This window comes from Variovorax sp. NFACC27 (genome assembly GCF_048301545.1).
GTDB classification, from domain to species: domain Bacteria; phylum Pseudomonadota; class Gammaproteobacteria; order Burkholderiales; family Burkholderiaceae_C; genus Variovorax; species Variovorax gossypii.
The window spans coordinates 1,180,155-1,237,335 of record NZ_CP157613.1 but is presented as its reverse complement, the minus strand read 5'-3'; the positions used below and the strand labels follow the sequence as shown (position 1 = coordinate 1,237,335).

Sequence of the window (57,181 nt, the reverse complement as noted above, 5' to 3'; positions counted from 1 at the left end):
CGGCTGCGGCATGGACACGCAGGGCATGGGCATGCAGATCCTGGAGCGCACGCTCACGGGCTACGCCACGCACCCCAACTTCGCGGGCGTGCTGGTGGTCGGGCTCGGCTGCGAGGCCAACCAGATCAACGCCTGGCTCGCGACCGGGCACCTGGCCGAGGGCGAGAACTTCCGCACCTTCAACATCCAGGACACCGGCGGCACGCGCAAGACGGTCGAGAAGGGCGTGGCGCTCATCAACGAGATGCTTCCGCGCGCCAACGCGGTGAAGCGCGAGCCCTGCAGCGCGGCGCACATCACCATCGGGCTGCAGTGCGGCGGCTCGGACGGCTACTCGGGCATCAGCGCCAACCCGGCGCTGGGCGCGGCGGTCGACCTGCTGGTGGCGCACGGCGGCACCGCCATCCTGAGCGAAACGCCCGAGGTGTACGGTGCCGAGCACCTGCTGACGCGCCGCGCGGTGAAGCGCGAAGTCGGCCAGAAGCTGGTGGACCGCATCAAGTGGTGGGAGCACTACACCGCCATCAACGAGGGCGAGATGAACAACAACCCCTCGCCGGGCAACAAGGCGGGCGGGCTCACCACCATCCTCGAGAAGTCGCTGGGCGCGGTGGCCAAGGGCGGCACCAGCAATCTCGAGGCGGTGTACGAATACGCGGAGCCCGTCACCGCGCACGGCTTCGTCTACATGGACACGCCCGGCTACGACCCGGTGAGCGCCACCGGGCAGGTGGCGGGCGGCGCCAACCTGATCTGCTTCACCACCGGGCGCGGCTCGGCGTATGGCTGCGCGCCCTCGCCCTCGCTCAAGCTCGCGACCAACTCGGCGCTGTGGCAGCGGCAGGAAGAAGACATGGACATCAACTGCGGCGAGATCGTGGACGGCACGGCGTCGATCCAGGAGATGGGCCAGCGCATCTTCGAGCTGGTGCTCGCGACCGCCTCGGGCGCGCACTCGAAAAGCGAGCAGCATGGCTATGGCCAGAACGAATTCGTGCCGTGGCAGGTCGGCGCGGTGATGTGACCTGAACGACCCCATCGACGACGAGGAACGGCATGGCGACTCTCCCCTTCGGCTTCCTGGAAGGCACCGGCTTCGAGCAACTGGACCCGCGTTTCAAGGGCTGCATTCCGGGCCCCGAGCGCGTGCAGCGCCTGTGGACCGGCGCGCGCTGGTGCGAGGGCCCCGCGTGGTTCGCGGCGCACCGCACGCTGGTGTGGTCGGACATTCCGAACAACCGCATGCTGCGCTTCGACGAGGTCAACGGCACGGTGGGCACCTTCCGCGAGCCGTCGAACAACACGAACGGCAACACGGTCGACCGCGAAGGCCGGCTCGTCAGCTGCGAGCACCTCACGCGGCGCGTGACGCGCACCGAGCACGACGGCACGATCACCGTGCTGGCCTCGCACTGGAAGGGCAAGCGGCTCAACTCGCCCAACGACGTGGTTGTGCATTCGGACGGTGCCGTGTGGTTCACCGACCCGAGCTACGGCATCCTCTCCGACTACGAAGGCCTGAAGGCGGACAGCGAGATCGGCGCCTGCCATGTCTATCGCATCGACCCGGCCAGCGGCGAAGTCGAGCGCATGGCCGACGACTTCGTGAAGCCCAACGGGCTGGCGTTCTCACCCGACGGAACGCTGCTCTACATCGCCGACACGGGCGCGAGCCATGCGCCAGACGGTCCGAGGCATATCCGCAGATTCAAGGTGGGTGCCGACGGCCGCAGCCTGAGCGGCGGCGAGGTGTTTGCCGAATGCACCAGCGGCCTGTTCGACGGCTTCCGCCTCGACACCGAAGACCGCATCTGGACCAGCGCGCTCGACGGCGTGCACGCCTACCATCCCGACGGCACGCTGCTGGGCAAGATCCTGCTGCCCGAGCGGGTGGCCAACGTCTGCTTCGGCGGCCCCAAGCGCAACCGCCTCTTCATCTGCGCGACCACGTCGCTCTACGCCATCACGCTGAACGCGAAAGGAGCCTGATCCATGTCCAGAACACTGAAGGCAGACGACCTGCAGGCCAAAGTCGCCCGCATCCTCGAAGCCGCGGGCAGCTCGCCCGCCGAGGCGCAGCAGGTGGCGGCCAACCTCGTGCTGGCCAACCTGAGCGGTCACGACTCGCACGGCGTCGGCATGCTGCCGCGCTACGTCGACGCGGTGGCCGAGGGCGGGCTGAAGCCGAACGCCGCAGTGCGCGTGAACCTCGACATCGGCACGCTGATGAATCTCGATGGCCAGCACGGATACGGGCAGATCGTCGGCGTGCAGGCGATGGAGCTGGGCATCGCGCGGGCGAAGCAGCACGGCAGCTGCATCTTCACGCTCTCGCATGCCCACCACCTGGGGCGCATCGGGCACTTCGCGGAAATGGCGACGGCGCAGGGGCTGGTGGCGATGCACTTCGTCAACGTGCTGTCGCGCCCGGTGGTCGCGCCCTGGGGCGGCGGCGACGGGCGCTTCGGCACCAATCCGTGCTGCATCGGCATTCCGCTTTCGGGCGCGGAGCCCTTCGTGCTCGACTACGCGACCAGCCGCGTGGCGCAGGGAAAGATGCGCGTGGCGCACAACAAGGGCGAACGCGTGCCCGACGGCTACCTGATCGACGAGAACGGCGCGCCGACCAACGACCCGGGCGTGGTCGTGGTGCCTCAGGGCAACGGCCTCTTCGGCGCGCTCATGACCTTCGGCGAGCACAAGGGCTACGGCATGGCGGTGGCCTGCGAGCTGCTCGGCGGCGCGCTCACCGGCGGCGGCACCTGGCACCGGCCGGCGGATACGTCGCGCACGGTGCTCAACGGCATGCTCACGGTGCTGATCGATCCGGCGCGGCTGGGCACGCAGAAGTCCTTCGACGAGGAAGCGCGGGAATTCGTCGGCTGGCTGCGGCAGAGCCCGCCCGGCCAGGGCTTCGACGAAGTGCAGATCGCGGGCGAGCCGGAGCGCAAGGCGCGCGTGGCGCGGCGCAAGGACGGGATCTGGGTGGACGATGCGACCTGGAACGAGATCGTCGCGGCCGGAGCGAAGGTGGGCGTGCAGGTTTCGTAAGGCCCCGGCTACGGACGGCGGGCGCTTCGCGACTTCTGGCTCAGCACGAGCGCGATGCCTCCCAGGATCGCCACGGAGGCCGCCGCCAGTCGCGGCGTGATCGCCTCCGACAGGAACAGCACGCCACCGAACGCCGCCAGGAGAGGAACCGACAACTGCACGGTGGCAGCGCGCATCGCGGTCAGGCGGCTCAGCGCCGCATACCAGACGGCATAGCCGAGGCCCGAGGTCAGCGCGCCGGAAATCACCGCGAGCAAGATACCGGCCCCATCCGCACGGGCGCTGGCCGCGAACACCAGGCTGAGCGCAAGGGCGAGCGGCACGGCCCGCGTGAAGTTGCGCGCCGTGGCGGCCAGCGGATCGGCCACGCCACGGCCGCGCAGGGAATACACGCCCCACGCAACGCCCGCGACGGCCATCAGCACGGCCCCCAGCAGCGGCGGCGCGGCAACGCCCGGGGACACGAGATAGACCAGCCCGCCGGCCGCCAGCACGAAGCCGAACCACGCGAGCGCCCCGAAGCGCTCGCCGCCGGAGCGCAGGCCTACGCCGAACATCGTCAGCTGGACCGCGCCGAACAGGATCAGCGCGCCCGTGCCCGCCGGCAGGCTGAGGTAGGCAAAGGAGAAGAACGCGACGTAGCCGAACAGCATGACGGCGGCCAGCCAGTCGACGCGGGCGGGCGAGACCGGAGGCTGCGTCCTGAACCGCACGATGAGCCCCAGCACGAGCGCTCCCGCCACGAGCCGGACGCTGCCGAAGGTCGCCGCGTCGATGCCCCGGTGCTGCAAGGCGAGCCTGCACAACAGCGAATTGGCGGCGAAGGCCAGCATCGCGAGCGCCGTGAGGAGGAATGTCTGCAGCGTCGGCCGCAGGCTGTCGCGTGCATCGTCACCGGGCATACCCGGACACCCGCGACAAGCGGGGCTCCACCAGATCACCGACCGTGCCATGGCTCATGCGCCCTCCGTGGAGGAAACTGCGCAAACACAGGCTCGCCACCGGAGTCCGGCGGCAAGGGCTGTGGATGATGCTACGCCGCTGGAAGGCTCGAGGCGAGCCGGTCGGCCCCCGTGCTGGGTACCCTCAGACGATCAGCGCGATCGTCGCTTCGAGGTGCTCGGACGGCGCGCGGCGAAAGCCCGAGCGCGCGAAGCGCTGCAGCTGCCCCACCACGAAGGCCGTGAGCGCCGCAGCGCGCACCTGCGCGTCGACGCTGGGCGTGGCCGAGCCGTCGGCCGCGGCGGCGCCGCGCAGCACCTGGCGCAGTGTGGCTTCGATCTTGTCGAAGAACTGGTTCATGCGCTGCTGCAGGCGCTCGTTCTCGTAGACCAGCGCATCGCCCACCATGACGCGCGTCATGCCGGGATTGCGCTCGGCGAACTGCACGAGCAGCGTGAGGATCTTGGCGGCCTGCTGGGCGCCTGTGGCGCCCTCGCGCTCGAGGATCTGGTTGACCAGCGTGAAGACGCTCTGCTCGATGAAGTCGATCAGCCCCTCGAACATCTGGGCCTTGCTCGCGAAATGACGATACAGCGCGGCTTCGCTCACCTCGAGCCGGGCCGCCAGCGCGGCAGTGGTCACGCGCTCGGCGCCGGGCTGCTCGAGCATCGCGGCCAGCGCCTGCAGGATCTGCACGCGCCGCTCTCCCGGCTTCGGGCGCTTGCGCACCGGAGGGGTGGACGTTTCCGTCGGCGTGTCTACGCCGGAAGCACCTGTCGTCTCTTCGTTCTGCATGGGAGCGCGTGCAAAGATGTAATCAATTGATTCTCGCACAGCGCAGTAAGCACGCGCCCACCCGGCCCGTCAGCGGGCGCGGATCATCGTCCCGTAGGCCTGGTCGGTCAGGATTTCCAGCAGCATCGCGTGCGGCACCCGTCCGTCGATGATGTGCACCGCGTTCACGCCGCTCTTGGCCGCGTCGAGCGCGCCTTCGATCTTCGGCAGCATGCCGCCGGAGATGGTGCCGTCGGCGAACAGGTCGTCGATTTCGCGCGCGCTGAGGTTGGTGAGCAGCTTGCCGTCCTTGTCGAGCACACCGGGCGTGTTGGTCAGGAGCATGAGCTTCTCGGCCTTGAGCACGGTGGCGAGCTTGCCGGCGACGACGTCGGCGTTGATGTTGTAGCTCTCGTTCTCCTCGCCGAAGCCGATCGGGCTGACCACTGGGATGAAGGCGTCGTCCTGCAGCGCCTTGACCACGCTGGGGTCGATGGAGACGATGTCGCCGACCTGGCCCACGTCATGGTGCAGGTTGGGATCGTTGCGGTCGGCCATTTTGAGCTTCTGAGCGCGGATCAGGCCGCCGTCGCGACCGGTCAGGCCCACGGCCTTGCCGCCGGCCTGGTTGATCAGGCCCACGATGTCCTGCTGCACCTCGCCAGCCAGCACCCATTCGACGACTTCCATGGTCTCGGCGTCGGTCACGCGCATGCCCTGGATGAAGCTGCCCTTCTTGCCCAGGCGGTTGAGTGCCGCCTCGATCTGCGGACCACCGCCGTGCACCACCACCGGATTCATGCCGACCAGCTTGAGCAGCACCACGTCTTCGGCGAAGTCGGCCTGCAGCGCGGGGTCGGTCATGGCGTTGCCGCCGTACTTGATGACGATGGTCTTGCCGTGGAACTTGCGGATGTACGGCAGCGCCTGGGCCAGGATCTCGGCCTTGTCGCGCGGGGGAATGTTGAGGACGGGGTCGGTCATGGGCGGTCAGGCTCCAAAGCGAAGGACGGGAGAAATTCTCGCAAAGAAAGATGTCGTCAGGGTCGCAGCCAACGTGGGACCTTGAAGCGCACGATCATCAGATAGGCGCCCACGTAGGTGGTGACGAACAGCAGGCAGAAGAACATCAGCACGATGGTGTTGTTCCAGAACAGCACCGCCGGCACCACCGACAGGGCCGCGAACATCCAGAGATACGGCGAGGTACGGTTGTTGCGCGCCAGCAGCTGCCGGGCCTCGTCGTCCGCGAAGGCCACGCGCACGATGCGGCGGAAGATCAGCTGGTGGAAGTGCAGCGCGTCGGCGGTGCCGGGCGACTGGCCGCGCGCCAGCTTGCGGTAGATGGAGAACAGCGTCTCCCACACCGGGTAGATCAGCAGCAGCATCGGGAACCAGGGCGACACCACGCGGTGGCGTTGCACCAGCGTCACGCAGGCCACGGCGATCACCATGCCCCAGACGTAGGCACCGCCATCGCCGGCGAAGATCTTGCCGCGCGGGTAGTTCCACACCAGGAAGCCGAAGGTGGCGCCGACCAGGCAGATCACCATGGCCGCGAGCTGCCGGTCGCCGACCTGCAGCGCCACGTGGGAGATCGCCAGGCAGACCAGCACGGCCACGGTGCCCGCGAGCCCGTTGTAGCCGTCGATGATGTTGAAGGCATGCGGCAGGCCGCCGATGGCCAGGGCCGCGAACAGCACGGTGGCATAGGGCACCATCGCCAGCCAGCCGTCGACCGTCTCGAAGCCGGTGCGCGCCACGCCCAGACCCAGCAGCCAGCACACCAGCAGCGCCGAACCGATGGTCAGGCCCAGCCGGTAACGCACCTTCACGCGCTGGGTGACGTCTTCGACGATGCCGCCCAGCACCGCCGGCAGGATGCACACCAGCGTGAGCATCGAGGTCGTGACCGGCCACGAGACATTGAACGGATCGGTGCCGGTGATGCCGGCGGCCAGCCAGGCCGCCCCCATGCCCAGCAGGATGCCCGCACCGCCCAGGCGCGGCACGTGGCCCTTGTGGAAGCGCTGGGGCATGTCGGCGCCGTAGAGGCGGGCATGCCGCCGCGCACGTCGCATGAACACCTGGACCGAGAAGGCGGCGACGAAGAAACTGATGACGATCAGAGCAATCATGTGTGGGGGTTGGGGAACCCTAGAATTCCCGGGCGAAATTAGACCATGCCCACGCCCCCCTCCTCCCGCCACCCCGTCACCATTTCGATCGTGAGCCACGGCCAGCTCGCGCTGGTGCTGCCGCTGCTCGAGCAGCTGGACAGGCACAGCCGCGCCGTCATCGACAAGGTTTTGCTTACATTGAACATTCCCGAGGCCGACGTGCTTGCCGGCCGCGGCTGGGGTTTCGAGGTGGAGCGGATCGAGAACGCAAGCCCCAAGGGCTTCGGCGCCAATCACAACCAGGCCTTCGAGCGCTGCGACACGGACTGGTTCTTGGTGCTGAACCCGGACATCCGCTTCGACAACGACGTGCTGTCGCCGCTACTCGCACAAGCCAAGGCAGACGCCGGCCTGCTGACGCCGCGCATCCTGGAGCCCGGCAAGACCGAGCCGGAGCCGCACCGGGCACTGCTCACGCCGCTGGAAATCGTAGGAAGAAAGAAGCCCGGCTACGTGCGGCCGACTGTGCCGGCGTGGATTCCGGGCCTGTTCATGCTGTTTCGCAGCGAGGCCTACCGGCAGGTCGGCGGCTTCGACGAGAAGTTCTTCATGTACGGCGAAGACTTCGACATCTGCGCCCGCACCCGGCTCGCGGGCTGGAAGCTGCAGGTGGGCGAGAACCTGCTCGCCCGGCACGACGCGCAGCGCGAAAGCCATCGGAGCAGGAAATACCTGTACTGGCACGTGACCAGCCTGCTGAAGGTGTGGCTGTCGGCCTCGTTCTGGCGATACCTGCGACTGCAGGGCCGCTAGCCAGCCGTTCAGCGCAGACGCTCAGCCGCGCTCGAAGACGTCCTGCACGATGGCCTGCTTGCCGCGGCCGAATCGCGCATAGCGGCCGCGCGCAGCCTCCAGAAGGATCGGCAGCAGGCGCAGCGGACGTGCAGCCGGCAACCCCGCCCGGAACCGCTGGTGCGCGACCTTGTCGCGCTGCGCATCCAGACAACCCGCCCGCACCCGGCCACCGAGCTGCTCCAGGCGCTGCAGCAGCGCCTCGGCCCGGCGCAGCCGCGCCACGTGCTTGTCGCCCCGCGCAACGAAGGCTTTCGCCACCTTCTCGGACAGCGTCAGCCGACGCGCGCCGATCTGGTTGTTGCCGTGCTGGCGGTAGTCGATGGTCGGCTCGGGCAGCACGTCCATCCGGCCGGTGGCCGCGGCCACCGCGGCGAGCCACTCGTCGTGCACCCACTCGGGCGCGAACGGCAGCGCCGCATCGAGCAATGTCTTGCGGAACATCGTCGTCGCGCCCGTCACGAGGTTGCGCCTCTGCAGCACGCCGAAAGCCTCGCCGCTCGCAATGGCCTCCAGTTCGGCGGGCCGCACCTCGAGCGCGTGGAAGAGCGTGGAGCCCAGCGGCTTCAGGTCGCCATCGACGAGGCGCGCGTCGGTGTGGAGCAGCAGCAGATCGGGCCGCGCCTCGAACTGCGCCACCATGCGCGCCAGCCGGCCGGGGTGCCAGACGTCGTCCTGATCGCACAACGCGATGAGATCGTGGCTGCAGGCGCGCACAGCCTGCTCGAAATTGCGCGTGACGCCGAGTGGCGGCGAGTTGCTGAACACTCGCAGCGCGATGCGGTCGGCCATGCCGCACTGCGCGAGGGTGTCGCGCACTACGGCCAGGGTGTCATCGGTGGAGCCGTCGTCGGACAGCACGATCTCCTGCGGCGGCGGCTCCTGCGCGCAGATGCTGCGCACCTGGTCGGGGAGATAGCGCGCGCCGTTGCGGGTGCACAGCGCGACCGAGACTTCGAGGGCCATCCGGTCAGACCGGCGCCACGCGGGGCGGCCAGGCGTAGCTGAAGTCCTCTCGGGCCAGCATCAGGTTGGGGCTGTAGGCAGGGTCGTTCTGGATCAGGTCGCCCCAGCGCTTGTGCATGTAGGCAGCCTCTTCCTGGAACTGCGCCTGCTTCTGCGGCGAGACATCCTTGGCACGGGTAGCGGACTCGTGGTGGAACAGCTCCGCATAGGGCGTCCAGACGTTGCGCAGGCCCGCTTCGCGAAGCCGCAGGCAGAAGTCGATGTCGTTGAACGACTCCTTCAGGTTCACCTCGTCGAGGCCGCCCACCTCGAGGTAGTGGCTCTTGCGGATCACGAGGCAGGCCGCCGTGACTGCCGAGAGCGACTGGATCAGCGCCGCGCGGCCGGCATAGCCTTCGCGGCCCATCGGCATGCGACGGTGCGAATGGGCGGCAATGCCACCCACGCCGAGGATCACGCCTGCATGCTGGAGCGTCCTGTTCGGGAACCACAGCCGTGCGCCCACGGCGCCCACGCCCGGCTGTAGCGCAAGGCTCACCATCTCGCTCAGCCAGTCGGGCGTGATGACCTCGATGTCGTTGTTGACCAGCGCCACGAGCTCGCCCTTGGCCACCGCCACCGCGCCGTTGTTCAGCGCCGCGTAGTTGAAGTCGCGGTCGTCGCGCAGCACGCGGACATTGGGCTTCTCGGCGGCGATACGCTTGAACCAGGCCAGCGTGTCGGGATCGTCGGAGCCGTTGTCGACGATGATGATTTCGTAGTTCGAGTAGCTGGTCTTCTCCAGGATCGACTGGACGCACTGCCGCGTGAGCTGCAGCGCGTTGCGCGTCGGGATGATCACGGAAACCAACGGTAAGACATCGGGCAAGGCGTAATGCACCCGGTAGCCGAAATCGAGGTGCTCGGCCGTGGCTCGCACGCCGGTGCGCTCGAAGTGCTCGTTCAGCGCCCGCTCGCCCGCGATGGCGGCGTAGGGCTTGGCATTCATCGACTTGGCGGTGCTTTCGACGTGCACGCGCCAGTGATACAGGACGCGCGGAATGTGGCGGATCTGGCCCGGTTCGACACGCTCCATGCAGCGCAGCACGAGATCCCAGTCCTGCGAGCCTTCCATGCCCACGCGGAAACCGTCGACGGAGCGCATGAGTTCGGTCGAGAGCACGCCCAGGTGGCTGAACATGTTCTGCGAGCGGAAGAGATCGACGTTCCAGTCCGACTTGAAGTAGGGCCCGAAACGGTGGCCGCCTTCGTCGACCTTGTCCTCGTCCGAGTAGATCAGCTTCACGTCAGGATGGGCCGAGATGCAGTCGGCAACCCAGAAGAGCGCGTGGGCCGGCAGCAGGTCGTCGTGGTCCATGAGCGCGACCCAGGGGCCGGAGACCAGTTCGAGCGCGCTGTTGGAGGCCGCCGAGATGTGGCCGTTCTTCGGGCGGAATACGACCTTGATGCGCGGATCGCTCTCGCTGTACGACTTGAGGATCTCGCGCACCTCGGCCGAAGGCGAAGCGTCGTCCGCGATGCAGAGCTCCCAGTTCGGGTAGATCTGGCTGCGCACCGACTCGATGGCCTCGCGCAGCCAGGCCGGTTTGGGGTTGTAGGTGGGCATCACGACCGAAATCAGCGGCCGGTCCTTCATGGCGGCGACGCGCTGGGCGATCTTCTCGCGCAGCTCGGGCGTCAGGGTGTCGTAGCGCTGCACCCATTTCGTGTAGTCGTTGTAGCCGCCGAAGCGCCGCCCCAGCTCCCAGCGGATGCCCGGCCAGCCCGACTTGTTGAACATTCGCCATGCCCGCTGCACGCGCCCCATCATTCCGGGTCCTTGCCAGAGTCCGGCCAGGCCGAGGATGAATCGATAGACAGATTTCATAGAGGAATCGAGCACCGTGGGGCGCGGCGTGTGAGAGAAATACCGGCGAGCCGGGCGGCACCAGGACAAAGCGTCGCGGCCATGCGGGAGGCGATTATCTTCGCAACCACCCAGCGAACTGGCTGGTCCGGGCTGTTTCGCCCCGGAAACAGGGCCACGGGGCTACCCGTAAAATTCGCGAGTTACAAAGCAAAAGGAAAAGAATGAGGCTGCTCTCAGTGGTGCTCTCGGGAGGCGCCGGCTCCAGGCTCTGGCCTGCTTCGCGCCAAGCCTTTCCCAAGCCATTCATGAAGATCGGCGACTCCACGCTGCTTCAACAAGCCATCGAGCGAGGCCAGGCCTGCGGCACGGGCGACCTGATGGTCGTGACCAACAAGGACCACCTGTTCCTGACCCGCGACGTGCTCCAGCAGATGAGCGACCCGCCGGAGACGACCTTCCTGCTCGAGCCGAAGGGCCGCAACACCGGCCCGGCCATCGCCCTGGCTGCGCTGCAGTGCGCCCGCCAATTCAGTGGCGACACCGTGATGCTGGTGCTGTCGGCCGACCACCTTGTGCCTGACGTGCACGCTTTCGTGGCCAGCGCAACGGAAGCCTTCCGCCTGGCGCAGGAAGGCAACCTCGTCGTGTTCGGCGTGAGTCCGACCAGCCCGGACACCGGCTTCGGCTACATCGAAGTCGAAAACGTCTCCCGCGAAAGCCAGGAGGTCAAGCGCTTCGTGGAGAAGCCCGACCTCGAGACCGCACAGAAGTACCTGGCCACGGGCCGCTACTACTGGAACAGCGGCATGTTCGCCTTCACGGCCGACACCATCATCGCGGCGCTCGAAAAGCACGCCCCGGACGTGATCAGGGCGGCGAGGCATGCACTGGACAAGTCCAAGGCTTCCGCCAACTCCATCAACTTCGACCTGCATGCATTCGGCCTGCAGCCGGACATCAGCATCGACTACGCGGTTCTGGAACACGCTTCGAACGTCCACGTGGTGCCCGCGAAGTTCAGCTGGAGCGACGTGGGCTCCTGGCCCGCCGTGTCCAACGCGCTGACGCCCGACGCCAGCGGCAACACCCTCCCCGATGACGTCGTCGCCCTCGACACGACGGGCACGCACGTCCAGGTCGAAAGCTATGGGCCGAAGGTCGTCGCCACCATCGGTGTCCATGACCTCGTGATCGTCGACACGCCCGATGCGCTGCTGGTACTCCACAAGAACAGCGCGCAAAAGGTCAAGAAAGTGGTGGACGTGCTCAAGGCCCGCAAGCATGAGACGGTGCATCTCCCACCGGTGGTCCATCGCCCCTGGGGAACCTACGCCTCGCTCAAGGAAGAAGACGGCTACAAGGTCAAGCGCATCACGGTGCGTCCGGGCGAGGCGCTGTCGTTGCAATACCATCATCAGCGCGCCGAGCACTGGGTCGTGGTGCAGGGCCAGGGTATCGTGCAGATCGGAGAAGTCGAGCACAAGACCTCCCCTGGCCAATATCGCTACATTCCCCTCGGGGAAAAACACCGCCTGACCAACACCGGCGACGAAGAGCTGGTGCTCATCGAGGTGCAGTGCGGTGGCTACCTGGGCGAAGACGACATCGTCCGTCTCGCAGACACCTACGGCCGTACATGAGTCAAGTCCACTCCAATCTTCATCGAAGCGCCCTTTCCGACTGGTGGCAGGGCACCCGCCGCACAGACATCTGGTGGACCCTCGCCTGGTTCGACATCGTGCTGCGCTATCGCCGCTCCATGCTTGGGCCCATGTGGCTCACCCTCAGCATGGGCGTGATGATCGCCGGCATGGGACCGCTGTACAGCTCCCTGTTCGGGACCGAGCTTTCCCGCTTCTTCCCCCACCTCGCGCTGGGCATCATCTTCTGGGGCTTCTTCTCCAGCATCGTGACCGACGCCTGCAATGCCTTCATCGGTTCGTCAAACTACCTCAAGCAGGGCTACTTCCCGATCAGCCTGTTCGTCTGGCGCAGCCTGGCGCGCAACCTGATCCAGTTCGCCCACCAGATCGTGCTCTACATCCCGGTGGCAATCTGGGCCGGCGTCTCGCTGTCGTGGTCCGTGCTGCTGGTCCTGCCGGCCTTCGCCATCCTGATCCTCAATGCGCATGCGCTCGGCCTGCTGTTGGGGCTGATCTGCACGCGCTACCGCGACGTCACCCAGATCATCACCAGCGTGATGCAGATGCTGATGTTCCTCACGCCCGTCTTCTGGCTGCCCGAAAACCTTCCCGGCCGCGCCAAGTACGTGCTGTGGAACCCCTTCGCGCAGATGCTGGACCTGCTTCGCACGCCCCTGATGGGCGGCACCGCGCACATTCACAGCTGGATCGGCATCCTGTTCTGGACGGCGCTGTGCCTGATTCTTGCCGTCTTCGTGTTCTCGAAGTACCGCCGCCGCGTCGTCTACTGGCTCTGATACATGGCATTCATTTCACTCAAGAACGTCGCCGTCAACTTCCCGATCTACGGAGCCGGCGCGAACTCGCTCAAGAAGACGCTCGCGGCCTCGGTGACCGGTGGCCGCTTCGGCAAGGAAACCGGCGTGACGGTGGTGCAGGCGCTCAGCGGCATCAACATCGAACTGAAGAGCGGCGACCGGCTCGGGCTGGTCGGCCACAACGGCGCGGGCAAGTCGACCCTGCTGCGCACGCTTGCCGGAGTCTACGAGCCGTCGTCGGGCGAATTCGCGCGCCAGGGTACGGTGGCCAGCCTGATCGACCCTTCGCTGGGCATCGAGATGGACGCCACGGGCGTGGAGAACATCATGCTGCGCGGCCTCGTGATGGGCATGAGCAAGAAGGAGATCGACCGCCTCACGCCCGACATCTGCGAATTCAGCGGCCTGGGCGAATATGTGAACATGCCAGTGCGCACCTACTCGACCGGCATGATGATGCGCTTGGCTTTTTCCATTTCCACCAGCGTCGAGGCAGATATCTTGCTGATGGACGAATGGCTTTCAGTGGGAGATGCCGAGTTCACTGAAAAGGCAGAAAAACGTATGCGAGATGTGGTGTCGAAGTCTGGCATTCTCGTACTCGCCTCGCATTCGCCGGAACTGATCGCCAAGGAATGCAATCGAGTAATTCATCTCGAGCACGGCAGAATCGTAGAACAGTAAGCGTGCGCGGAAACGGGCTCGAGAAAGATCAACAATCTGGCCTACGCCCTCTCAAATTTCGATAGCCGATCAAGGGCTTAGTCGTAAAGCTCAACCATGGCCGCTTCGAGCAATTGAAGGTGAAGAGGGGAGAGCACAAAGCGCAATTGGTCAGAAGACCGAACGAGCGCTGGCCAATTCCCTGCATCCAAGGCCGCCGGCATTGCGCCGGCCCCCTTTGGCTCAACCCTTTGAAGCTCGGAGTGACGCGCGGATTTCGGCCAATCGCGCAGCGGCCCTCTGCCCTGCCGTTTCCAGCGACAGATCGATGGCAGCGCGCGCCTTGCCACGCGCGCCTATCTGCTTCGCCCACTCGCGGTCTTGGTACAGACGCTGCATGAGTTGGGCAGCATGCTCTGTCGACGGCTCTGCCCACTTGAGCTTCTCATCGTAAGGCGGGATCGGGCGACCGAGTTTCACCAGTTTGTAGGGCACCAAGAGGCTGTCTTCCTCGCCCATGAAGTCAACATTGCCCGAGTAATTGGTGGCGATGACCGGCTTGCCCATCAACATGGCCTCAGCCATCGTGAGACCCAGTCCTTCGCTGCGATGCAAGGACACATACACATCACACGCATCCATCAGCGACAGCACTTCGTCAGGGCTGTAGACCTGATCAATCACCACAATGTTATGGCCCTCTGCGGCAGCGCGCAGCTCCTGCAGCTGCACCGGATGCCGGTCACCGAACGACGTCTTCAGCACCAGCGTCACATCGTCCTGCGTAGAAAATGCCGCCTTGAATGCCTGAATAAGGCCTAGCGGATTCTTGCGCTCCATCACGCTCATCATGTGGAACGTGAACAAGAATGTGAAGCTACCGTCCTTCAGGCCAAAGTACTTGCGCTCTCGCTGCTGATAAGTACCAAGTGCGACACCGGGGAACATCGTCCGCACAGGAATCGAAAGTCGCTCGCGCAGGCCCTTGGCAACGAATTCGGTGGCCGTCCAGACTTCGTCGACGTTGGCAGCCGCCGCCACCCACGAGTCGGGAATCGAATCAAATTCCCAATACCAATAAGCAATCCGATAGGTGCGCGGCACATGCTCGCTCAAGTCGCTGCGGCTATAAGCCTCGTTAAAAAATGGCTCTGGCTGCGTGTGAAGGATGGTCGTTTCGAAGTCTTCGAAATCGCGGAACTGCGCATGGACGGGGTCGTCCTTTCTGTCCGTACGGACGTCGCGGAGCGCGGTCTGCACACCTACCTCGCGCAGCCCCTTTACAAGCGCCTCCACGGAAACCCGAAGACCCGACGGATACGAAAAATGGCCGATGACGTTGACGCCGAGCGTCGTCATCTCGGTCGCCACCGCCTCTTTGTTTAGGCCGGCACACCATGACTTCACGACCTCCGGTTGCATGGCTTCAGGCAACTGAAGCCAGTCGATCAGTGCCTTGGCGGATTCAATGTCGTCAAGTGCTTCGGGATGCATGCGCTGCCACTGCTCACGCGCGCGATAGGCCAGTCGAAGCTGGCGGGCCGGCACCATGTCGACCGGCCAGTGAATCGGGTCAGCCCACAGTTCATCCACGCGATAATTCGCACGGAACCATGAGGCAAAGGCACGGCGGCCAAAAACCGTCAGGCCATCGGGGTAGCACTTTTGCCAGTCTGGCGTGAATTCGTAGGCCCTGACCAGTTCAGCCTCGGGCGCTTCGGCGGCCCTCCAGAACAACCACCAGATCTCCTCAAGACGCAAGCCTGCATCACGCCGGCCGTGTTGCATGAACCAATGGAACAGCTCGCGCCTCCCAATGGGCAGCAAACCGTGCGGCAGCAACGCTCGAACATCCGCTTGATAGAGAAACGCCTGCCGCGCCCGAACTCCCAAGTCTTCCGACAGCAGCGCGCGGATCGAAGCGAGCGCATCTAGGCTCAAGTCGAAGCGATTCGCGCCCTCTGCTTCGAGCCACTTGTAAAACGCGCCATCGGGGCCTTCGGAAAGCGCGGTGGAGAACCTCAGGCGAACGTCAGCGCAGGTGCGCAGGAGGTCCAAGCACCACCTGGCCGCAGACCAGACATCGCGCACACCGTGCGCCGGTTGGGGCGTCCAGATCACGTTCTCACGCGGCCGCATCGCCACGGTCAGGCATGCACCATCGTTCGACAAGTCGAGTGTCTGCACATGCGACCTGGGCGAGCCAAACTCGCGAAGGCTGGCCTTGAGCTTCTCGCGGACCGTAGGCACCGGGCCGACTCGAAGAGTTGGAATCGCGTGATTCGCATCCAGTTCTGGATGAAGGTAGGGGTCTTCGTCAATACCCAGGGCACGAATATCGTCGGCCATCCGACGCGTATCTGCCTCGGGGTTGCTACGGCCTCGCGTCGCGCCTTCATGATGAACGAGCTGAGCCTGTGGCACGTAGGCAATGCGGTAACCTGCGCGCCAGATATGCAAGCAAAGTGCTACGTCGCTCATCGCGATCAGGTACGACTCGTCGAAGCCTCCGACGCGCTCAAAAGCGCTGCGCCGCACCATCTGGCATGCGCCCATGACCGAGAGCCAATTGCGGGTGTGATTCGGCGAGCCGAAAACGTCCCACGGGAGTGCTTCGGCACTGCGATACATCAGGGCACATAGGTGAATACCGACGCCCACGCCGCCATGCTGCAGTTCACCCGATGGAAAGACCAGCTTGGCACCAACCACTCCAACGCCTGGCCGCATCGCAACGCGCACCATTTCACACAGCCAGTCGCGAGAAACAATCTCGATATCGTTATTCAAGAACAACAGGATCTCGCCGTGCGAGAACGCCGCGCCATAGTTGCACGCAGCAGAATAGTTGAAGGTCTTGTTGAAGTGAACGATTCGAACGCTTGGCTCCGAAGCGAGTTCGGCGTAATAGGCCAGCGTTTCCGGCTCGGTGGAGCCGGTGTCCACGATGATAATTTCCTTGTTCGGATATGCCGTCCCCTGCAGCAGCCCCCCCACGGACATGCGCAGCAGATGCTCCTTGTCCTTCGTAGGAATCACGATTGAAACAAGCGGCGGCTGATCGAGCGTCCAGGTCGCATGCTGCGTGCCGTCGGGCTGCGTCTGCACTGAAGCGTCGATGCCCTTCTGCGCCCAGTACTTGCGCAACACCGCGCGCTGCGCCGCAGCGTCGACCGAGTCGGCGGGCGGCCTGTCTCTATGGCCGCCCGCCGCACGATGACAAAGCACCTTGGGAATGCGAGTGATAGTCTGCGCAATGTCGCTCGCGCGAAGGTTCAGATCCCACTCGAAGCCGGCGCCAGCCTCGGGGTCGATACCGCCCGCAGCCTGGACGAGTTGCCGGCGCAGCAGCGTCAAGCGCCCAAAGTAGTTGAAGGCGTATAGCAACTCCGGCGACCAGCTCGGCTTGAAGTACGGCCGGGTGCGACCGCCTTCGACGGACAACTCGTCCTCATCAGAATAAAGAATATCGCTAGCCGGTGCTTCGATCAGCGCATTGGCAATTGCGATTGCAGCGCCCGGTGCAATGATGTCGCCGACGTCTAGCACTGCGATGAAATCACCGTTGGCGAGCGAAAGGCAGGTGGTCAACGCTTCAGCTCTGTTCTTGTCGTGAGCAGGCACCGAGATCACGCACGGCTCTTCATCCTGCAGCATGCGCAGCGCATCGCCTAGCGAGCCACCATGATCACTCGTGACCGCGACGATGAGTTGCCATTGGCCAAAGCTTTGCTGTTGAATCGACCTCACAGTCTCGCGCAGCATCGCAAGCTGCGCGTCACTTGCACAAAGCAGAAAACTTGGCCGGAGACCCACGGACACCCCAGGGATCACAGCCGAGCTACATTCGTGCTCAGCAATCCATTGGCGATAGGCATTCTGACTATCAGAGCCGGCGTCGGCGCTAATAACGGGCATGGCGGGCGCGACGTGAGATGCATTCGCCTCGACCGTTCGACGGCGCTCCTTGAGAAACCGGAGCCGCTGAGGCATGCGCCAGGGCGTGGCTACCCACCATGTGGCCTTTGCCGCGCGGCGCAGATATCCGCGCCAAGATGGAGGCATTGCAGCTGACACCCTCCGCAACGGGGCGGTCAAACGCCAAGACGCCGAATTGAGCAATGCATTCTGCTGCTGCACGGCGAGGGCCGCGCGCTGATCTGCCGATTCGATCTGGGCGTCAAACGAATCGTCGCTGCTTCGTACAAGTCGCTCCTGCAGCTCCAACCGCAACTTGAGGATGGCAATCTGCCTCTCCGCTTCGGCTAGTTTTTCTGCGTCTCGTGGTGTGTCACTCATACTTGCTTTGTATATCTTGAGTATTGAAGGGCCTGCCGGCTCGATGTCAGCCCTTACTCCTTGCATCGGGAACAGCCATTGCCGCTACAGCCAATGCTCTTGCATTTATTATCGCCATTGACTGTTGGCTTTCAGCCACGCGACTTGCATCAATGTTGCGCTTGCAGGCAATACGCGCGCTTCGCTTCCCCATAACGAGTCGGTGACACTCCTCGTTGATCGCCGTCCCGTTGAATCCAGGACGCCGGCAAGTTACTTAGTCAAACATGCCCAGACACGAGAGTTCACCCCATTTGGCAGAATCCGGACCTCCACGGTCTCATCCATCCACGGCCCTCACCCACGAACGGCAAGGGCCGTCGCATGACGCGATTTTTTACTAAAGAGAGAGTTCTCATGAAAAAACATGCCGTTGTAACAGGCATCACGGGCCAAGATGGCGCCTATCTGGCTGAGCTGCTGCTTGCCAAAGGATACGTCGTCTATGGCACTTATCGACGCACCAGCTCGGTCAACTTCTGGCGTATCGAGGAACTGGGCATCCAGAACAATCCCGACCTGCACTTGGTGGAGTACGACCTGACCGATCTGGGAAGCTCGATCGAGTTGCTCCGCCAAGCAGAACCAGTTGAGGTCTACAACCTTGCGGCTCAGAGTTTCGTGGGCGTGAGCTTTAACCAGCCCGCAGCAACCGCACAAATCACGGGCGTGGGCGCCCTGCATCTGCTAGAGGCAATACGCCTTGTCAACCCGAAGATCCGCTTCTATCAAGCGTCTACATCCGAGATGTTCGGCAAGGTGCAAGCGATCCCCCAAGTGGAGGACACGCCTTTCTATCCACGCAGTCCATACGGCGTCGCCAAACTCTACGCCCACTGGATGACCATCAACTACCGCGAGAGCTACGACATCTTCGGCTGCAGTGGCATCTTGTTCAATCACGAAAGTCCCCTGCGCGGCCGCGAGTTCGTGACACGCAAGATCACGGACAGCGTGGCAAAGATCAAACTGGGCAAACTCGATACCCTGGAACTCGGCAACCTCGACGCCAAGCGCGACTGGGGGTTTGCAAAGGAGTATGTCGAGGGCATGTGGCGCATGCTTCAAGTGGACGAGCCAGATACTTATGTGCTGGCAACCAATCGTACGGAAACCGTCCGTGATTTCGTGAAAATGGCATTTAAGGGCGCCGGTATCACCGTGGCATTCCAAGGAACCGGCGAACGCGAGTCCGCCGTTGACACCGCCACCGGCAAGACAGTGCTGCGCGTGAATCCGAAGTTTTACCGTCCTGCGGAAGTGGAATTGCTGATTGGCAACCCGGCGAAGGCAAAAGCCAAGTTGGGCTGGGAGCCTACAACCACATTGGAACAACTCTGCCAGATGATGGTTGAAGCAGATCTGCGACGCAACGAACGGGGCTTTTCGTTTTGAAGATCCTGCTAACCGGTGCAGATGGATTCACTGGCCGAGTCTTTGCCGAGCGCGCCATCGCCGAGGGCCATACCATCGTTGCACTACGGTCTGATCTCACCGATGGCAAAGCACTTCAACAAGAAGTACTGACAACGGCACCGGACGCTGTCGTGCATCTGGCAGCGATCAGCTTTGTAGGGCACGCGCATGACGAGGCGTTTTATGCCGTCAATGTGGTTGGCACCACCAACCTTCTGAATGCCTTGGTCAAGTTATCTGTTCGGCCACGCCGCGTCTTACTGGCGAGCAGTGCCAACATCTACGGCAACACGACGCACTCCCCTATCGACGAAACGCAGACGCCGGCGCCCGTCAATCATTACGGCATGAGCAAGCTGGCCATGGAGTACATGGCGCGCACCTACATCGACCAGCTCAACATCGTCATCACGCGTCCATTCAATTACACCGGTCCTGGGCAGGATCTCAATTTCCTTATCCCCAAATTGGCAATGCACTTTGCCGACCGCGCGCAATCCATTGCCTTGGGCAACCTGGATGTGCAACGCGAGTTCAACGATGTCCGAATGGTCTGCGACGCTTATCTGCTGCTGCTTGCGTATGGGGAGCCCAATGAAACATACAACATATGCTCGGGAGAGCCATACGCACTTCAATTTGTCATTGACACCTTTGCTCGACTAACTACGCACTCCATACGCGTCGAAATCAATCCTGCATTTGTCCGAGCAAACGAAGTGCACAGGCTGTGCGGCAATCCTGGCAAACTTCACTCTCTCTTTGCCCAAAATGGCGTCACCCTTGATGCACCACCCTTGGAGGAGACGCTTCAGCGTATGCTGCTTGCCGTTGAGAAAAAGGGCTAGAACAGCCTTTCGAGCCATTGCGTACGCCCATCGCAGGACAGACAGCCCCGGTCGAAAGAGTTTTTCGCGGCCCCCACCGCCAGCTCGCGCAGACCAGCAGGGAACGACCTGCGTACGTTTCTCAGCAACACGATCACGCGCCAAGAGATTGAACGTACATCGCGCGCAACTGGCCCATAGTTGCAGCATCAGTTCGCTGATTGGCAGCCTCGAGCGAGATGCGGCCGGCGCATTGCCGCCGCCCCGATCCCCGATCGCTTGGTTCGTCAACACTGATTCGCTTGAGCAAACCTAGCTGGCCTTGCTTGGGCCCGTTCTCATCAATTTGAATTACGGGCAGATCGAGAGTCGAAGAGTCGGCACGCTCAGTCGATTCTGACTGCGTCAAACAAACCGTTTTCCCGCATGATCTTTTCGAGCGAACGCTTGCACTGCAGCTCCTGGCGAGCGAGCCAGGTATCGTCGGCCACATTCAACGCGTGCAGGCAAATCTTCGAAGCTGCTGTCCGCGAATAATTGTCCTCAACATAGCGCAGACCGGCTTCGCGCATGCGATTCCATGACGATTCATCTTCATAGATACGCAGGACTTCGCTAGCGAACTGCAATGGATCATCGGCAATCGACATGTGCTCGTCTTGCGCCTGTGCAATGCCCTCTGCAGCGATGTTCGTCGCGACACTCGGCACGCCGTGTGCAAGCGCCGTCACGAGCTTGCCTTTGATGCCTGCGCCATAGCGCAAAGGCGCAACAAAGACTCTGGAGGCCTGGAAATACGGTTCGAGCTCTTCGACGAAGCCGGTAACGATCACTCGGTCCGACGCCAACGCCAGCACTTCTTCCGGAGGCTTGTTGCCCACGACCAGGAGCTTGGCATGAGGCGGGAGACCGCGAAGCAATTCAGGCCAGATCGACTTCACGAAGAATAGGACAGAGTCCACATTGGGCACGTGAGGGAAATTTCCCAGGAACATAACGTCAGCCCGTGCCGAGAAACCCGGCGTATGCCTGTACGCCTCGGTGATCCAAGGAAGCACGACCAGGTTGTCGAGTGGCCGCGGAAGCGCCTTCTGAATCACTTCCTGCTCGAACTGGGTATGGATGAACGAAGCGTCCGCATACGCGAACATCTCTAGTTCTTTCTTCTTGGTCAGCTTGGCTGAAAACAAGGCCTGCATATCGTTCGCGGTTTCTGCAGCGCGCGTTTCCCGCAGGTAGTGCAGGTCGACATTGGCAAAAAGCACGCGCGTGCTAGGCGCCTTTGCTCGCAGGCTGCGGTAGATCGGATGAGCGACGTTGTAGCGATAGAGCAGCGCGTAGTCAAAGCAAGTGCCGGCATCGAGCACTTGTTCGGCGCTGCCGAAGAAGGGCATGTAGTAGCAGCACACTCCACGTCGCTGCAACGCGGAAGTGTATTTACTCGACCAATAGGGCGCATGATCCGGAAAGAAGCTCTCGCCGAAACCGGCCTCGCGATATGCGCCCATCACCTCGTAGGTCACGATTGAACCAGAGTCCTGGTCGGGTGTCGGCGTCAATGCATCGACGACGAGAATGTTCCGCCTGCTGCGCCAGCAAGCAGCTCGCATCACACTGCTGCCCGGAATGGGATGCTCGGCCAACTCCGAACTGAAGCGCTTGGCCAGTTTCTGGAGATTGGTGACCTGGTAGGCCTTGATGCCCTTCGTTGTGTCACGCCCGTGCGTAATGCCCTCGTAGTGGATGGCACGCGAGGTCGGGATAAACCAGACTTCATAGCCAGCACGGCGCAGCCGGAATGCAAGATCGGCATCTTCGCAATATGCCGGCTTGTATTCAGGATCGAAGCCGCCCAGTTCGTTCCAAACCGATTTGCGAATGGCAATGGACGCACCCGAAATGAAATCCGCCTGCCGGGCATAACAATACTGCGGCAGATTCGGGTCGGCGTTCCGGCCATAGTTGTGTGCTGACCCGTCGCGCCAGAAGATGCCCCCAGCCTCCTGTAGCGTCCCATCGGCATTGAAAAGCTTGGAGCCCACCATGCCAGCCTTGGGGAACAGATCGAAAGCCTCCACAAGTTCATCGAGCCAACCCGCAACGACACGGGTATCGCTGTTCAGCAGAACGACAAACTCGCCACGAGCCTGTGCAACCGCTGAATTGCAGCACTCCAAAAACCCCCCATTCGCAGTGCGCCGCTCGTAGCGGATCCAGGGAATGACCCCCAAGGCCTCCGCCTGCGATGATGTTGGCGATGCGTCGTCCGCAACGATCACTTCGATCGAATACCTCGTACGCAGCCGCGCCAGCGAATCCAGGCAGTTCAACGCGAAGTGTGTCTGCCCATACACCGGGATGATGATGGACACCTTGGGCGTGGATAGATCGACGGCAAACGCCGGCACCCGCGCAGCCATTGCCTTTGCTGCTTCTGCAATGCCGCTGTCCGCCTCGCGCTGCCCGAAATCGAAGCCTGCACCCGCAAAATACGCGTGACCTGCCATCAGTTCGTATTGAACGATGTCGTCCGGCAGCGGGTATGGGCGATCCCGCTCCAACCAAGCGTAGTCGGGCTCCGGGTTCCGCGGAAGCTCTCGCTTCTCTCTGCGGCCGAACTCCACCCAATGAACCAACGGATTGAGTCCCGCCGCCCGCAGGTCGGGATTCCTCCCCAAGTAAGCACGCATCGAAAACTCAGCTGACGGCTCGAAGCCCTGCTTCCAACCACTGGAGAGGTAGTGTTCCAGCGGATCGACGCCGCCCGCAACCGCCGCCGGGTACTCCTGCCGATAAAAATCGGCGTCGAACAAAGCGGCCTCCTTGATTGCCGCTACGGCTGACACATTGCCAACCGGTTTTGCTCGCATGATGCGCAGCGCCTTCTTCGAAAGCTGTGCTGCCTGCTTGAGTTCTTTGATCAAATCTTCTCCACTTTTCAGCGTCTTCGCGCGCCGATTCCTGATTGCGAAACCTCGAACCAGAGCGCGGTCCTGCAACTACTCAGAAAAACGGACTTCTTCCTTGCTCAAGAGAAGGCGGGCAAGGTTGACGCCATCCTGACCTGTGATATCGGTGACTGCTGCGTGCTTCTTCATTTAGGGCAGTCGATATCTTGTACGCGGAGAACCGCGAGAAGCGCAATTGTGCCGCAACGAATATGCGCACAAGCAAGGCCAGTCACAGGAGGAGGCTGGCCGGGATAGCCGCATGATGTTTCATCTCGATACACCCCTGCGAGGGCGCGCGCTCTTGGAGCTGCTCACGATCCAGCCGAGCGAACTGCTGATCTAGAATGCGCCCGCCGGCCAAAAACAGGGACGCCTTGCGTCTTTCCTCAGGCATTTGGCCGAATTGCAAGGCCTTTCGAAGTGCCACACCCCCACAAAGGTGCAGCACTTCACAAGCGTGCCGAGTGGGTCGCGGCCACAACCTTCAAGAAGAGATTCGAATCATGCACCTCAAGGGCAAAAAAGTGTTGGTGACAGGTGCTGATGGATTCATCGGCAGCCATCTGGTAGAAGCATTGATCGCGCATGGTTGCGATGTCCGTGCCTTCGTCTACTACAACTCCTTCAGCAGTTGGGGTTGGCTAGACTCCCTGCCCCAGGACATCGTTCGCAACCTCGATGTGTTCTCGGGCGACATTCGAGATCCGAACGGCGTACTCGAAGCGATGACGGGATGCGATGTCGTCTTCCATCTAGCAGCACTGATCGCGATCCCATTCTCGTACCACTCCCCCGACTCATACGTCGACACGAACATCAAGGGCACTCTGAACGTTCTTCAGGCAGCCAAACGACTCGGCATCGAACGCTGCTTGGTGACGTCGACATCCGAGGTGTACGGTACGGCGCAATACGCACCGATCGACGAGAAGCATCCCTTCCAGGGGCAGTCACCCTACAGCGCCTCGAAGATCGGCGCGGATCGGCTGGCGGAGTCGTTTCACAAGTCTTTCGAGACGCCCGTGGTCATCGTGAGACCGTTCAATACCTATGGGCCTCGCCAATCAGCCCGAGCTGTGATCCCCACCATCATCACGCAACTGATGCTGGGAGAAAAGGAGCTGCGGCTCGGAAGCCTCTCGCCTACTCGCGACTTCAACTACGTCAAGGACACCGCGCAGGGTTTCATTGCGCTGGCCGAGTCTGACGAAACGATCGGCAAGGAAATCAACATTGCAACGGGCAAGGAATATTCCATCGGCAAAGTTGCGGAAATTCTGGTGGCCGAGCTCAATCCGAATGCACGCATCGTGACAGACGAGCAGCGCCTTCGGCCGGATGCTTCGGAGGTCTTTCGCCTGATGGGAGATAACACGCTTATCACGTCCCTTACGCCATGGCGGCCTCGCTACGATCTCGCAGACGGCCTACGCGACACCATCGAGTGGTTCAAGAACCCAGAAAACCTGTCGCGCTACAAGGCGTGGCTCTACAACGTCTGAGGAGGTTTCCCCATGCGAGCAGTCATTCTGGCCGGCGGCAAAGGCACCCGGCTTCGCCCCTACACCACGTTGATCCCAAAGCCGCTCGTCCCGCTCGGAGGCAAGTACTCGATCCTCGAGATCATCATCATGCAGTTGAAGCAAGCTGGCTTCACGCGAATCACGCTTGCGGTGAATCACCTGTCGCAGCTGATCATGGCCTACTTCGGCGACGGCTCGCGACTGGGCGTGCAACTTGACTATTCGCTGGAGGAAGGCGAACTCAGCACCATCGGTCCTTTGACGCTCATTCCCGATCTACCTGAGAACTTCCTCGTCATGAACGGCGACATCCTTTGCGACCTGGACTACCAACGGTTCTTCCAGTCGCACGTGGCAGCGAAGGACATGGTATCGGTGTCGGCGTACCGCCGCGAGGTCAAGATCGACTTCGGGGTGCTGCGCTACGACGCAGATGGCCGTCTGAACGAATTCCAGGAAAAGCCGACATACGACTTCGACGTCAGCATGGGCATCTATTGCATCCATCGCTCTGTCATCGAACGCCTGCCCAAGGGCGGCAAGTATGGCTTCGATAACCTCATGATCGACGGCCTCAGGAACGACCAGCGTATCGCCATCCGGCCGTTTGACGGCTACTGGCTGGACATCGGTCGGCCCGATGACTATCAATATGCCGACGATAACTTCGAAGAGCTCGCAACGAAGCTCGGAATCGGCTCTTGAAAACAGCGCTGATCACGGGCTCGACGGGCGCACTGGCGCGAGCCATTGTCGCGCGGCTCCAGCAAACCGGGATGTTCAACGTCGTAGCAACGAGTCGAAGCGCCGACGCGCTACAGCTCGACGTGCGAGACAGAGAGCGCATGGAGACACTGCTCCAGGAAACCCGCCCGGACCTGATCTTTCATCTGGCGGCCACCTTCTCGAGCGAGTACGACGAGGCCTATGCGGTTAACGTCGATGCCACTCGCCAACTGCTGGAACTCGTTGAGCGCGCACATGCAGGAACCCGCGTGTTGCTGGTGGGCTCCGCTGCAGAGTATGGTGCGGTTGGGGTCGAGGAGAACCCGATCCAGGAAGACCACGCGCTGCATCCGCAATCCGTGTATGGCCTGACTAAATCGTGGCAGACCCAGCTCGCTTGGTTCTACGCCCTTCGCGGCGTCCAAGTGGTGGTGGCGCGGCTGTTCAACCTCGAAGGGCCCGGTCTTTCGAACAGGCTCTTCATCGGCCGGGTACAAACGCAGATCGAAGAAGTTCACCAAGGTGTGAGATCAGCTTTCGAGTTCGGCCCTCTCGAAGCGACGCGTGACTACGTGGACGCGGACGAGGCCGCGAGGCAAATGCTGGCCGTGGCGATCCACGGCGAACCGGGACACGTGTATCACGTCGGCAGCGGCAAACCCATCACCATGCGCGCATTGCTGGGGCGGCTGCTGGCCTCTCAAGAGATGACAGCGGTCCCGGTGCACGAGTCCCAGGCCCTCACCAATCGTACCGGCTACGACGTCCCGGTAATCTACGCAGACATGACAAAGACATTCCAGTTGATGGGAGAGGGCAAGCCATCGTGACGAAGTTGAAACTGACCGTTGTCACCCCCGTCTTCAACGAAGAGCATGTCATCGCACATTTCCACGAACGCGCGAAAAAGGTGCTGGAGTCGATTGAAGGCGTTGAATGGTCCATTCTGTATGTGGTGGATCAGTGCACGGACCGCACAGTGGATGTCCTGCGAACGGTCGTCGCCGGCGACCCCGCCGCAAAGGTGCTGGTGCTTTCGTCGCGCTTCGGGCATCAGATGTCGCTGCTGGCAGGCATCGAGCACTCGCTCGATTCGGACGCCATCGTCATGATGGACAGCGACCTCCAGCACCCTCCCGAACTCATTCCCACGCTGCTGGAAGAATTCAAGCGCGGCAACGAGGTGGTGTACACGCTGCGCGAGGACACGGAGGACGTGGGCTTCCTGCGAAAACAGGCCGGAAACCTGTTCTACAAGCTGCTGGGGAACATTTCTCAGGTGCCGATCAATCCCAACGCAGCGGACTTCCGCCTTATCTCCAAGCGAGTGGCCCAGACCCTGTCCCAGGGCTTTCAGGAACGCAACATGTTCCTGAGAGGACTCTTCTCCTGGATCGGGTTCAAGCAAGCGGGAGTCAAATTCGTCGCCGAGAAGCGCTTTGCCGGCCAGTCGAAATACTCATTGTCGAGAATGATCCAGCTCGCCATGGCGGGCATCCTCTCGTTCAGCACCAAGCCGCTTCAGCTCAGCATCTTTGCAGGCGGACTGTTTGCACTGCTCGCCTTTCTGCTGATCATCGTGCTGGTCATCAAGTACTTCTTCGTGCAGTCCATTCCGAACGGCTGGACGACGATGGTGGTGCTGCTCCTGCTGTTCAGCGGCATCCAACTCATCGTCCTGGGCATCATGGGAGCGTACGTGGGGGGCATCTACGACGAGGTCAAGGGCCGCCCACGCTATATCGTCGAAGAAGAAATCTCACACTCCCCCACGCCGTGACCGGGAGGCGCTGGCCAACCAAGCCAGCGCCATGCCTGCAAACGCGCGAGAGCCTGCCCGCAAATCCAAACGTCATGCTGAGACCAGGCGCCTTCACCCAATCCATTCTGGACCGCTGTCGTTCACCAGAAGTTCAGCAGCTTTTTCGCTTCGTCGTCGTCGGGGTCGCCAACACGGCATTCGGCTACGCCATCATCTTTGCCTGCATGTATCTGGTGGGCCTCTCTGCAGAGCTGAGCAATGCCGTCGGCTACGGCATTGGTCTGCTGGTTTCGTACGTGATGCACAAGGCGTTCACGTTCAACAGCGACAGGCCTCACCGCGAAGCTTTCGTCCGCTTTCTCGTCGTGTTCGCGGCGGCTTATGCAGCGAACCTGCTCGTACTGGTCATTCTGGTTCGAGGCATCGGCGTTCATGAGGCCATCAGCCAGGTCATTGCAAGCGCGGTCTATGTGATCACTTCCTTCATCATGAACAAGCTGTATGTCTTCAGACAATCTCATGACGACGCAAAGTAATTCCGGACGCCGAAGCGGCGTCGTCATCTCGGCAACGCTTGTTTTGCTCTGGTGCATTTTCCTGTGGCCCGCCTTCGACAAGACCCGCTCGTTCGCACTGTGGATGGACAACGAGTTCTTCATCGGCCCTGTGCTTTCGTCGATGTCTGCAAGCCTCGCTCACGGCGAGTGGCCGCTCAGGATGAACACGATCCTGGGTGGCGTTCCACTGCACAACTTCGCCCAGTTGTCGGCGCTCTACCCCTTCTATCTGACGCCTCTGCCGCTATTCGAGAGTCCTCTCGAAGTCGTTCACTCGATGCACTGGCTGACACTTGCCCACTTGTTGATCCTCGAGATCAACATGTACGTCCTGCTGCGCGCCATGCAAGTATCGCGCATCGGGGCAGTGACGGCGGCTTCACTTTTTGCCTTTGGCGCGAACAGCCTCTCCTATGCAGCATGGCTCAACATCGTCGCGCCCTATGCCTGGCTCCCGTTGTACTTGGCAGGGTTGCTGGGCCTGTTGTCACCCGAGAGCTCACGGCGTCATTTCGTCATGGCACTCGCGGGAATTGTCCTGCTGACGCTCGCATCTCCCGCGCAGCCACTCATCCACGCCATCCTTCTGAGCGCCATTTTCTGCATTGCCTATGCAATGAGTGCGGGGCGAGCCCATGAATGGAAGAGCATCGGAAACTCGGTCGTAAAAGTCGGCATCGTGGCAGTGATTGCAGTGCTGCTGGTCGCGCCCGTCATTCTTCCGACCGCGCTGGAATTCAAGAACATGATCCGTTGGATCGGGGCCTTCCCCCCCGTCTTCGGCAATGAGCGCATTCCATTCGAAGCTTTCCAAGTCGATCAACTCGCACCGCAGGACCTGGGCGGCGTATTGTTCAAGTTCAAGAGCAACGCCGTGGGCAGTCAGTTCATCGGGCTTGTCTGCGCGTCGCTGGCATGCGTGGCCGTCGTTTCGCGGCCGCGCTCCTGGCTGGTCGGTGCTCTCTTGTTCGTTGCCATCTACGCCTTGATCTCATCGACGGGTAGCAATCTGGGCCTTGCTCATTTCAATTACGTCGTCCCCATCCTGAACAAGATCCGCGAGCCAAGCCGATTTCTGGTCCTGTTCCAAATGGCAATGACGGTGCTCGCAGCCATCGGAATCGACGAGATCCGCAACGAGCTCTCTTGCAGCGAGCCTGGTCGTCGCCGCCTGGCAACCAAGCTGTATACGTTGGCGGCTATTGCACTGATCGCTGTGCTCGTTGCTTGGCGTCTGGGGGACCACGTGGCCTCCGCCACGCCCTCGTGGATTCCGCTTGCCACGCTGGTCGTACTTGCACTGGCCACACTGCTCATGGCGCGGTCCCGCTCGGTCGCCCGAGGCATGCAGGCAGCTGCCATGTGGAGCGCGGCCGCGCTGGTCCTAGTTCTCGTGGATGTCCCATGGCGGCCACCCAGCATATCCACCAGCTTCTACAACACCAGCCACGCGCGCCAGCTCGACGAAGTACTGGACAGGGTGAAGGCACTGGATCCGAATCATGACTATCGCGTTGTGTTCGATGGAAAGATCGACAAGCAGTTGGGCGCCATGCTTGCCTCCTACAAGGGAATTCGCAGCTTCAACGCTTACTTCAATCCGGCGCCCAAGCAGCAGTTCGACGAGCTCTACTATCACGCTCCACGCAACGACAACTATTTCCGCGTGCTCGGAGGCAAGTACCTTGTCTGCGACGATTGCTCGCCTCTCGCATTGGAAGGCTACATGCACAAGGAAGACATCGCCGGGCTGAAGCTGTACGAGGCAAATGCATCGCTTCCTCATGTGTACGCAACCATGACGCTGGATGGCGTCTATGACTCGCTGCACGACTTCGCGGCGAAAGCAGCGTCTGCCGACCTCACCAGCAGCGTGCTTTTCATGGAAAAGGACAACGGGGGCCTGCCTCGCTCGACTGGCGAAAAAAAACCGGCGCACTGCAATGTCAAGGAAGACCTACCGCGTGGCACCAACCATGTGCGGGTGCACGTCGCATGCCAGGCGACGGCTATGCTGATCCTGAACGAATTCTTCGACAAGGCTTGGAAGGTCTCCATCGAGAGCCATCGCTCGCAGCTGGCCCGGGTCAACGGCAATCAAATTGGCACCCTGGTGCCGCCAGGCACCCACACCGTCGAGTTCAGATACCGACCGGCCACGTTCATGTGGTCCCTGCCACTGCTCGGATGCGGGTTGGCTCTCCTCATCGTGCTGCTGATTGCCGGAGGAAAGTGGCTGCCTCGTCTCAATCAGAAGCAGACCACGGCGCCGCGCAGCAGCAGTCCTTCGTAAAGTAAATCAGCTGCCGCGCGTCAGCGCGCGCTCGACCCATCGAAGAGGCGCCAAGAGCCTCCAGGAGCGCGAATTCTGGATTGCGGCGAGGCGTTGCTCGCTCTGGGAGACCTGATGAGCAAGCAATACCTCCAGCCGCCTGCATTCGGCATCCGATCTTGCGCGTGCATCGTCCCATGCGACGCGCTCGGCATTCATCGACAAAGCCCATGCGCTGCGCTCTTCAAACTCCTTTTGAAGTGCCACATGCCTAGCCTCTAGTTCGGAATGTTCCTTGTGCAATCCTGACGCCCACTGCATAACCTTCTGCTGCTCCGCATACAGGTCGTTGCCAGCCTCTGCGAACAGATTAGGCCCCATGGGCGGCAGCAAATCTTCGCTTGCAGCGCAGATGGCGACGAAATACATTGCGCGATCAGCGTTCTGGGTCTGAGCCTTTAGCTCATCGTCCGACAAGAGCAACGCCTCGTAGTTGGCGGCGCTCCCTTCAAGTGGAAACAGCGCCGAGGCGGTCAGGAAGCGTTGGGCAAAATATCGATTGACGGGAAAGAAACGGCGGAGCAACGCATCGAGTTCATCGAAGTACAACTCCTTGACATGAAACTCGTTCACGTAGTTTCGCTCATCCGAATACACCTTCTTGTTGGGCGACGAGATGATCAGGATGCCAGAAGGCTTCAACACACGCCGCAACTCCCCGAGCATCTCGTCTTGCTCCGCCAGATGCTCGAGCGTCTCGAAAGACACGGCAACATCGACACTGGCATCTTTCAGCGGGATGGCTGTTGCACTGCCTTCCACGAATCGCAGATTGGTCTGCACGGCGTAGCGCTGCCGCGCATGCTCGACAGCTTCTTTCGAGATATCTACACCGACAACGGAACTCGCAGTTTTCGCAAGCAGCGCGGAGCCATAACCCTCGCCACAGGCAATATCCAGCACGTCGCGCCCCACGCATAGCGATTGCACCCACCCGTACCGATGCATATGCTCGTAGCGAATCTCGCCCGTTTCAGTGGGAATGAACCGTTCACCGGTGAAGTTCAACATGGGGATTCAGTTTTTCTCGAAATACGAAATCATTCGAACAATTCAGCCGAACGCAAAGTCGCTGCGCCCGCATCCTTTGCTGACAACTGGGGGACCGAGCCAACCTCTGGCCATTCGATCGCCAGATCGCCATCGTTCCAGATGATCGCGCGCTCATGTGACGGGGCGTAGTAGTCCGTGGTCTTGTAGAGAAACTCCGCCGTTTCGCTAAGCACCAAAAACCCGTGTGCGAAACCTTCCGGAACCCACAATTGCCTGTGGTTTTCCTCGCTCAACTCGACGCCCACCCACTTGCCGAAAGTCGGCGACGACTTGCGAATGTCCACCGCCACATCGAACACGGCCCCTCTCACCACACGCACCAGCTTGCCCTGCGGTTGCTGGATCTGATAGTGCAAGCCGCGCAGAACCCCTTTCACCGAGCGCGAGTGATTGTCCTGAATGAAATTCACATGGCGGCCGACGGCTTCGTCAAACGCCTTCTGATTGAAGCTCTCGAAGAAAAACCCGCGCGCGTCGCCAAACACCTTCGGCTCGATCACCAGTACTTCGGGAATGATGGTCGGCGTGGCTTTCACGAACGCACCTCGTCGTTCAACAAGTGTTTCAGATACTTGCCATAACCACTCTTCTCGAGCGGCACGGCGAGCTTTTCGAGTTGCTCACTCGTGATGAATCCGTTGCGCCACGCAATCTCTTCAGGGCAGGCTGTCTTCAACCCTTGCCGATGCTCCAGCGTTGCAATGAACTGCCCTGCTTCCAGCAGGCTGTCATGCGTACCCGTATCGAGCCACGCATAGCCTCGCTGCATGATCTGCACGTTGAGCTGATCGCGATCCAGATACGCCTGGTTGACGGCGGTGATCTCGAGTTCGCCACGCGCACTCGGCTTCACCGCCTTGGCGATATCCACTACCTGGTTGTCGTAGAAGTAGAGGCCCGTGACCGCATAGCTGCTCTTCGGCTTCACCGGCTTTTCCTCGATGCTGCTGGCCTTGCCCTTGTCGTCGAAGGCGACGACGCCATAGCGCTCAGGGTCCTGCACGTGATACGCGAACACGGTGGCGCCGGAAGTCTTCGCATCCGCATCGGCCAGCAGATGTACAAAATCATGGCCGTAAAAGATGTTGTCGCCCAGCACCAGTGCGCTCGGCGAGTTGCCGACGAACTTGTCACCGATGATGAAGGCCTGCGCGAGCCCGTCCGGGCTGGGCTGCACTTCGTACTGGAGGTTGATGCCCCATTGGCTGCCATCGCCCAGCAGCTGCTGGAAGCGCGGCGTGTCCTGCGGCGTGCTGATGATCAGGATGTCGCGCATGCCGCCCAGCATGAGCGTGCTGAGCGGGTAGTAGATCATCGGCTTGTCGTACACCGGCAGCAGTTGCTTGCTGATCGCTAGGGTCGCGGGGTGCAGGCGTGTGCCCGATCCACCGGCCAGGATGATGCCCTTGCGTTGCGTCGTCTTGGTCATGTTCTTCTTCTCGTGAAGTTCAAAGGATCTCGCGCAGCATGCGCGAGACGCCTTCCTGCCAGGGCGGCAGGCGCAGGCCGAAAGTGGTCTGCAGCTTGGAGGTATCGAGGCGTGAATTGTGCGGGCGCTTCGCAGGCGTCGGGAAAGCGCTGGTCGGCACGGCTTCGACGGCATCCGGTCCGGCCTTGAGTTCGACGCCAGCCTGCTGAGCCATTTCGAGCACGAAGCGCGCGTAGCCGTGCCACGTCGTTTCGCCGCCGGCAATCGCGTGATACAGGCCCGCCTTCGACGAGTCCTGCAAGGTCGCCCGGATGGCGTGCGCCGTCACGTCTGCCAGCAGTTCCGCACCGGTAGGCGCACCGAACTGGTCATCGATGACAGTCAGCTTGTCGCGCTCCTTCGCCAGCCGCAGCATGGTCTTGGCGAAGTTGCCGCCGCGCGCTGCATACACCCAGCTTGTGCGAAAGATCAGGTGCTTCGCGCAGTTCCGCGCAACCAACTGCTCGCCCTCGAGCTTGGTCTGGCCGTACACGCTGAGCGGACCGGTCGCATCGTCTTCCTTCCAGGGCTTCGTGCCACTGCCGTCGAAAACATAGTCGGTCGAGTAGTGCACCATCAGCGCGCCGATCTTCTGCGCCGCTTCGGCCACGACTCCAGGTGACGTAGCGTTGAGCTTGCGCGCGAACTCGGGTTCGCTCTCGGCCTTGTCGACCGCGGTGTGCGCCGCGGCATTGACGATCACGTCGGGGCGGACCTTCAGCACCGTATCGGCCAGCTCCTCCGGCCGACTGAAGTCGGCGTGAAAATCGGTGCTGTCGAAATCGAGCGCAACCAGCTCACCGAGCGGCGCCAGGCTGCGCTGCAACTCCCAACCGACCTGCCCACCCTTGCCCAGCAGCAGCAGCTTCATGCCGCAGCCTTCGCGTTGCTGTCGTACTGCTTCTCGACCCACTCGCGGTAGGCGCCGCTCTGCACGTTGCGCACCCACTCGCTGTTCGCGAGGTACCACTCCACGGTCTTGCGGATGCCGGTATCGAAGGTCTCTGCGGGCTTCCAGCCAAGCTCGGCTTCGAGCTTGCGTGCGTCGATGGCGTAGCGGCGGTCATGGCCGGGACGGTCCGTGACGTAAGTGATCTGTTCCTTGTACGGCTTGCCGTCGTTGCGGGGGCGCAATTCGTCGAGCAGCGCGCAAACTGTGTTGACGATCTCGATGTTGGGCTTCTCGTTCCAGCCGCCCACGTTGTAGGTCTCGCCCAGCTTGCCGGCTTCAAGCACGCGGCGGATGGCGCTGCAGTGGTCCTTCACGTAGAGCCAGTCGCGCACCTGCATGCCGTCGCCGTACACGGGCAGGTTCTTGCCAGCCAGCGCGTTGACGATCATCAGCGGGATCAGCTTCTCAGGGAAGTGGAACGGACCGTAGTTGTTCGAGCAGTTCGTGGTCAGCACCGGCAGGCCGTAGGTGTGGTGCCAGGCGCGCACGAGGTGGTCGCTGGCTGCCTTGCTGGCCGAATACGGGCTGTTCGGCTCGTACTTGTTCTCCTCGGTGAAGGCCGGGTCGGTCTTGGAGAGCGAGCCGTAGACCTCGTCGGTCGACACGTGCAGGAAGCGGAAGGCCGACTTCTGATCGGCCGGCAACGCGCTCCAAAACCCGCGCACCGACTCGAGCAGGCGGAAGGTGCCGAGCACGTTGGTCTGCACGAAGTCTTCGGGGCCGTGGATCGAGCGGTCGACGTGCGACTCGGCGGCGAAGTTCATCACGGCGCGCGGCTTGTGCTCGGCCAGCAGGCGGTCGACGAGGGCGCTGTCGCCGATGTCGCCCTGAACGAAGATGTGCTTCGGGTTGCCCTTGAGCGACGCGAGCGTCTCGAGGTTGCCCGCGTAAGTCAGTTTGTCGAGGTTCACGACCGGCTCGTCGCTGTTCGCGATCCAGTCGAGAACGAAATTGGCGCCGATGAAGCCAGCGCCGCCTGTAACCAGGATCATGGGGTCCCCTGAATGTTGGAAGTCATTGCCGTGTCGCAATGGACGTTAACGCGCGATTATCCCATTGGGCCAATGGACGAAAACACAAGACGTTACCGATCTCTTTTCGCTGTGTTTACAATTGCGCTTTGCAGGAGAGCGGGCCACTCTGATGGCCCTACCGAAGGCGCAAACTCCCATAAACGCTCAGGTCGGCCCGACGAAGTCTTGGAGATTTCGGCAAGGGGTCAGTACTGCATCAATTGAAACGCCGTCTGGAGAGCCGCCACTTCACGTGGCGCACCGAAGGAGCAAATCCGTTGCGAAGGTGCAACAGATGAATCTCTCAGGTACCGAGGACAGGGGGAGCGGCAACTTGGACTGCGGTCGTCCAGTTGCTTTCGCTATTTATTCGATAGCAAACAACACCCGCCGTTCAAGCGCTGCAACCTCAAAAGGTACTTGAAATGCGCGTGATCGTTCTCGGCGCCGGCCTGCTCGGCGTGACCTCGGCTTACTACCTCCAGCAACTCGGCCACGAAGTGACCGTGATCGACCGGCAGGCCACCCCGGCTGCCGAAACCAGCTTCGCCAACGGCGGACAGATCTCCGTCAGCCACGCCGAACCCTGGGCCAACCCCAGCGCCCCCCTGAAGGTGCTGCAATGGCTGGGCAAGGAAGACGCCCCGCTGCTCTTCCGCATGCGCGCCGACATGCGCCAGTGGCTCTGGGGCCTGCAGTTCCTGCGCGAATGCACGCCGGCGCGCACCCGTCACAACATCGAGCAGATCGTGCGTCTCGGCACATACAGCCGCTCGATGTTGCAACAGTTGCGCCGCGACACCGGCCTCAGCTACGACCAGCGCACGCAAGGCATCCTGCACTTCTACACGACGCAGAAGGAGTTCGACGGCGCCCTCGAGCCCGCCGAACAGATGCGCGCCCTGGGCTGCGAGCGCCTGGTCATCTCGGCCGACGAGGCCGTGAAGCTCGAGCCCGCCCTCGCCCACATCCGACCGAAGCTGGCCGGCGCCACCTACACGGCCGAGGACGAATCGGGCGACGCCAACCGCTTCGCCCGCGAGCTCGTGGGCCTGGCCGCCGCCGCGGGCGTGAAGTTCCTGATGAGCCACACCGTGACCGCGCTGCGCGAGGCCGGCGGCAGCATCGACCACGTCGAGGCCACCGACAGCGAAGGCCGCTTCCAGCGCATCCGCGGCGACGCCTTCGTGCTGGCGATGGGCTCGCTGAGCCCGCTGTACGCCGCGCCGCTGGGCATCCGGCTGCCGATCTACCCGGCCAAGGGCTACTCGGTGACGCTGCCCGTCAAGGACGCCTCGAAGGCACACCAGGTCTCGCTGACCGACGACGAATTCAAGCTCGTGTTCTCGCGCTACACCTCGGCATCGGGCGACCGCCTGCGCATTGCCGGCACGGCCGAACTCAACGGCTACGACCGCGACCTGAACCGCGTGCGCTGCGAAGCCATCGTGCGCCGCGTCGAAGAACTGTTCCCGGGCGCAGGCGACACCACGCAAGCCCAGTTCTGGACCGGCCTGCGTCCCGCCACGCCGAGCAACGTCCCGCTGATCGGCAAGACGAAGCTGCCGAACCTGTTCCTCAATACCGGCCACGGCACCCTGGGCTGGACGCACGCCTGCGGCTCGGGCAAGTCGATCGCGCGGATCGTGAGCGGACTGGAGCCGGAGGTCGATTTCGCGTTCACGGGGATGCCTGCGCCCAAGCCGCGCATCCCGCAACCCGCACTGGGCTGACGAACCGGCAAGCCCTGGATCACGCCTTGAACGTGATCCAGGGCCTGAGCCGCACCGCGCAGTGGATCAGGCCTGCGCGCTCCTGCGCGTCGATCACTTCGCCGATGGGCTTGTAGGCCTGCGGCGCCTCCTCGATCCGGCGCTCCTCCCGCAAGGTCACGCACTGCCAGCTTGCCTGCTCGTCGACGGGCGCCGGCCGCATCGCGCGCACCTGCTGCCGACGCATCCGCCGGCCAGCGCCATGGCTGCACGACCAGAGCCAGTCTTCGTGCCCCAGTCCGGCCGCCAGGTACGAGTAGTCACCCATGGAGCCGGGAATCAGCGCCAGATCGCCCGCGTCCGCCGGCGTCGCACCCTTGCGGTGGATATTCATGCCGTGTTCCCGCAGCACGACGTTGTGCGGCACGTCCACGACGAGCCTCGACGAAGTGGCACCCAGCAATTCCGCGAAATCCTTGCGTACCAGTTCGGCCAGGACGACCCGGTTTGCCCATGCGTAACGCGCCGCCACCCCCATGGCCTCCAGATATTCGTCGGCCAGCGGTCCCGCCAGGCCGTACAAGCCGCTTTTCGGATGGCGCAGGCCCTTGGGCCATTCGTCGCGGGCACGGTCCATCCAGCGGCCGCCCACATGGAACCCGATGTCGCGCGAGCCGCTGTGGATCATCACGACCACGTCCCCTGCCTTCAGGCCGGCGCGATAGGCCTCGTGACGGTCCATCACATGGTCGACAACTTGCAGTTCCACGAAGTGATTGCCGCTGCCCGGCGTGCCGAGGCAGGGGTCACGAAACACCTCATGGCGGACGCCGGTGTAGGCCTCGGGCGCATGCCGCGCGCTGCCGCCGAACGTCGCCAGGCCGATGCAGGCATCGAGTTCGGCCTGCATCCGGTCGCGGTCGCACGCCGACCATAGCCCGCCGTCCTGAACCGCTTCGAGGAATGCCGACGGCCCCACATCGAACAGCGCCCTGAATGCCGCCGTGTGCACCGGCACGTCGCGCCCGTTGTCGAGCAGGCTGCGCGTGAGCCGCTCGACCAGCCGCGTCTTGTGCGGCGCCACCTGGTCGAGCGTGAGCCCGGTGGTCAGCAGTCGCATGCCACAGTTGATGTCGGTACCCACCGCTGCGGGAATGACGAAGTCGGCATCGGTCGCGACAACGCTGCCGACAGGCGCGACAGAGCCCGGATGGAAGTCGGGCGTCGCACAGGCCTTGCACACGCCCCGCTCGCCGTCGGGCGAGCGCACGCTGGCAAAAGCCAGCAACTGATTCACCGCCTTTTCTTCCAGCGGAAGACTGGGTGGCAGGAGCACCGTGGCCTGCGAGGCCTCGTGGTGCAGGTGATAAACGCCGTCGCGGTAGTCGACGGCAATGCCAGCACGCGAAAAGGCGCGCTGAAGTCTCGAGAAACGAAGGTCGCTCATGGCTGCTGTTCCATTGGGGAAACCGTGTCGGCTTCCTGCCTCGTCGCACTTTGCGTGGAGAGGCGAAAGAGATCGCCCGCGCATCACTGACGATGCGCGGCTGGCTCTTTCTTGCAGCAGCAGAGATTCAAGAAAGCGGGCGGATTCTAGCGATGCATGTTTCCGCCGGAAACCCGCCCGTCGCTTTTTCGCGTCGGGTCTGGAATCAGTCGTTGGCGGTGAAAACCGTCAACACCCCGGTATACCCATACAGATGGTGCCGCGCGATCTCACCAGCGGCGAAGAAGCCGACCAACGGAACATCGCCCAGCGCATGCCGCACGATCTGCAGCTCCGCCCCCGGCGCGCCGAAGTGCGGCCCGCCGCGGCCGGAGCAGCTGACATACACCGCGCCTGCGATGCGCCGCGCGGGATGCGGCGCTGCCTCGGCCTCGCCCGCCGCCACGGCGCGGGCGGTGGCCAGCGTCTGTTCCTCGGGCTCCAGTTCCTCGCGAATTTCCGCACAGATGCGCATCAGGTCGGCGCGCGCCGCCTGGGCGTTGCGGCGGCAGAAGGTCAGCCGCATGCCGGCTTCGGCCGTGTCGGCAATGGCGATGCCGCGCCGCGTGGGGTCGAGCCCGATGATGTGGCGTACCAGCACGTCGGCGCCCAAATCGCCGGTGCGGCGGATGCCATCGGCGCCCGCGTCGGCCAGGCCGACCAGGGTGTTGCGCACCGCATCGATGGCCTCCTGGGGCCGTTCGAGCGACACCTGCAGATCGGCCAGCAGCACGTCGAGCGCCGGCTCGCCGTCGAGCTTCAGCAGCAGGTTGCCGTCGGCCTCGGTGATCTCGCGTTCGCGCACCGCGCCCGAGCGCAGCGGCTGGCAGCCCTGGGTGACGCGCGACACCAGCCGCACGCCCTCGCCGAACACCACGCCCGACAGGCCGCCCGAGAACACTCCGCCCGCCGCGCCATGTCCGCGGATGTTGCCGTTGCCGCCGATGGCGAACTGCAGCGCGCCGCCGCGCCCGGAAGACAGGCCGCCGAAAAGGTAGCCCGTGTCGGTCCGCCCGGCCATCTCGCCGATGAGTTCGGCCAGGTCGGGCGTGGCGGGGTCGGCGTGCACCAGCGCCGTATGCGCCTCGAAGCCGCTCATTTCCGAATTGCCCAGCGGCGCGACGCCGGAGAACACCCGGTACTGGTCGCTCGGCAGGGCGCAGAGCATGAGGGTCATGCCGGGTTCGTCGAAGTACTCGGCGTTGTTGGCCGACACGCCGATGCCGACGGTGCCCGACCAGTCGGTCACCTCGGGCAGCTCGGCGCTCAGGTGGTCGAGGATGTCCTGCGCGTCGCTGGCGTAGTGGTCGGTGATGTAGAGCAGGCCCAGCGTCGGCGACGAGGCGTAGTCGGGCAGCGCCATCTGCGCCCGCAGCTGGGCGAGCACGAGGCCCGCCGCCATTCGCCATTGCGGATGGGTGGCATGGCCGGAGGGAAACAACTTCATGATGCGTGCCAACCCGTTCTTCAAGAAATGGATGTGTGTATGACGTCAGCGTCGCGCGGAGGTTCGCTTGCGCGCGGCGGTCGACGTCCTTTTCTTCGCGGCCGGTGCCGCGGCCTTCTTCGCAGCGGCGGCGGGCTTGCGGGCCGCCGCCGGCTTGCCGATGACCGAGCCGACCGCGTCGGCCAGCGGCTGGGCCATGGCCGGCACCTTCAGCTGGGCCGCGTCCTGCAGCGCCGTGCTGGCGATCTGCTGGAACTGTTCGGTGAGCGAGCCCCACCATTGCATCGGATCGACCACGCCTGCGCCGTCGGCCGACCCGGCCTTCGCCTTGGCCGCGGCCGGCTTGCGGCGCGGCTTGCTGGGGGCCGGGGCTTCTTCTTCAGGCGCCTCGTCCTCTTCCTCGATCTCCTCGAGTTCGGGCTCAGGGGCCGCTGCCGCCGCAGGTGCCGGCGCGGGCGCCATCGCGGCCGCCTGTCTGGTGAACGCGCTGGCGATGTCTTCCATCCGCACGTTCATGCCGCGCAGCGTCGAAAGCGTCATCTTCTGCACCTCGAGCGCCTGGATGGTGGCCTTGAGTGCGTGCCCGTTCTGCTCGAGCCAGTACTGCACGGTCTTCAGCTCCTGGATGCGCTTGTCGACCTCCTCCACGCTCAGCGTGGGAGCCACCCAGCTCGCGATGCCGGGAATCGACCCGTTCCCCGCCGCCGCGCCGCCGGCGAGGTTCTTCAGGAAGTCGAAACCGGGAACGAACTGGCTGAAGTCGAAGGGCTTGCTGGCGTTGCTCATGCGGGAGGTCTCCTGGGTGCTGGGTATGGGTTTTCTTGTGCTGCCAGCTTACTCCAAGCCTCCGGCGTTTGACCCTCCGTGCCGCCTTTTCCCAACGAGGATTTGCCCCTTCGCGGAGCATCGCGAAACCGGCATTGCCGCGCCGCCGGCATTGCGCTCGCCAGGCACGCGAAGCCTGGGGGCGAGCCGGGTCAGAGCTCGCTTCGCACCTTGCTGAACACCTTCCAGAAGGCCGCGTCCTGGGAGGTCGCGAAGTTGATCCGCATCATCGTGCTGGGCGGCCGGCGCGCGTGGAAGAGCGAACCCGGCGCCAGCAGGTAGCCCTGGTCGAGCATGCGCTGGGTGAGCGCGTCGGTGTCCACGCCGGTGTCGACCCAGCCGAAGAGCCCCGCCGGCTCCGAGGCGAAGGTGCAGCCGTGCGCCATGGCCAGCTTCACCGCCCGCCCCCGCGCCCCGTCGAGCCGGATGCGCACGCGCTCGGAGTGCCGGCGCAGCTGCCCCTGGTCGATGCACCACGACAAGGCCCGCTCGAACAGCGTGGGCGAGGTCAGCGTGGCCAGCAGCTTGGTCTCGAGCAGCCGCTCCTTCAGCGCGGGCGGCGCCGCCAGGAAGCCGATGCGCCAGTTGGGCGCCAGGATCTTCGCGAAGCCGCTGACGTAGATGGTGCGCTGCAGCCCGTCGAGCGCGCTCAGCCGCGTGGCGTGCTCGGGCGCGAGGTGGCTGTAGGTGTCGTCCTCGACGATGTGGAAGTCGTGCTCGTTGGCCAGCTTGAGCACGCGGTGCGCGCTGCCCGGCGTGAGGCTGTAGCCCGTGGGGTTGTGCAGCACGCTCACGCTGACGAAGAGCTTGGGGCTGTGCAGCCTGCAGTACTGCGCCATCACCTCCAGGTCGGGACCGTCGGCGCGGCGCGGCACGGGCAGGATGCGCATGCCCAGCGCCTCCAGCCGGGCGAACTCGAGCGCCCAGCCCGGCTCCTCGACCATCACCGGATCGCCCGCCCGCAGCAGCGTGCGGCTCACGATGTCCAGCGCGTGGGTGGCGCCGACGGTGGTCACGATCTGGTCCGGCGAGGCCGGCACGTTGATGCCCACGAGCTTCTGCGACAGGCTGCGCCGCAGGCTCATGTCCCCGGCCGGCTCGCCGTACTGGAGCGACAGCTCCTGCAGCGCGGCTGTATTGGTCATGCGCCGCACGGCGGTGGGCATGAAGGTCGACGCCATCCAGTCGGGCGGAAACACGCCCATGCCCGGCTGCGGCTTGTCGCTGGGGCGATGGAACATGCTGCGGATGAGCGAGCTGGCATCCGCCGGCACGCGCGAGGCCATCATCTGCACCGCGATCGCCGCCGGCATGCCGCTCGCGCCGTTGGCGTCGGCACCGTTCGCCGGGCGGCCGTCCTGCGCCGGGGCGGAATCCCGCACGTAGAAGCCGCGCTGTCGCCGGGCCTCGACCAGCCCCTGCGCCAGCAGCTGGTCGTAGGCGGCGACCACCGTGTACGGGCTCACGCCCTGCTGCCGCGCGCATTCGCGTACCGAGGGCAGGCGCGCGCCGGGCGGAAGCAGTCGGGTGCGGATGCGCTCTGCCAGGCGATCGGCCAGCTGCCCGGTCAGCGACTGTGTGGAGGTGCGAGTGAGCATTCGTCGTCCGGGCTGTGCCGGTTTCCCTGGCTTCTGTGTCGAACGGATGACCAATACAGATTGGGTGATTGTTCGATCATCTGTACTGGAACTGTAATGGTCTCAAGTTTAGAGTGTGTGTCATGAACTGGCAAGAATTCACCGCGCTGCTGGTGCTGGCCACGGCGATGAGCTTCTCGCCCGGCCCCAACACCACGCTCTCCACCGCTCTGGCGGCCAACGGCGGCCTGCCGCGCGCCATGCGCTTCGTGGTCGCGGTGCCGGTCGGCTGGACGCTGCTGCTGGCGCTGTGCGCCGCCGGCATCGGCGCGCTGGTGGTTGCGGTGCCGTCGCTGCGGCTGGCCATCAAGGCACTGGGCATCGGCTACCTGCTGTGGCTCGCGTACAAGCTCAGCGGCAGCGCCACGCTCGGCAGGGCCGACGGCAAGAGCCTCTCGGTCGGCTTCGGCCAGGGCGTGATGCTGCAGTTCGTCAACATCAAGGCCTGGCTGCTGGCGCTCACGCTGGTGGCCGGCTGGATCGCCGGGCAGCCCGACGCGCTGCACCGCTTCGCGATCGTGGCGCCGGTGATGCTGACCTATGCCTTCGCCAGCAACTTCGCCTATGCGCTGGTCGGTGCGCTGCTGCGCGAGTGGCTCGCCAAGGGCTCCCGGCTGCTGTGGTTCAACCGCGCAATGGGCCTCGTGCTCGTACTCACCGCCTGGTGGATGGTGGGCGTATGAAGCTCGACGTGAAGGACGAAACGCTCGGCATGTGGCTGGGCGTCCTCGGCGTGGCGATGTTCGCCGTCACGCTGCCGATGACGCGCCTGGCCACCGGCTCGCAGGATGCACCGCAGCTGTCGCCGTGGTTCGTCACCCTGGGCCGCGCGGCGCTGGCGGGCGTGCTGTCGGCCGTCTTCCTCTTGGTCACGCGCTCGCCGCGCCCTGCTCCGCACCAGTGGAAGCCGCTGGGCATGGCTGTGCTGGGCAATGCCATCGGGTTCCCGCTGCTGCTGGCGTACGCGCTGCGCGTGGTCACGGCCAGCCATGCGGCGGTGGTGACTGCGCTGCTGCCGCTGGTCACGGCCGCCGTCGCGGCCTGGGTGCTGCACCAGCGCGCGCGGCTGGGTTTCTGGCTCTGCGCCATCGCGGGCAGCCTGCTGGTGGTGGTGTTCTCGGTGCTGCGCGCGAGCCAGAGCGGACACGGCTTCGGCTTCGAATGGGCCGACCTGCTGCTGGTCGGCGCGGTCATCGCCGCTTCGCTGGGCTACATCTACGGCGCGCAGGTCACGCCCTCGCTGGGCGCCGAGCGCGTGATCTGCTGGGTGTGCGTGATGGCGCTGCCGGTCACGCTGCCGGCCACGCTCGCGCTGTGGCCGACGCAGCCCGTCGCCACCGCGTCGTGGCTGGGCTTCGTCTACGTCGGCATGTTCTCGATGTGGATCGGCTTCTTCGCCTGGTACCGCGGCCTGGCCCTGGGCGGCGCGCTGCGCGTGAGCCAGACGCAGCTGCTGCAGCCCTTCCTGTCGATCCTGGCGTCGATCCCGATCCTGGGCGAGCCGCTCGACGTGGTCACGCTCGGCTTCGCCGTGGCCGTGGTGGCCACGGTGGTCATCGGCAAACGCCTCTCGCAGCCGCCTGCCGCGCCGGCCGCGGCCCCGCTGCCGGCCGCAGCGGCCAGCCCCGGAAGGAGCCGGTGATGTTCAGCCACGTCACCGTCGGCTGCACCGACCTGCCGCGCGCCGCAGCCTTCTACGACGCGCTGCTCGCCCCGCTGGGCCTCGAGCGCCGCCCGGTCACGCCAGACGGCGGCCCCGAGGCGGCCTGCTGGGTCGCGCCCGGGCAGGCGCTGCCGCGCTTCTATGTGTACATCCCGCTGGACGGCGAACCCGCCGGCGCCGGCAACGGCAGCATGGTCGCGTTCCGCGCGGCCTCGGCCGTTGCCGTGAATGCCGCCCATGAGGCGGCCCTGCGCCACGGCGGCCGCGACGAAGGCGCGCCGGGCCCCCGCCCACGCTACGGCCATGGCTATTACGGCGCCTACCTGCGCGACCCGGACGGCAACAAAATCCATGTCGCATACCGTGGCGACATCCGGGCGGACTGAATCCCGCCCCGCCTGTACCCTCTATTCATCCGAACATCACCTCACCGCCTGAAAGAAGAAAGCCATGAACTGGAAACTCGCCGCCCGCGCCGCCAAGATGAATCCCTCGGTGCTGCGTGAAATCCTCAAGGTCACGGAGCGCCCCGGCATCATCAGCCTGGCCGGCGGCCTGCCCTCGCCCAAGACCTTCCCGATCCAGGCCTTCGCCGACGCCTGCGCCGAGGTGCTGCACAACGACGGCCAGGCCGCGCTGCAGTACGCAGCCAGCGAAGGCTACGCGCCGCTGCGCCAGGCGGTGGCCGACATGCTGCCGTGGGACGTCGATGCCTCGCAGGTGCTCATCACCACCGGCTCGCAGCAGGGCCTCGACCTCGTGGCGAAGGTGCTGATCGATCCGGGCAGCAAGGTGCTGGTCGAAACGCCCACCTACCTCGGCGCGCTGCAGGCCTTCGGCCCGATGGAACCGCACCCGGTGGGCGTGGCCAGCGACGACGAGGGCGTGATCGTCGACGACCTCATGGCCAAGGCGAAGGACGCCCGCTTCATCTACCTGCTGCCCAACTTCCAGAACCCCACCGGCCGCACCATGACGGAAGAGCGCCGCGCCGCCGTCTCGGCCGCCGCTGCCGCCGCCGGCCTGCCCATCGTGGAAGACAACCCCTACGGCGAACTCTGGTTCGACGAAGCCCCTCCGCTGCCGCTGGCCGCGCGCAACCCCGAGGGCGTGATCTACCTCGGCTCGTTCTCGAAGGTGCTGGCCCCCGGCCTGCGCCTGGGCTTCCTGGTGGCGCCCAAGTCCATCTACCCGAAGCTGCTGCAGGCCAAGCAGGCCGTCGACCTGCACACGCCGATCTTCACGCAGCGCATGGTCTCGGCCGTGATGAAGGACAGGTTCCTCGACACCCACGTGCCCACCATCCGCGCCCTCTACAAGCGCCAGCGCGACGCGATGATCGCCGCGCTCAAGCGCGAAATGGCCGGCATGGACGTGAAGTTCAACGCTCCCAAGGGCGGCATGTTCCTGTGGGCGCGCCTGCCCGAGGGCGTGGACACCGTGAAGCTGCTGCCCAAGGCCGTGGAGCGCAACGTGGCCTTCGTGCCCGGCGCGCCCTTCTACGCCGGCGAAGGCGATCCGCGCACGCTGCGCCTGTCGTTCGTGACGGCCAGCGTCGATGAGATCGACACCGCCATCGCAGCGCTCGCACAGACGCTGCGCGAAGAGCTGGCGCTGCTCGGCGACAGGACGCCGGCCGTGGCGCAGGTCTGAAACCAACCGGGAGCCTTACTTGATCGGCCTCGCGACGCTCTCGCTCTTCCTGCTCGCGGTACTGGCGCTGTTCCTTTCGCCGGGCCCGAACATGGCTTTCGTGCTCTCGCACGGCGTGGCCCATGGTCCGCGCGGCGGTTTCGCGGCGGCCATCGGCATCTCGGCGGCCGACCTCGTGCACACGCTGTTCGCCGCCACCGGCGTCACCGCGCTGGTGGCGGCCTGGCCGCCGTCGTTCGACGTGCTGCGCTATGCGGGCGCGCTGTACCTGGTGTGGCTCGCGGTGCAGGCCCTGCGTAGCGGCGGCCTTCGCATGGACGCGCAGGCCCAGCCCGCTGGCTTCGGCCGCATCGTGCGCATGGCGCTGCTGAACAACCTCGTCAATCCGAAGGCGCTGCTGTTCTTCATGGTGTTCCTGCCGCAGTTCGTCGACCCTGCGCGCGGCAGCGTACCGCTGCAGCTGGTGCAGCTGGGCGTGGTGCTGTCGATGGCGGCGCTGGCCTTCAACACGCTGCTGGGCGCGTGCAGCGGCCAGATCGGGCGCTGGCTGCACAGCCGCCCCGGCGCGGCGCGCTTCCAGAGCAGCCTGCTGGCGGTCGTGATGCTGGGGCTGGCCGTGCGCCTGCTGCTTCTCGACCGCCCCTCGCCCCGCTGAAGAGGCTCCACATGAATGTCCTGAAGATCGCGGCCTTCTCTGATGGAGAGACGGGCGGCAACCCCGCCGGCGTCGTTATCGCCGATGCGCTGCCGCCCGCGGCGCAGATGCAGAGCGTTGCCGCGGAAGTCGGCTTTTCGGAAACCGCGTTCGCCGCTCCCGCCGATGATGCTGGCAACTGGCGCGTGCGCTACTTCGCGCCGCAATCCGAAGTGCCCTTCTGCGGCCACGCGACGATCGCGCTGGGTGCCGCGCTGGCAATGCAGCAAGGCGACGGCGTGTTCCCGCTGGTGCTCAACCAGGCGCGGATCACCGTGGAAGGCCGGCGCAACGGCGGCCTGGTCGAGGCAGCGCTGCAGTCGCCGCCCACGCGCAGCGCCGCCGCGTCGCCCGGGTTGCTGTCCGAGGCGCTGGCCCTGTTCGGCTATTCGCCGCAAGACCTCGACCCGCGCATCCCGCCGGCCATCGCCCATGCGGGTGCCGACCATCTGGTGCTGGCCCTGGCGAGCCGCGCGGCGCTGTCGGCGATGCACTACGAGCTGGAAGCCGGCCGCGCGCTGATGGCCCGCGCCGGGCTCACGACCATCGTGCTGGTCTTCGCCGAGACCGCGCAGCGGCTGCACACGCGCAACCCCTTCGCGTCCGGCGGCGTGTACGAAGACCCCGCCACCGGCGCCGCCACGGCCGCGCTGGCCGGCTACCTGCGCGACATCGACTGGCCGCACGGCGGTGCCATCGACGTGGTGCAGGGCGAGGACATGGGCATGCTGTCGCGCCTGCATGCCGACATTTCGCCCGCGCCAGGCAGCTCGATCCGCGTGTCGGGCACCGCGCGCGTCATGCGGGCTTGAGTCGCCGAAGAACCAAGGAAAGAAAGAACCAAACCATGCTCAACATCTGGGGCCGCATCAGCTCGATCAACGTCCGCAAGGTGGTGTGGTGCGCGCAGGAGCTCGGGCTCGACTTCCAGCGCACCGAGGCCGGCGGCAAGTTCGGCGTGGTGCAGACGCCCGAATACCTCGCGCTCAATCCGAACGCGATGGTGCCCACCATCGACGACGGCGAAGGCGCCGAGCGCGTGACGCTGTGGGAATCGAACGTGATCGTGCGCTACCTCTGCGCGAAACATTCGCACGGCAACCTCTATCCGGCCGAGCTGCCCGCGCGCTTCGATGCCGAGCGCTGGATGGACTGGCAGCAGACCACGCTCAACCGCGCGAGCCGCGACGCCTTCATCCAGTGGGTGCGCACGCCGCCATCGGAGCGCCAGCCGGCGCTCAGCGAAGCCTCGGTGCGCGCCAGCGAAGCGCTGTTCGCGATGCTCGACGCCCACCTCGCGCGCCAGCCCTACATGGCCGGCCAGCGCTTCACCATGGCCGACATCCCGGTGGGCTGCGAAACGCACCGCTGGTTCGGCCTGCCCGGCGCCGAATACCGCCGGCCGGCCTGGCCGAACGTCGAGCGCTGGTATGCCGAACTGCTTTCCCGCCCGGGCACGCGCGGCGTGCTCGATCTCACTCTCGAATGAACCCGATGAAATCCCGCCCCTTCAAGCAAGTCGACGTCTTCACCGCCACCGCCTACTACGGCAACCCGCTCGCGGTGGTGATCGACGGCCAGGACCTCGACGACGCCGCCATGCAGCGCTTCGCGCAATGGACCAACCTGTCTGAAACGACCTTCCTGCTGCCGCCCACCGACCCGGCCGCCGACTACCGCGTGCGCATCTTCACGCCCGGCGGCGAGCTGCCCTTTGCCGGCCACCCGACCATCGGCAGCTGCCATGCCTGGCTGCAGGCCGGCGGCAAGCCCAAGGCCGCGGGCATGGTCGTGCAGCAATGCGGCGCGGGCCTCGTGCCGCTGCGTCGCGACGGCAGCCGCCTGGCCTTCGCCGCGCCGCCGCTCAAGCGCAGCGCGCCCAGCCCCGCCCTGCTTGCCAAGGTGGCAGGCGCACTGGGGTTGAAGGCACAGCAGGTGATCGCGGCGCAGGTGCTCGACAACGGCCCGGTCTGGTTCGGCCTGCTGGTGAACGACGCCGACGCCGTGCTGGCGCTGCAGCCCGACCACCGCGCGCTGAAGGAACTGGGCGTGAAGGCCGGCGTGGCGGGCGTGCCCGCGGCGCACGACACCTCGCTGCTCATCGGCCGCTCGAACCGCGAGGCGCGCGCCTTCGGCAACCGGCCCGCGGTGCCGAACGAGGACGGCACCCGCATCGACCTGGAAGTGCGCGCCTTCGCCGAGCCCATCGGCGTGCAGGAAGACCCGGTCACCGGCAGCCTCAACGCCAGCCTGGCCGAATGGCTGATCGCCGACGGCCACATGCCCGAGCGCTACCTCGCGGCGCAGGGCCAGTGCCTGGGCCGCGCGGGCCGCGTCTACATCGAGCGCGACGCCGAAGGCCGGATCTGGGTCGGCGGCGACGCCGTGACCTGCGTGGACGGCAGCGTCACGCTCTGACACCCTGAAGGAGGGCATCGCACCATGCACGCGCAGCTCGACCATCTCGTGATCGCCGCCACCTCGCTCGCGGAGGGCGTGTCCTGGTGCGAGAAGACGCTCGGCGTCACCCCGGCGCCGGGCGGCTCGCATCCGCTGATGGGCACGCACAACCGCCTGCTGAACATCTCGGGCGACGCCTTTCCTGCCGCCTACGCCGAAATCATCGCGATCGAGCCGGGCAAGGAGCCCTCGCGCCCGAGAACTCGCCGATGGTTCGACCTGGACGACGCCGCGCTGCAGGCCGGGCTCTCAAGGCACGGCCCGAGGCTGATCCATTTCGCCGCCCGCGTGCCCGACGCGCACGCGGCAACCCGCGCACTCGCACGCGAGGAGCACGCGCACATCGACCGAGGCCAGCTGCTCGAAGCCTCGCGCGACACGCCGGCCGGCCGGCTCGAATGGCAGATCACGGTGCGCGACGACGGCCAGCGGCTGTTCTACGGCACGCTGCCCACGCTGATCCAGTGGGGCGCGGTGCACCCCACCGACTCCATGCCCGCATCGGGCCTCGTGCTGCGTTCGCTGCGCGCGGTGCACCCGCGCGCGCCGGCGCTGGCCGCCGCGTTCTCCGCCATCGGCATGACCGGCATGGAGATCGAGGCGGGCCCGCCCAACCTCGTCGCCGTGCTCGGCACGCCGCGCGGCACCGTCACGCTCGAATCCCAGGGACTCTGACACCCGGAACCGGAAGAAGACCATGCTCAGCCTCACCGAAATCGCCCTGTTCGCCCTCGCCTCGCTGCTGCTGGCGCTCACGCCGGGGCCGAACATGATCTATTGCGTCTCGCGCACGCTGATCCAGGGCCGCCGCGCCGGACTGATCTCGCTGGGCGGCGTGCTGCTCGCATTCCTGGTGCACCTGCTCGCCGCGGCGCTCGGCCTCACCGCGCTGCTGCTGGCCGTGCCGATCGCCTTCGACGCGATCCGCATCGCCGGCGCGTCCTACCTGATGTGGCTCGCCTGGCAGGCGGTGAAGCCCGGCGGCAGCGCGCCCTTCGAGGCACGCGCGCTGCCGGCCGATCCGCCGGGCAAGCTGTTCCGCATGGGCTTTCTCACGAACCTGCTGAACCCGAAGGTGGCGATGTTCTATCTCTCGTTCTTCCCGCAGTTCATCCACCCCGAGCGCGGCTCGGTGCTGCTGCAGAGCATGCAGCTGGGCATCGCGCAGATGACGGCCAGCGCGGTGGTCAACACCGTGATGATCGTCGGGGCCGCGAGCATCACGGCCGTGCTCTCGCAGAGCGCGGGTTGGCTGCGCGCGCAGCGCTACGTCATGGGCAGCGTGCTCGCGGCACTGGCCGTGCGCGTGGCGCTGACCGAACGCAAGTAAGACAAGAAGAGAGAGACATCCGATGAAGTTCACCCGCGAAGAGATCGAAGCCGCGCAGCGCACCGTGCACGCGGCCATGCCGCCCACGCCGCAGTACGCCTGGCCCCTGCTGTCGCAGCGCCTGGGCGCCACCGTGTGGGCCAAGCACGAGAACCACACGCCGGCCGGCGCCTTCAAGATCCGCGGCGGCCTGACCTACTTCGAGACCCTGGCGCGCGAGCAGCCCGGCGTGCGCCACGCCATCAGCGCCACGCGCGGCAACCACGGCCAGTCGGTCGGCTTCGCCACGCGCCGCCACGGGCTGGCCGCGACCATCGTCGTGCCGCACGGCAACTCGACCGAGAAGAACGCCGCGATGCGCGCGCTCGGCGTCACGCTCGTCGAGCACGGCGACGACTTCCAGGCGGCCTCCGAGCACGCAGCCGCGCTGGCCGAGCGCGACGGCCTGCACCGCGTGCCCTCGTTCCATCGCGAGCTGGTGCGCGGCGTGTCGACGGCCTACGTCGAGTTCTTCGACGCACTGAAGGACGGCACGCCGCCCGACGTGCTGTTCGTGCCCATCGGCCTGGGCTCCGGCTTTGCCGCGGCGGCAGCGGCGCGCGCGTACTGCGGCGTGTCGACGAAGCTCATCGGCGTGGTGTCGGCGCATGCCACCGCGTACCGCGATTCCTTCCGCGCCGGCAAGCCGGTCGAGTCGCCCGTCACCACGCGGCTGGCCGACGGCATGGCCTGCCGCGTGCCGGTGCCCGAGTCGGTGGAGGTGATCCTGCGCGAGGCCGACGATGTGGTCACCGTCACCGACGACGAGATCGCGCAGGCGATGCGCATCCTCTTCAGCGACACGCACAACGTGGCCGAGGGCGCCGGCGCGGCCGCGCTGGCCGCCGCGCTCCAGCAGCAGGAACGCTGGCGCGGCAAGACGGTGGGCATTTGCGTGAGCGGCGGCAATGTCGACACCGGCATGTTCGCCGGCGTGCTGGGCAGCGGCGCTTCCTAGCGTTTTGGCGCCTGCGGCATCGATCGGGGATCGCGCGACTGCGGCGCGTCCGGAAGGCGTCAGAAACGGGTGGCCGGCGCCTCGCCGGTCGCGGCGCGCACCGGTTGCGTCGTGGAGATCACGACGCTGTTGACGCGCGAGCCGTCGACCACGTTCTGGTCGGGCGCGCGGGCCGCTTCCACCGCGGCCTGGCGCATGGCTTCGCGCGAGACAGTCGAGGTGAAGGGATCGGGGCCGCGCGAGCCGCGCGTCACGTTCTGGTCGGGGGCGTGGGCCGCGGCCACGGCCTGGGCCGCCACGTCTTCGCGCGCGAGCAGGCCGGGGCCCTGGTGCACGCCGTCATAGCTTTCCGCATGGGCCGCACCGGCCAGGGCAAGGATGGCCAGGAGGCCGAAGGTCTTTCGCATGTGAACTCCTCTTTGAAGCTGGGTTGGCTGGCGCCTTTCGTTCGGCGCGGCCGCTTTCGCGGCTGGAGTCACTGTAGGAAGGCCGCTTTATGCGACCTTTAAGCGAGAGTTACCCGAGCGTTAAGCCGCCGCGCCGCCCACCGACGGGTCGCCCATCAGGTGCACGCGCGCCTGCAGCCCGGCCTGCCGGCCCTGCGAGTCGTGGCGGTTGGCCAGCACGATGCGCAGGCCGTTGCGCTGCGCGGCCATGCGCGCGATGGCGAGGCCCAGGCCGCTGCCCTCGGCGGCGGTGCCCGGCACGCGGAAGAAGCGGTCGAAGGCGCGGTCGATCAGCGCGGGCGGAATGCCGGGGCCGTTGTCAACCACGTCGACCACCGGCCGCCCTTCCACCTCGTGCAGGCGCACGTCGACCACGCCGCCCTCGGGCGAGTGGCGCAGCGCGTTGTCGATCAGGTTGTCGAAGATGCTGCGCAGCTCGGTCGGCGGCGCGGTCACGGTGGCGGCGGTTCCGCCCTCGAAGCCGACGTCGATGCGGCGGCGGTCGGCGATCACCATCAGCTGGGCCACGCTGTCGCGCAGCACGGAGGCCACGTCGAGCTGCACCGGCGCCTCGGGCTCGGTGCTGCTTTCCTGGCGCGACAGGCGCAGCAGCTGCTCGATCAGGTGCTGGGCGCGCGTCACGCCGCCCTTGAGGTGCACGTAGTGCTCGTCGATGACCTCGGCCGGCACCTCGGCGCGCATGTTGTCCAGCTGCAGGCCGATGGCGGCGATCGGCGTTCGCAGCTCGTGCGCGGCGTCCTGCACGAAGCGGCGCTGCACGGCGAAGGCCTGGCGCAGGCGGCCGAGCAGGCTGTTGAAGGCCTCCACCAGCGGGGCGATCTCGGCGGGCACGCCCGACACGGAGAGCTCGGACAGGCTGCGCTCGTCCTGCGCGGCCACGTCGAGCGCCACGCTGCGCAGCTTGCGCGACGAGGTCCACACCACCAGCCACAGCACGGCCAGCGACATCGGCAGCAGCAGCGCGATGGGCGCGGTGAGCGACAGCGCGCGCTTGGTCACCAGCCGACGCACGAAGCCGCCGTTCTGGATCACCTGCACCTGGAAGCGGTCGGCGTCGGCCGCCGGCCCGGTGGAGTACACGCGCCACACCTCGTCCTCGTCGCCGGAGGCCATGCGCACGGTGCTCATGCCCTCCGTGGACTGGCGCGCCATGGCCAGCTCCGGCCAGGAGCTGGCCAGGAGCTCGCCGCGCCCGTTCCAGACCTGGATGACGAAGGCGCCGCGCTCGAAGATGCTGCGCTGGTCGGTCGGCCTGAGCTCGGGCACGTTCGCGTTGCCGGCATAGGACTCGGCCAGCGTCTGCATCTGGTCGTCCTTGGAGGTGACGATGAGCCGGTCGTAGCTGGCGTAGGTGAACCAGGCCACGCCCACCGCGGCCAGCAGGTGCACCAGCACCAGCCAGAGCAGCAGCTTGGCGCGCAGCGAGCCCGGCGAATACCAGGGGCGGCCCGGCGCGGCGGTCGTGGCGGCGGTCTTCGCTGCGGTCATCGCGGAACTCACGGGGAATCCACCACGCGCCAGCCCAGGCCGCGCACGTTGCGGATGGTGTCGACACCCAGCTTGCGCCGCATGTTGTGGATGATCACGTCGACCGCGTTGCTCATCACCTCCTCGCCCCAGCCGTAGATGCGGTTCTCCAGCTGCTCGCGCGACAGGATGGCGCCGGGGCGCTCGAGCATGGCGTGCATCAGCGCGAACTCGCGGGCCGTGAGGGTCTCGCGCATGCCGCGGTAGAGCACCTCGCGGGTGGTGAGGTCGAGCTGCACGCTGCCGCTGCCGATGATCGAGTTGGAGGCGCCATGGCGCCTGCGCACCACCGCGCGCATGCGCGCCAGCAGTTCGGGCAGCTCGAAGGGCTTGAGCAGGTAGTCGTCTGCGCCGAGGTCGAGCCCTTCCACCCGCTGCCCGAGGCCGTCGCGCGCCGTGAGGATCAGGATCGGCGTGTCGTTGCCGAGGCCGCGCGCGTGGCGCAGCACCTCGACGCCGTCGAGCCCGGGCAGGCCCAGGTCGAGGAGCACGCAGGTGTAGTCGCCATCGGCCAGCGCGCTGCGCGCGAGCAGGCCGTCGCGAACCCAGTCCACCGCCCAGCCCGATCTCTCGAGGCCGCGGACCAGGCTGTTCCCGATCATTTCGTCGTCTTCGACAAGCAGCACGCGCACGCCGGCTCCCGTTGGTTCTTCGCTTGGTTGAGGCGCCGGGAAGTTAGCGCACGACCGTTAGCTCAACGTTAAAGCGGGCCGGCGCAACGGGCTCAGGGCAGCGGCCCGGTGTTGGCCGTGTCCAGCGGCAGCCGCGACACTTCTTCCAGCAGCAGCGCCAGCTGCCGCGCCGCAGCATCGATCACCGCCTGGCCGTGCCCGGCCGTGGCCGCCGCAGCGTTGCCGGCGGCGCCGTGGGGGTTGTAGTCCTCGATGGCCCAGCCGAGCTTGGCGCTCCTGCCGTTGCCGAGGATCGCGTAGCCGGCCGCGCGCTGCTCGGAGGTGGAGGGGAAGTCGCGCGCCTCGTCCATGCGCACCAGCTGCGGCGCCAGCGCCAGCATCATCGAAGTCTCGATCTCGCCCGCGTGCACGCCGAAGCGGTGCTCGTGCGCGCTGAACTGCGCGCCCGCGTCGCCCAGCGGCAGGTTGAACCAGCTCACGCTGTAGACGATGAGCCCGTGCGCCGCGCGCAGCTCGCGCGCCACGATGTCCATCGCGCCCACGTGGCCGCCGTGCGCATTGAAGAGCACCAGCTTCTTCACGCCCGCGCGCGCCACGCCGGCGCCGATCTCGCTCCACACGCGGATCAGCGTTTCGGCCGACAGCGTGAGCGTGCCCGCGAAGCGCGCGTGCTCGGGGCTCAGGCCGATCTGCTGGGTCGGCAAAAACAGCACCGGCAGCGCGGCCGGCAGCAGCGGCAGCGAGGCGGCGACGATGCCGTCGGCCAGCACCGTGTCGACGGCCAGCGGCAGGTGCGGGCCGTGCTGCTCGGTCGCGCCCAGCGGCAGCACCGCGACGGTGGCCGCCGGATCGAGCGACGCGAAATCGCGCGTGGTCAGCCCCGACCAGAAACGGGGAAGCGACGAAGGCGAAGGCGATGGGGCCTGGGGAGCGTTCATCACGCGATCTTAGGCCGGGCCCAGGTCGGGCGGACACCGGACTCCTGGGCATCTGTCCGACAAAAGCGATCGGCGCAGGCGCCTAAAACGCGAATCTGTTCACACATACAACCGAATCCTCAGTCTTTTGTTTGCCCTTGTTAACAATGATGTCTAGAGTAATTCCAAATTTGAGAATTTGAGTTCTGAGGCTGCCGTTCTGTCACTCGGCAACCCCGGTCCTTGCGGCGGCGTCATGGGTTGCCCGGGATCGCATTTCGGATTTCCAAGGGAGCAAGGTGTTCATCCAGAAGAAAACTGGAGGCACGGTCATGGCTGCGCGCAAACCTGCGCTTGCCTGTTCGTTGCTTCGTCTGATCGCGCGGAACGCGCAAAGAATTCCCCCACTGCCACTGGCATGCACGCTGGCCCTCGCTGCGCCGGCGGCGCTTGCGCAGCCGGCGCCCACTAATTCGCCTCCGGCCGTCGGGCAGAGCGCAGCGTCCTCGTATGACGCGAGCCGGCACGACGCACTGATCGTCGCGCGCCGCGAAGGCCGCATCGGCACGGCCGAGGCGTTGAACCAGCTGACGGCCTGGCTCGCATCGCCGCTCGACGACGACGCACGCCGCCGCGTGGCCTCCGATGCGGTCGCGATCGCCTCCGCCGACGGCCGGTATGCCCAAGCCGTCACGCTGGGCCGCCAGGCCACGCCTGCGAAGCTGGCCGACTACGCCCTGGCTCCTCTCGCGCTGGCCGCGCGGCGCGCCCACGATTCCGGCCTGCAGGGCGAAGTCGTCGGCGTGTGGCGCGCACGGCAGCCCGATGCCCGCGAGCCGCGCGTCCACGAAGCCTGGTGGCGCATCGAGAGCGGCGACATCGCCGGCGCAAAGGCGCTGTACCGCGCGCTGTTACAGCCAGCGCCCACGCGAGTCGACGATCGCGTCGCACTGCTGGAACTGCGCGGCGCCCTGGCGCGCGCCGACAAGGACCTGCTGCAGGCGCTCGGCGCCTACACCGAGGCCGGCGCGCTGCGGCCCGGGCGCCTCGACCTCCGGCGCGAGGCCGATTTCCTGCTCGCGGCCAGCGGCGCCGCGTCGAGCGCCTTCGAGAACGCGGAGGCCGCGGAGCGCGCCACGCCGGGCAGCTTCTCGCCGCTGGCGCTTTCCACCCTGCAGCAGGAGGCGCTGGCGCAGCGGCTGCGCTGGGCGATCCGCGCGCGCGACCAGCGCCTGGGCGCGGAGCGCGTGGTCGCGCTCGACCGGGTGCTGGCCGACCAGGAAGCCGCGCTGGCCCGGGTCGACGCAGCCGCCCCGAAGGCAGAGCCCGGCGACGCCGATGCGTGGCGCACGGTGCGGGTGCGGCTGCAGTCCGACCGCCTGCTGGCGCTGGTCGAGCGCGGCCGGCCGGCCGACGCCATCGCGCTCCACGACACCCTGCGCGCCGCGGGCACCGAGCTGCCCGCCTACGGCCTGCAGGCTGCGGCCCGGGCGTTCGCGCAGGAGCGTCGCTCGATCGATGCCGTTCCGCTCTACGAAGCCGCCATGGCCAAGGGAGGCGCCGACATGCCGATGCCCGACGAGGTTCACTACAGACTGGTCTACGCCTACCTGGACGTGGGCCGCTTCGCCGACGCCGAAGCGCTGCTCGAGCGGCTGGAGGCCGCCACGCCCGCGCAGATGCGCCTCGCGCCCGAAGCGGGCCGGCCGAACGGCGAGTACACCGAAGTCAGCGGCCTGCGCGGCCTGGTCCAGCTCTACTCGGACCGCCCCGCCCTCGCGCAGCGCAGCTTCTCGGTGCTGACGCGGGAAGCGCCGCTCAACGCCGGCTATGCCCAGGGCGCGGCCCTCACCGCGCGACTGCGCGAACACCCCGAGGCCGCGCTGGCGCGCTACGAGGCGCTGGCGGCCGACTCCCCCTACGACACCGGCGCGCGCATCGGCCATGTCGAGGCACTGCTCGACGCGGACGAGTTCGCCGAGGCCCGCCGGCGCGCCGAATCGCTCGCGGCCGACCTGCCCGACTCGGTGCAGGTGCGCGAAATGGAGCGCAAGCGGCGCGCCCTCGTCGGCCCGAGGCTCGACGTGGACGCCGAGGCTTCCTCGGGCGGCGCGGCCATCGCCAGCCGCGAATGGCGCATCGACAGCCGGCTCAGCTCCGGGCTCATCGACGACCGCTGGCGCGTGTTCTACGAACAGTCGCTGGGCCGCGGAAGCACCGACATCGGCAACGCGAACTGGGCGCGCGGCGGCCTCGGCCTGGGCTGGCAGCAGGGACGCTGGCTGGCCGAAGGCATCGTGCAGCACGCGAACGCGGGGCCCTACCGCAACAGCGTGGCCGGCCGGCTCGACTACCGCGCGGGCGACGCGTGGCGGCTGTCGGCCACCTACGACGGCGACAGCAAGGAGCTGCCGTGGAAGGCGCGCGTGGCCGGCATCGGCGCGCACGAGCTCGGCGCGAGCGTGGGCTACGTGGTCGACGAGTCGCGCCGCTTCGACCTGAAGTGGCAGCAGCTCGACTTCAGCGACGGCAACCGACGCGACGGACTGGACGCCAGCTGGCGCGAGCGCTGGATCAGCACGCCGGCCTTCCAGCTGGAGACCAGCCTCGGCGCCGGCGCGAGCCGCGGCCGCGCCGTCGAGGCGCCCTACTTCAATCCGTCGAGCGACTCCAGCGTGCAGCTCGGCGTGCGCGCGCAGTGGCTCAACTGGAAACGCGACGACCGGCAGTTCTTCCAGGTCGTCGAGCTCGCCGGCGGCAGCTACCGGCAGGCCGGCTTCGGCAGCGGCCCGATGTGGAGCCTGCGCTACGAGCACCGCTGGAACTTCGGGCCGCGGCTCACGCTGCGCTACGGCGCGTTCGTCTCCGGCCATCCCTACGACGGCGTGCGCGAGCGACAGCGCGGCGTCTTCCTGAACCTCTCCACCCCCCTGCAGTGATGCGAACGACAAAGAAGAACACTCCCCTCGCCTTCCTGCGCGCGGCGCTGCCGTGGCTGATGCTGCTGGCCTTCTCGCTGCCGGCCCTCGCGCAGCCGCTGCCGGCCGCCGACGCCGACGACGGCCTGGGCTTTCGCGTGATCTCCTTCCACGACATCCGCTCCAACGTGCGCGAGAGCTTCGAGACCTCGCCCGACGA

The 57,181-nt window shown here is 65.4% G+C and carries 50 protein-coding genes and 2 riboswitches (2 of these 52 only partly in view); of the genes, 29 read left to right on the top strand and 21 right to left on the bottom strand.

Going from position 1 to position 57,181, the window contains the following annotated elements; genetic code table 11:
• The 3 genes in view from ABL840_RS05775 to ABL840_RS05765 are tightly spaced (at most 32 nt apart) and all read left to right on the top strand, a layout consistent with a single transcriptional unit that may run on beyond the window.
• On the top strand, positions 1-1,024 hold the 3' portion of the coding sequence (locus ABL840_RS05775) for a UxaA family hydrolase (RefSeq protein ID WP_093299472.1). 503 nt of this gene lie to the left of the window's left edge; only the last 1,024 of its 1,527 coding nucleotides appear in the window; the start codon falls outside the window, past its left edge; it ends in the stop codon at positions 1,022-1,024.
• Between the two features lie 32 nt (positions 1,025-1,056).
• Positions 1,057-1,989, top strand: a complete 933-nt coding sequence (locus ABL840_RS05770; protein ID WP_093299471.1) for an SMP-30/gluconolactonase/LRE family protein — start codon at positions 1,057-1,059, stop codon at positions 1,987-1,989.
• A gap of 3 nt (positions 1,990-1,992) precedes the next feature.
• Positions 1,993-3,051: a malate/lactate/ureidoglycolate dehydrogenase gene (locus ABL840_RS05765; protein WP_093299469.1), complete on the top strand. Its 1,059-nt coding sequence runs from the start codon at positions 1,993-1,995 to the stop codon at positions 3,049-3,051.
• A gap of 8 nt (positions 3,052-3,059) precedes the next feature.
• Here ABL840_RS05765 and ABL840_RS05760 read toward each other — a convergent pair whose 3' ends face one another.
• The 4 genes from ABL840_RS05760 to ABL840_RS05745 form a co-directional block, all read right to left on the bottom strand.
• Positions 3,060-3,953, bottom strand: coding sequence for a DMT family transporter (locus tag ABL840_RS05760; protein WP_093299466.1), 894 nt, complete (start codon positions 3,951-3,953; stop codon positions 3,060-3,062).
• A gap of 184 nt (positions 3,954-4,137) precedes the next feature.
• Entirely contained in the window at positions 4,138-4,788 is a 651-nt protein-coding gene (slmA, locus tag ABL840_RS05755; RefSeq protein ID WP_093207315.1) for a nucleoid occlusion factor SlmA, read from the bottom strand.
• A gap of 69 nt (positions 4,789-4,857) precedes the next feature.
• Positions 4,858-5,751, bottom strand: coding sequence for an acetylglutamate kinase (gene argB, locus ABL840_RS05750; protein ID WP_093207312.1), 894 nt, complete (start codon positions 5,749-5,751; stop codon positions 4,858-4,860).
• 56 nt (positions 5,752-5,807) lie between these two features.
• Entirely contained in the window at positions 5,808-6,905 is a 1,098-nt protein-coding gene (locus ABL840_RS05745; protein ID WP_093207307.1) for an MraY family glycosyltransferase, read from the bottom strand.
• 45 nt (positions 6,906-6,950) lie between these two features.
• On the opposite strand from ABL840_RS05745, the gene ABL840_RS05740 reads away from it, so the two are divergent.
• Complete coding sequence (locus ABL840_RS05740; RefSeq protein ID WP_093299464.1) at positions 6,951-7,700, top strand: glycosyltransferase; 750 nt, start codon at positions 6,951-6,953, stop codon at positions 7,698-7,700.
• A gap of 21 nt (positions 7,701-7,721) precedes the next feature.
• On the opposite strand, the gene ABL840_RS05735 is transcribed toward ABL840_RS05740, so the two are convergent.
• Together ABL840_RS05735 and ABL840_RS05730 are read right to left on the bottom strand one after the other, a co-directional pair.
• Entirely contained in the window at positions 7,722-8,705 is a 984-nt protein-coding gene (locus tag ABL840_RS05735; RefSeq protein ID WP_093299460.1) for a glycosyltransferase family 2 protein, read from the bottom strand.
• Positions 8,706-8,709: 4 nt separating this feature from the next.
• Positions 8,710-10,572 carry a glycosyltransferase family 2 protein gene (locus tag ABL840_RS05730; protein WP_418116208.1) on the bottom strand — a complete coding sequence of 621 codons (1,863 nt, stop codon included), beginning with the start codon at positions 10,570-10,572 and terminating at the stop codon, positions 8,710-8,712.
• A gap of 203 nt (positions 10,573-10,775) precedes the next feature.
• On the opposite strand from ABL840_RS05730, the gene ABL840_RS05725 reads away from it, so the two are divergent.
• The 3 genes from ABL840_RS05725 to ABL840_RS05715 are packed head-to-tail and all read left to right on the top strand — an operon-like array spanning position 10,776 to position 13,699.
• Entirely contained in the window at positions 10,776-12,194 is a 1,419-nt protein-coding gene (locus tag ABL840_RS05725) for a mannose-1-phosphate guanylyltransferase/mannose-6-phosphate isomerase (RefSeq protein WP_093299456.1), read from the top strand.
• Positions 12,191-12,994, top strand: a complete 804-nt coding sequence (locus ABL840_RS05720; protein ID WP_093299454.1) for an ABC transporter permease — start codon at positions 12,191-12,193, stop codon at positions 12,992-12,994. The genes ABL840_RS05725 and ABL840_RS05720 overlap by 4 nt, the downstream gene beginning before the upstream one ends.
• 3 nt (positions 12,995-12,997) lie before the next feature.
• Positions 12,998-13,699, top strand: coding sequence for an ABC transporter ATP-binding protein (locus ABL840_RS05715; RefSeq protein ID WP_093207291.1), 702 nt, complete (start codon positions 12,998-13,000; stop codon positions 13,697-13,699).
• 222 nt (positions 13,700-13,921) lie between these two features.
• Here the strand turns inward: ABL840_RS05715 and ABL840_RS05710 are convergent, their stop codons facing one another.
• Positions 13,922-17,977 (bottom strand): glycosyltransferase, encoded by a 4,056-nt coding sequence (locus tag ABL840_RS05710; RefSeq protein WP_418116207.1) that lies wholly within the window; start codon positions 17,975-17,977, stop codon positions 13,922-13,924.
• Positions 17,978-18,373: 396 nt separating this feature from the next.
• Between ABL840_RS05710 and gmd the strand changes: the two genes are divergently transcribed.
• Together gmd and ABL840_RS05700 are read left to right on the top strand one after the other, a co-directional pair.
• Entirely contained in the window at positions 18,374-19,411 is a 1,038-nt protein-coding gene (gene gmd / locus ABL840_RS05705; protein WP_093299449.1) for a GDP-mannose 4,6-dehydratase, read from the top strand.
• Complete coding sequence (locus ABL840_RS05700) at positions 19,408-20,280, top strand: GDP-mannose 4,6-dehydratase (protein WP_093299446.1); 873 nt, start codon at positions 19,408-19,410, stop codon at positions 20,278-20,280. The genes gmd and ABL840_RS05700 overlap by 4 nt, the downstream gene beginning before the upstream one ends.
• 365 nt (positions 20,281-20,645) lie before the next feature.
• Here ABL840_RS05700 and ABL840_RS05695 read toward each other — a convergent pair whose 3' ends face one another.
• Positions 20,646-23,183, bottom strand: a complete 2,538-nt coding sequence (locus tag ABL840_RS05695) for a glycosyltransferase (protein WP_093299444.1) — start codon at positions 23,181-23,183, stop codon at positions 20,646-20,648.
• A 530-nt stretch (positions 23,184-23,713) separates the two neighbouring features.
• Between ABL840_RS05695 and ABL840_RS05690 the strand changes: the two genes are divergently transcribed.
• From ABL840_RS05690 to ABL840_RS05665, 6 genes are all read left to right on the top strand, one after another.
• Positions 23,714-24,712: an NAD-dependent 4,6-dehydratase LegB gene (locus ABL840_RS05690; RefSeq protein WP_093299441.1), complete on the top strand. Its 999-nt coding sequence runs from the start codon at positions 23,714-23,716 to the stop codon at positions 24,710-24,712.
• Between the two features lie 12 nt (positions 24,713-24,724).
• A complete protein-coding gene (locus tag ABL840_RS05685; protein ID WP_093299439.1) occupies positions 24,725-25,438 on the top strand; it encodes a nucleotidyltransferase family protein in 714 nt (237 codons plus the stop codon).
• Positions 25,435-26,289, top strand: coding sequence for an NAD-dependent epimerase/dehydratase family protein (locus tag ABL840_RS05680; RefSeq protein WP_093299436.1), 855 nt, complete (start codon positions 25,435-25,437; stop codon positions 26,287-26,289). Before ABL840_RS05685 ends, ABL840_RS05680 begins: the two co-directional genes overlap by 4 nt.
• Before the next feature lie 5 nt (positions 26,290-26,294).
• Entirely contained in the window at positions 26,295-27,239 is a 945-nt protein-coding gene (locus ABL840_RS05675) for a glycosyltransferase family 2 protein (RefSeq protein WP_418116206.1), read from the top strand.
• A 74-nt stretch (positions 27,240-27,313) separates the two neighbouring features.
• Positions 27,314-27,757, top strand: a complete 444-nt coding sequence (locus ABL840_RS05670; protein ID WP_093299432.1) for a GtrA family protein — start codon at positions 27,314-27,316, stop codon at positions 27,755-27,757.
• Positions 27,741-30,071 (top strand): DUF6541 family protein, encoded by a 2,331-nt coding sequence (locus ABL840_RS05665; protein ID WP_177246197.1) that lies wholly within the window; start codon positions 27,741-27,743, stop codon positions 30,069-30,071. The genes ABL840_RS05670 and ABL840_RS05665 overlap by 17 nt, the downstream gene beginning before the upstream one ends.
• A 6-nt stretch (positions 30,072-30,077) precedes the next feature.
• Here the strand turns inward: ABL840_RS05665 and ABL840_RS05660 are convergent, their stop codons facing one another.
• From ABL840_RS05660 to rfbB, 5 genes are read right to left on the bottom strand one after another with little or no spacing between them, the layout of a single operon-like run.
• On the bottom strand, positions 30,078-31,121 hold the full coding sequence (locus ABL840_RS05660) for a class I SAM-dependent methyltransferase (protein WP_093299428.1): 1,044 nt from the start codon (positions 31,119-31,121) through the stop codon (positions 30,078-30,080).
• A 29-nt stretch (positions 31,122-31,150) separates the two neighbouring features.
• The gene (rfbC, locus tag ABL840_RS05655; protein WP_093299425.1) at positions 31,151-31,699 is read right to left on the bottom strand and encodes a dTDP-4-dehydrorhamnose 3,5-epimerase; all 549 of its coding nucleotides are present in this window, start codon (positions 31,697-31,699) and stop codon (positions 31,151-31,153) included.
• Positions 31,696-32,592, bottom strand: a complete 897-nt coding sequence (gene rfbA, locus ABL840_RS05650; RefSeq protein ID WP_093299423.1) for a glucose-1-phosphate thymidylyltransferase RfbA — start codon at positions 32,590-32,592, stop codon at positions 31,696-31,698. Before rfbA ends, rfbC begins: the two co-directional genes overlap by 4 nt.
• A 19-nt stretch (positions 32,593-32,611) precedes the next feature.
• Entirely contained in the window at positions 32,612-33,502 is an 891-nt protein-coding gene (rfbD, locus tag ABL840_RS05645; protein WP_093299420.1) for a dTDP-4-dehydrorhamnose reductase, read from the bottom strand.
• Entirely contained in the window at positions 33,499-34,575 is a 1,077-nt protein-coding gene (gene rfbB / locus ABL840_RS05640) for a dTDP-glucose 4,6-dehydratase (RefSeq protein ID WP_093299418.1), read from the bottom strand. Before rfbB ends, rfbD begins: the two co-directional genes overlap by 4 nt.
• Before the next feature lie 121 nt (positions 34,576-34,696).
• Positions 34,697-34,785: riboswitch (glycine riboswitch) on the top strand.
• A gap of 34 nt (positions 34,786-34,819) precedes the next feature.
• Positions 34,820-34,927, top strand: a riboswitch (glycine riboswitch).
• Between the two features lie 94 nt (positions 34,928-35,021).
• Here rfbB and ABL840_RS05635 point away from each other — a divergent pair.
• Positions 35,022-36,329, top strand: a complete 1,308-nt coding sequence (locus ABL840_RS05635) for a D-amino acid dehydrogenase (RefSeq protein ID WP_093299415.1) — start codon at positions 35,022-35,024, stop codon at positions 36,327-36,329.
• A gap of 19 nt (positions 36,330-36,348) precedes the next feature.
• On the opposite strand, the gene ABL840_RS05630 is transcribed toward ABL840_RS05635, so the two are convergent.
• From ABL840_RS05630 to ABL840_RS05615, 4 genes are all read right to left on the bottom strand, one after another.
• Positions 36,349-37,755 carry an RtcB family protein gene (locus ABL840_RS05630; protein WP_093299413.1) on the bottom strand — a complete coding sequence of 469 codons (1,407 nt, stop codon included), beginning with the start codon at positions 37,753-37,755 and terminating at the stop codon, positions 36,349-36,351.
• Between the two features lie 205 nt (positions 37,756-37,960).
• Positions 37,961-39,241, bottom strand: coding sequence for an FIST signal transduction protein (locus tag ABL840_RS05625; protein WP_093207469.1), 1,281 nt, complete (start codon positions 39,239-39,241; stop codon positions 37,961-37,963).
• 45 nt (positions 39,242-39,286) lie between these two features.
• Positions 39,287-40,027, bottom strand: a complete 741-nt coding sequence (locus ABL840_RS05620; protein WP_093299410.1) for a PhaM family polyhydroxyalkanoate granule multifunctional regulatory protein — start codon at positions 40,025-40,027, stop codon at positions 39,287-39,289.
• A 191-nt stretch (positions 40,028-40,218) separates the two neighbouring features.
• The gene (locus ABL840_RS05615; RefSeq protein WP_093299408.1) at positions 40,219-41,664 is read right to left on the bottom strand and encodes a PLP-dependent aminotransferase family protein; all 1,446 of its coding nucleotides are present in this window, start codon (positions 41,662-41,664) and stop codon (positions 40,219-40,221) included.
• Between the two features lie 122 nt (positions 41,665-41,786).
• Between ABL840_RS05615 and ABL840_RS05610 the strand changes: the two genes are divergently transcribed.
• The 11 genes from ABL840_RS05610 (at position 41,787) to ABL840_RS05560 (ending at position 50,500) form a co-directional block, all read left to right on the top strand.
• Positions 41,787-42,386, top strand: a complete 600-nt coding sequence (locus tag ABL840_RS05610; protein ID WP_093207227.1) for a LysE family translocator — start codon at positions 41,787-41,789, stop codon at positions 42,384-42,386.
• Positions 42,383-43,345, top strand: coding sequence for a DMT family transporter (locus ABL840_RS05605; protein WP_093299405.1), 963 nt, complete (start codon positions 42,383-42,385; stop codon positions 43,343-43,345). Before ABL840_RS05610 ends, ABL840_RS05605 begins: the two co-directional genes overlap by 4 nt.
• On the top strand, positions 43,345-43,752 hold the full coding sequence (locus ABL840_RS05600; protein WP_093299403.1) for a VOC family protein: 408 nt from the start codon (positions 43,345-43,347) through the stop codon (positions 43,750-43,752). Before ABL840_RS05605 ends, ABL840_RS05600 begins: the two co-directional genes overlap by 1 nt.
• A gap of 64 nt (positions 43,753-43,816) precedes the next feature.
• A complete protein-coding gene (locus ABL840_RS05595) occupies positions 43,817-45,019 on the top strand; it encodes a PLP-dependent aminotransferase family protein (RefSeq protein WP_093299400.1) in 1,203 nt (400 codons plus the stop codon).
• Between the two features lie 19 nt (positions 45,020-45,038).
• Positions 45,039-45,674, top strand: coding sequence for a LysE family translocator (locus ABL840_RS05590; RefSeq protein ID WP_093207218.1), 636 nt, complete (start codon positions 45,039-45,041; stop codon positions 45,672-45,674).
• Positions 45,675-45,685: 11 nt separating this feature from the next.
• Positions 45,686-46,525: a PhzF family phenazine biosynthesis protein gene (locus ABL840_RS05585; protein WP_093299398.1), complete on the top strand. Its 840-nt coding sequence runs from the start codon at positions 45,686-45,688 to the stop codon at positions 46,523-46,525.
• Between the two features lie 35 nt (positions 46,526-46,560).
• Positions 46,561-47,202 (top strand): glutathione S-transferase family protein, encoded by a 642-nt coding sequence (locus ABL840_RS05580; RefSeq protein ID WP_093299396.1) that lies wholly within the window; start codon positions 46,561-46,563, stop codon positions 47,200-47,202.
• A 5-nt stretch (positions 47,203-47,207) separates the two neighbouring features.
• Positions 47,208-48,131 (top strand): PhzF family phenazine biosynthesis protein, encoded by a 924-nt coding sequence (locus ABL840_RS05575; protein WP_176947376.1) that lies wholly within the window; start codon positions 47,208-47,210, stop codon positions 48,129-48,131.
• Between the two features lie 24 nt (positions 48,132-48,155).
• Complete coding sequence (locus ABL840_RS05570; protein ID WP_093299394.1) at positions 48,156-48,848, top strand: VOC family protein; 693 nt, start codon at positions 48,156-48,158, stop codon at positions 48,846-48,848.
• A 22-nt stretch (positions 48,849-48,870) separates the two neighbouring features.
• Positions 48,871-49,503 (top strand): LysE family translocator, encoded by a 633-nt coding sequence (locus tag ABL840_RS05565; protein WP_093299391.1) that lies wholly within the window; start codon positions 48,871-48,873, stop codon positions 49,501-49,503.
• Between the two features lie 22 nt (positions 49,504-49,525).
• On the top strand, positions 49,526-50,500 hold the full coding sequence (locus ABL840_RS05560; RefSeq protein ID WP_093299389.1) for a threonine dehydratase: 975 nt from the start codon (positions 49,526-49,528) through the stop codon (positions 50,498-50,500).
• A gap of 59 nt (positions 50,501-50,559) precedes the next feature.
• Here the strand turns inward: ABL840_RS05560 and ABL840_RS05555 are convergent, their stop codons facing one another.
• The 4 genes from ABL840_RS05555 to ABL840_RS05540 all read right to left on the bottom strand — a co-directional run bounded on the left by ABL840_RS05555 (position 50,560) and on the right by ABL840_RS05540 (position 54,064).
• Complete coding sequence (locus tag ABL840_RS05555; RefSeq protein ID WP_093207201.1) at positions 50,560-50,907, bottom strand: hypothetical protein; 348 nt, start codon at positions 50,905-50,907, stop codon at positions 50,560-50,562.
• Positions 50,908-51,027: 120 nt separating this feature from the next.
• The gene (locus tag ABL840_RS05550) at positions 51,028-52,455 is read right to left on the bottom strand and encodes a sensor histidine kinase (RefSeq protein WP_093299386.1); all 1,428 of its coding nucleotides are present in this window, start codon (positions 52,453-52,455) and stop codon (positions 51,028-51,030) included.
• 8 nt (positions 52,456-52,463) lie between these two features.
• On the bottom strand, positions 52,464-53,126 hold the full coding sequence (locus ABL840_RS05545; RefSeq protein WP_093299384.1) for a response regulator transcription factor: 663 nt from the start codon (positions 53,124-53,126) through the stop codon (positions 52,464-52,466).
• A gap of 92 nt (positions 53,127-53,218) precedes the next feature.
• Positions 53,219-54,064 (bottom strand): creatininase family protein, encoded by an 846-nt coding sequence (locus ABL840_RS05540; protein ID WP_093299381.1) that lies wholly within the window; start codon positions 54,062-54,064, stop codon positions 53,219-53,221.
• A 311-nt stretch (positions 54,065-54,375) separates the two neighbouring features.
• Here ABL840_RS05540 and pgaA point away from each other — a divergent pair, with 311 nt between their 5' ends.
• Together pgaA and pgaB are read left to right on the top strand one after the other, a co-directional pair.
• Positions 54,376-56,982 (top strand): poly-beta-1,6 N-acetyl-D-glucosamine export porin PgaA, encoded by a 2,607-nt coding sequence (pgaA, locus tag ABL840_RS05535; protein ID WP_093299379.1) that lies wholly within the window; start codon positions 54,376-54,378, stop codon positions 56,980-56,982.
• Positions 56,982-57,181 carry the 5' portion of a poly-beta-1,6-N-acetyl-D-glucosamine N-deacetylase PgaB gene (pgaB, locus tag ABL840_RS05530; protein WP_093299376.1) on the top strand. 1,873 nt of this gene lie beyond the right edge of the window, so the window shows 200 of its 2,073 coding nt (coding positions 1-200); it begins with the start codon at positions 56,982-56,984; its stop codon lies off the right edge, out of view. The genes pgaA and pgaB overlap by 1 nt, the downstream gene beginning before the upstream one ends.

Bases quoted from the DNA above. Each gene is read 5' to 3' on its own strand.
- ABL840_RS05770 (WP_093299471.1), top strand. From the start codon at position 1,057: ATGGCGACTCTCCCCTTCGGCTTCCTGGAAGGCACCGGCTTCGAGCAA.
- ABL840_RS05765 (WP_093299469.1), top strand. From the start codon at position 1,993: ATGTCCAGAACACTGAAGGCAGACGACCTGCAGGCCAAAGTCGCCCGC.
- ABL840_RS05760 (WP_093299466.1), bottom strand. From the start codon at position 3,953: ATGCCCGGTGACGATGCACGCGACAGCCTGCGGCCGACGCTGCAGACA.
- slmA (WP_093207315.1), bottom strand. From the start codon at position 4,788: ATGCAGAACGAAGAGACGACAGGTGCTTCCGGCGTAGACACGCCGACG.
- argB (WP_093207312.1), bottom strand. From the start codon at position 5,751: ATGACCGACCCCGTCCTCAACATTCCCCCGCGCGACAAGGCCGAGATC.
- ABL840_RS05745 (WP_093207307.1), bottom strand. From the start codon at position 6,905: ATGATTGCTCTGATCGTCATCAGTTTCTTCGTCGCCGCCTTCTCGGTC.
- ABL840_RS05740 (WP_093299464.1), top strand. From the start codon at position 6,951: ATGCCCACGCCCCCCTCCTCCCGCCACCCCGTCACCATTTCGATCGTG.
- ABL840_RS05735 (WP_093299460.1), bottom strand. From the start codon at position 8,705: ATGGCCCTCGAAGTCTCGGTCGCGCTGTGCACCCGCAACGGCGCGCGC.
- ABL840_RS05730 (WP_418116208.1), bottom strand. From the start codon at position 10,572: ATGAAATCTGTCTATCGATTCATCCTCGGCCTGGCCGGACTCTGGCAA.
- ABL840_RS05725 (WP_093299456.1), top strand. From the start codon at position 10,776: ATGAGGCTGCTCTCAGTGGTGCTCTCGGGAGGCGCCGGCTCCAGGCTC.
- ABL840_RS05720 (WP_093299454.1), top strand. From the start codon at position 12,191: ATGAGTCAAGTCCACTCCAATCTTCATCGAAGCGCCCTTTCCGACTGG.
- ABL840_RS05715 (WP_093207291.1), top strand. From the start codon at position 12,998: ATGGCATTCATTTCACTCAAGAACGTCGCCGTCAACTTCCCGATCTAC.
- ABL840_RS05710 (WP_418116207.1), bottom strand. From the start codon at position 17,977: ATGAGTGACACACCACGAGACGCAGAAAAACTAGCCGAAGCGGAGAGG.
- gmd (WP_093299449.1), top strand. From the start codon at position 18,374: ATGAAAAAACATGCCGTTGTAACAGGCATCACGGGCCAAGATGGCGCC.
- ABL840_RS05690 (WP_093299441.1), top strand. From the start codon at position 23,714: ATGCACCTCAAGGGCAAAAAAGTGTTGGTGACAGGTGCTGATGGATTC.
- ABL840_RS05685 (WP_093299439.1), top strand. From the start codon at position 24,725: ATGCGAGCAGTCATTCTGGCCGGCGGCAAAGGCACCCGGCTTCGCCCC.
- ABL840_RS05670 (WP_093299432.1), top strand. From the start codon at position 27,314: ATGCTGAGACCAGGCGCCTTCACCCAATCCATTCTGGACCGCTGTCGT.
- ABL840_RS05665 (WP_177246197.1), top strand. From the start codon at position 27,741: ATGACGACGCAAAGTAATTCCGGACGCCGAAGCGGCGTCGTCATCTCG.
- ABL840_RS05660 (WP_093299428.1), bottom strand. From the start codon at position 31,121: ATGTTGAACTTCACCGGTGAACGGTTCATTCCCACTGAAACGGGCGAG.
- rfbA (WP_093299423.1), bottom strand. From the start codon at position 32,592: ATGACCAAGACGACGCAACGCAAGGGCATCATCCTGGCCGGTGGATCG.
- rfbD (WP_093299420.1), bottom strand. From the start codon at position 33,502: ATGAAGCTGCTGCTGCTGGGCAAGGGTGGGCAGGTCGGTTGGGAGTTG.
- rfbB (WP_093299418.1), bottom strand. From the start codon at position 34,575: ATGATCCTGGTTACAGGCGGCGCTGGCTTCATCGGCGCCAATTTCGTT.
- ABL840_RS05635 (WP_093299415.1), top strand. From the start codon at position 35,022: ATGCGCGTGATCGTTCTCGGCGCCGGCCTGCTCGGCGTGACCTCGGCT.
- ABL840_RS05630 (WP_093299413.1), bottom strand. From the start codon at position 37,755: ATGAGCGACCTTCGTTTCTCGAGACTTCAGCGCGCCTTTTCGCGTGCT.
- ABL840_RS05625 (WP_093207469.1), bottom strand. From the start codon at position 39,241: ATGAAGTTGTTTCCCTCCGGCCATGCCACCCATCCGCAATGGCGAATG.
- ABL840_RS05620 (WP_093299410.1), bottom strand. From the start codon at position 40,027: ATGAGCAACGCCAGCAAGCCCTTCGACTTCAGCCAGTTCGTTCCCGGT.
- ABL840_RS05615 (WP_093299408.1), bottom strand. From the start codon at position 41,664: ATGCTCACTCGCACCTCCACACAGTCGCTGACCGGGCAGCTGGCCGAT.
- ABL840_RS05610 (WP_093207227.1), top strand. From the start codon at position 41,787: ATGAACTGGCAAGAATTCACCGCGCTGCTGGTGCTGGCCACGGCGATG.
- ABL840_RS05605 (WP_093299405.1), top strand. From the start codon at position 42,383: ATGAAGCTCGACGTGAAGGACGAAACGCTCGGCATGTGGCTGGGCGTC.
- ABL840_RS05600 (WP_093299403.1), top strand. From the start codon at position 43,345: ATGTTCAGCCACGTCACCGTCGGCTGCACCGACCTGCCGCGCGCCGCA.
- ABL840_RS05595 (WP_093299400.1), top strand. From the start codon at position 43,817: ATGAACTGGAAACTCGCCGCCCGCGCCGCCAAGATGAATCCCTCGGTG.
- ABL840_RS05585 (WP_093299398.1), top strand. From the start codon at position 45,686: ATGAATGTCCTGAAGATCGCGGCCTTCTCTGATGGAGAGACGGGCGGC.
- ABL840_RS05580 (WP_093299396.1), top strand. From the start codon at position 46,561: ATGCTCAACATCTGGGGCCGCATCAGCTCGATCAACGTCCGCAAGGTG.
- ABL840_RS05575 (WP_176947376.1), top strand. From the start codon at position 47,208: ATGAAATCCCGCCCCTTCAAGCAAGTCGACGTCTTCACCGCCACCGCC.
- ABL840_RS05570 (WP_093299394.1), top strand. From the start codon at position 48,156: ATGCACGCGCAGCTCGACCATCTCGTGATCGCCGCCACCTCGCTCGCG.
- ABL840_RS05565 (WP_093299391.1), top strand. From the start codon at position 48,871: ATGCTCAGCCTCACCGAAATCGCCCTGTTCGCCCTCGCCTCGCTGCTG.
- ABL840_RS05560 (WP_093299389.1), top strand. From the start codon at position 49,526: ATGAAGTTCACCCGCGAAGAGATCGAAGCCGCGCAGCGCACCGTGCAC.
- ABL840_RS05555 (WP_093207201.1), bottom strand. From the start codon at position 50,907: ATGCGAAAGACCTTCGGCCTCCTGGCCATCCTTGCCCTGGCCGGTGCG.
- ABL840_RS05550 (WP_093299386.1), bottom strand. From the start codon at position 52,455: ATGACCGCAGCGAAGACCGCCGCCACGACCGCCGCGCCGGGCCGCCCC.
- ABL840_RS05540 (WP_093299381.1), bottom strand. From the start codon at position 54,064: ATGAACGCTCCCCAGGCCCCATCGCCTTCGCCTTCGTCGCTTCCCCGT.
- pgaA (WP_093299379.1), top strand. From the start codon at position 54,376: ATGGCTGCGCGCAAACCTGCGCTTGCCTGTTCGTTGCTTCGTCTGATC.